Below are 57,671 nucleotides of genomic sequence, written 5' to 3' on the forward strand. Positions count from 1 at the left end.
AGTGATGGCCTGGGCCACTGCCAATTCGCCTTCGGGACTGCCGAGGCGCTCCTGCACTTCCCACGCCGCCAGGCACAGGCTCAGGGCGCGGGGGTCGGCGTTACCGATATCTTCACTGGCCATGCGCACCACGCGCCGGGCCAGATATAGCGGGTCGCAGCCGCCGTCGATCATCCGCGCGAACCAGTACAACGCGCCGTCGGGATTGGAGCCGCGCACCGATTTATGCAGCGCGGAAATCTGGTCGTAGAACGCTTCGCCGCCCTTGTCGAAACGCCGACGGGTATCGCCGAGCAGGCTTTGCAGCAGATCGACGCCGATCTCGCTGTTGTCTTCAGCCAGGTCCGAGGCGTTTTCCAACAGGTTGAGCAGACGTCGGCCATCGCCGTCGGCAGCGGACAACAGCATCTGGAAGCCTTCATCGCTGAGGGTCAGTTGACGCTTGCCCAGGCCGCGCTCTTCGGTGAGTGCGCGATGCACCAGCTTGCGCAGCGCCGCTTCGTCGAGGCTTTTGAGCACGTAGACGCGCGCCCGGGAGAGCAAGGCGTTGTTGAGTTCGAACGAGGGGTTTTCCGTGGTCGCGCCGATGAAAATCAGCGTGCCGTCTTCAACGTAGGGCAGAAACGCGTCCTGCTGTGACTTGTTGAAACGATGCACTTCGTCGACGAACAGGATGGTGCGTTTGCCATACTGACCGGCCTGCTGCTTGGCGATTTCCACCGCCTGGCGGATTTCCTTTACGCCGGCCAATACCGCCGAGACCGTTTCGAAGTGCGCATCCGAGACTTCCGCCAGCAACCGCGCCAGGGTGGTTTTGCCCACGCCCGGCGGGCCCCAGAAGATCATCGAGTGCAAGGCGCCCTGCTCCAGCGCTTCGCGCAAAGGCTTGCCGCGAGCGAGCAGGTGTTCCTGACCGACGTACTCGTCCAGATTGGCTGCACGCAGACGTGCGGCCAAGGGTTGAGCTATCGGGGCGCTGCGAAACAGGTCCATCACGTATTGTTAAAACCTCACTTATTGCGCAGTTCTCAAGTCTGGCGAAAATCCTGTGGCATGAGCTGGTATCTGTGGCGAGGGGATTTATCCCCGTTGGGCCGCGAAGCGGCCCCTTGCGATCTACCAGTCACACCGCATTGACTGGTTTTACGACTGCTCCGCAGCCGAACGGGGATAAATCCCCTCGCCACAAAAGCCCGTTCTCACAGGGGTTTTGCGGTTTATTCCTGGATCACGTCGGCACCCTTGGGGATGTCGAACTTGAACTTGGATGCCGGGATCGGCTCGTTGGCCTTAACGCCGGTGAACAGGATGTTGGTGCGCTGGCCGACGCTGTCGATCATCTGCATGTCATTGACCAAACCGTTGCGGAACGACAGACGCAGGCTGTCGAACAGGGTGTCCTTGGTTTTCGGCTTCAAGGTGAAGTCGATCACGCCGCCGGCTTCCTTGGCGCTGATGTCGAAGCTCTGGCTGATCTTGGACACGTCACCGGACAGCAGCAACGCCGGGGTCTGGGTCAGGCGCTGGTCGAGGGTCTTGATGGTGACCTGTTCCAGGTCCGGGTCCCACAGGGACACCTTCTTGCCATCGGATACCATCAATTGCTCTTGCGGCGCATCGGTGTGCCAGTAAAACAGGCCAGGACGCTGCAGGGACATTTGCCCGGCGGTTTCCTGCAATTGAGTGCCGCCGCCATCCAGCGTCAGCTGAGAGAAGCGTGCAGTCAGGGTCTGGGATTTTTCCAGCAATTGGGTCAGACGCGCCACGTCCTTGTCATCGGCGTGGGCCGAAAGCGTGGTCAAAGCCAGTACCGGCAGCAACAACATGCGGATAAGACGCATGGGAGTCCTCTTAACATTCGTGGGAGTTCGGACGGCGCGTCACGGCGCCATCCTTTCAAATCAAATCAGTCGCGTACCGGGCCAGGCGCCAGGACTTCACGCGAACCGTTGGTGTTCATGGATGTCACGACCCCGGCCATTTCCATGGCTTCGATCATGCGGGCGGCGCGGTTGTAGCCGATTTTCAGCTTGCGCTGAACCGCAGAGATGGACGCACGACGGCTTTCAAGGACGAACTGCACCGCTTCATCGTAGAGCGCATCGGTTTCGGCATCGTCATCACCGCCCCCGCCGCCATTTTCAAAGCCGCTACCGGCTTCTTCGACACCGGCCAGGATCTCATCGTTGTATTCCGGTGCACCGCGCAGTTTCCAGGCTTCAACCACCCGGTGAACCTCGTCATCGGACACGAACGCACCATGGACACGGATCGGCAGGCTGGTGCCCGGCGGCATGTAGAGCATGTCACCGTGGCCCAGCAGTTGCTCGGCGCCGCCCTGGTCGATGATAGTCCGGGAGTCGATCTTGCTCGACACCTGGAACGCCATACGCGTCGGAATGTTGGCCTTGATCAGACCGGTGATCACGTCAACCGACGGACGCTGGGTCGCGAGGATCAAGTGGATACCGGCCGCACGGGCCTTCTGGGCGATACGGGCGATCAGCTCTTCAACCTTCTTGCCGACGATCATCATCATGTCGGCGAATTCGTCGACCACCACCACGATGGTCGGCAGCTTGGTCAACAGCGGCGCTTCGTCGTGGATGCTTTCGCGCTTGTACAGCGGATCGCTCAACGGCTCGCCGGCGTCCTGGGCTTCCTTGACCTTGGCGTTGAAGCCCGACAGGTTACGCACGCCCATCTTTGCCATCAATTTGTAGCGACGCTCCATCTCCGCCACGCTCCAGCGCAGGGCATTGGCGGCGTCTTTCATGTCGGTCACGACCGGACACAACAGGTGCGGAATACCCTCGTAGATCGACAGCTCAAGCATTTTCGGGTCGATCATGATCAGCTTGGCGTCTTCCGGGCCGGACTTGAACAGGATCGACAGGATCATCGCGTTCACGCCCACCGATTTACCGGAACCGGTCGTACCGGCCACCAGCAAGTGCGGCATTTTCGCCAGGTCAGTGATGACCGGCTTGCCGCCAATGTCGTGGCCCAGGGCCAAGGTGACCGGCGATTTGAAGTTGTCGTACTCAGGCGTCGACAGCACTTCGGAGAAGCGCACGATCTGGCGGTCTTCGTTGGGAATCTCGATACCGACGGTGGTCTTGCCCGGAATCACTTCCACCACACGAACGCTGGTCACGGCCAACGAGCGCGCCAGATCTTTCGCCAGGTTGGAGATGCGACTGACTTTGACGCCGGCGGCCGGCTGGATTTCGTAACGGGTAATGACCGGGCCCGGGTGGATCGAATCCACCGAGACTTCGACGCCGAATTCCTTGAGCTTGATTTCCAGCAAGTGGCCGACGGCGGCCAGCGATTCCGGGGAATAGTTGAGTTGTTTCTTTTCGGCCGGGTCGAGAATCGAGATCGGCGGCAAGGTGCCTTCGACGGCGCTGTCGACGAACAACGGCGCCTGTTTCTCTTTCTCCACGCGCTTGCTCGGCGCTGCCGGCTTGGGCGGTGCTGGCGCAATGACGGGCGGCACCTGCTTCTCGCGGTCCGACATGTGCTTGCTCAGGGCCTGCTCACGTTCGATCAGGCGTTCCTTGACCTTGGCTTGCTCACGCTTGTCGGTCACCGTCGGGGCGACTACGTCATGCACGCGATCGTCGACTTCACGCAATTGCGCAACCAGTTGTTTACGCTCGACACGGGCGGCCCACCAGCGATTGGCCGCGCCCTGGAACAGCTCGAACAGGTCGAGGGTGATTTTGCCGGTGACGTCCATCACCTTGAACCAGGACAGGTCGGTGAACACCGTCAGGCCGAACAGGAACAGCGCGATGAACAACAGCGTGCTGCCCTGAATGTTCAGCGCGTTCCTGGCCAGGTCGCCAAGGCTTTCGCCCAGCGCGCCGCCCGCACCGGCCGGGAGACCGGTGGCCGCATGGAAATGGATATGCGCCAGGGCCGCGCCCGACAGCACCAGAAACACCAGGCCGATCAGGCGCCAGGAGAACAGCCAGCCACTCCACTGCCACTGTTCGTGGCGCTGACGGAAAATCTGATACGCCTTGATCGCCAGCAACAGCGGGAAGATGTAGGCGAAGTAACCCAGCACCATGAACAGGATGTCGGCGCTGTAAGAGCCGACCGGCCCGCCGAAGTTCTGCACGTCGTCGATCTTGCTGTTATGGCTCCAACCCGGATCGTCCTTGCCATAGGTCAACAAGGCCATCATCAGGAACAGGCACAAGCCGCCGATGGCGATCAATGCACCTTCCTTGAGCCGGTAATGCAAATGCTGGCGCCAAAGTGGAACGACGGCTGGTTTAGGTGCTGCGGTGGATTTCTTCAAAACGCTTCTTTTCCTGCGCCTGTGGCGCGTCCATCTGTTGAATGACTATAAAAAACTGCCCAATCCAGGCAGGTAAAAAAGTTAACACGCGCAACTGGGACTACTTTTAACACTGCACCCCGGTTTTTATAAACACGGTACGCGCAGCTTATTTTGTTACAACCACTGTTACAGACGGCATTGTACGGGTTTGTTCGCCCGATGCCATGCTTGAAGCCCTTCGGTGTAGCATAGCCAACAGCAGGTTACGCGCGGTTCAATTTGAGCATGCATTCTCTTTTGTGACAAAGGCTTATGAGGTGTTTTTATGAGCGAACCGAAGCATTCCCGCTTGATCATTCTCGGTTCCGGCCCTGCCGGATACAGCGCAGCCGTTTATGCCGCCCGCGCCAACCTCAAGCCCGTTGTCATCACCGGCATACAGGCAGGTGGCCAGCTGACCACCACCGTCGAAGTCGATAACTGGCCCGGCGACGTCGAAGGCCTTACTGGCCCGGTGCTCATGGAACGCATGCAAAAACACGCCGAGCGCTTTGACACAGAGATTGTTTACGACCATATCCACACCGCCAAGTTGCAACAGCGCCCGTTCGAGCTGATCGGCGATGGCGACACGTACACCTGCGATGCTTTGATTATCGCCACTGGCGCTTCAGCGCAATACCTGGGGCTGCCTTCGGAAGAAGCCTTTGCCGGCCGCGGGGTTTCGGCCTGCGCCACCTGTGACGGGTTCTTTTATCGCAATCAAGTGGTCGCCGTTGTCGGCGGTGGCAACACCGCAGTTGAAGAAGCCCTGTACCTGTCGAACATCGCCAAGGAAGTCCACCTGATTCACCGGCGCGACAAATTGCGCTCGGAGAAGATTCTTCAAGACAAACTTTTCGAAAAGGCCGCCAACGGCAATATCCGCCTGCACTGGAATCAAAATCTCGATGAAGTGTTGGGAGATGCCAGCGGCGTGACCGGCGCCCGCCTGCGCGACAGCCACACCGGCCAGACCAGTGAGCTGCCCGTGACTGGCGTGTTCATCGCCATCGGCCATAAACCCAATACCGACCTGTTCGAGGGCCAGCTGAACATGCGTGACGGCTATCTGCTGGTCAAGGGAGGCAGCGAAGGCGATGCCACGACCACGGAGATCCCTGGCGTGTTCGCCGCCGGCGACGTGGCCGATCACGTTTACCGCCAAGCCGTAACCTCCGCCGGGGCTGGTTGCATGGCCGCGCTGGACGCCGAGAAATACCTCGACGACATTCCAACCGTTTGACGGCACACTTTACGGCGGGCCCATCAGCCCGCCACCGCCCTCCCCTTCTGCAAGCCCGGATGCCATGCTGACTTGGTTACAACGCAACACCCTGACATTCCCGCCGCTGGAAAAAGCCATGCGCGACCCCAACGGACTGTTGGCCGCGGGCGGCGATCTGTCCGCCGATCGTCTGATTCAGGCGTATCGCCACGGCTGCTTTCCATGGTTTTCGGAAGGCCAGCCGATTCTCTGGTGGTCGCCGGATCCGCGCACCGTCCTGTTTCCCGACGAACTGCATGTCTCGCGCAGCCTGAATAAATTGCTGCGCCAGCAACGTTATCAAGTGACCTTTGATCAGGATTTTGCCTCGGTGATCAGCGCCTGCGCCGCCCCTCGCGAATATGCCGACGGCACATGGATCACCGATGCGATGCAGACGGCTTACCTCGAACTTCACAAGCGTGGCTACGCGCATTCCGTGGAGGTTTGGGACAATGGCGTGCTGGTCGGCGGACTGTATGGCCTGGCGATGGGCCAGCTGTTTTTCGGCGAATCGATGTTCAGCCGCGCTGACAATGCGTCGAAATATGGCTTTGCCACATTGGTGCGACATCTGAAAGACTCAGGTTTTGTGCTGATCGACTGCCAGATGCCCACCGACCATCTGCACAGTCTGGGTGCGAGGGCGATCCCACGCCGCGAGTTTGCCAGCTACCTTGCACAGCATCTGGATCGACCCAGCCGCGCCACCTGGGTTTGCTGAGCGACATTCGCGCACGTGGCTTACACTTAATGCAAAAGCTTATCCCGAGGGTTGATCATGACCGAGTTGGCGCGTTTGAAGTTCTATGCCACTCAGCCCCACTCTTGCAGTTATCTGCCCGAGGAGCAGGCCACGACGCTGTTCCTCGACCCTAGCCAGCCCATGGATGTGCATGTCTACGCAGACCTGTCTGAAATGGGTTTTCGTCGCAGCGGCGATCATCTCTACCGGCCGCATTGCCAGAACTGCAATGCGTGCGTCCCGGCACGCATCCCCGTGGCGCAATTTACGCCCAACCGTCAGCAGAAACGCATTTTCAAACGCAACGCCGATCTGCAAGTGCGCCCGGCCAGGCCGAAATTCAGCGAAGAGTATTTCGACCTGTACCAGCGCTACATCGAACAACGTCACGCCGATGGCGACATGTATCCGCCGAGTCGCGATCAGTTTTCGACATTTCTCGTACGTGACCTGCCGTTCTCGCGTTTTTACGAATTTCGTCTCGAAGGCCGGCTGCTGGCGGTGGCCGTGACCGATTTGCTGCCGAACGGTCTGTCGGCGGTTTACACCTTCTACGAGCCCGATGAAGAACGCCGCAGCCTGGGGCGCTACGCGATCCTCTGGCAAATCGCCGAGGCCCGGCGTCTCGGGCTTGAAGCCGTCTACCTCGGCTACTGGATCAAAAACTGCAAAAAGATGAGCTACAAGACGCAATATCGGCCTATCGAACTGCTGATTAATCAGCGATGGGTCATCCTGAACTAGAACCCCTTGGCTTAAACCCCATTTTTCGGGCACAATGCACGCCGCTTTTGCCTGGCGCAGTTGCACCGGGCCATTCATTGGACACCGAGGGCTTTACTGCATGTCGAAAGAAGACAGCTTCGAAATGGAAGGCACTGTCGTCGACACCCTGCCCAACACCATGTTTCGTGTGGAGTTGGAAAATGGGCACGTCGTAACCGCGCATATCTCCGGCAAGATGCGCAAGAACTACATCCGTATTCTTACCGGTGACAAAGTGCGCGTCGAGCTGACGCCCTATGACTTGAGCAAAGGGCGCATCACTTACCGCGCTCGCTAATCAAGTCAATACAAAACGCCCGGTTTATGCCGGGCGTTTTTGTTTGTCTGCGATTTGGCGGGTTCTTGGGTTCTTGGGTTCTTGGGTTCTTGGGTGTATATCCGTTGCTGCGGTAACGGCTGAATATGGTTTCGCTCTTACAGCGAGTCCCTTTTTCAAACGCCGGAGTGCCGGCCCAGCAAAAAGGAACCAAAAGGCTTTGCCCCGGCGTACGGCACTTCGCGAAAGCTCAGTGTTCCCTCGCTTCGGTATCCATCAGGGGACATCGCCTACGGTCTGCTTCGCTACGACCTCCTCTCGATGTGTTCGGCTTCGCCGAACGGCGCTACGCGCCTAATCCCCTGATGAACACCTACGCTCGGCCTGCCGAAGGGGCAAAAGGTCAAAAGCAGGATCAACGTCAAAAGCCAAAGCCAAAGCCAAAGCCAAAGCCAAAGCCGAAGCAAAATCAAAAAATCAAAAAATCAAAAAATCAAAAAATCAAAAAATCGCAGCCTCGTTTCACTCGACAACCCCCTACAAGGGATGCGGTTGAGCAAATGTACGCGCGCTTTTCACCACTCATCAGGCCGAGCGTTAGCTCGCCTTCAGCTTTTGATCTGCCCGCCCCTTTCGGGAGGCTGAGTGGAGGTGTTCATCCGGGGAGTGGCGCGCAGCGCCGTTCGACGCAGTCGAACACGCTGCATGTAGGTGCAGCGAAGCCAACCGGAGGGCAGTGTCCCCGGATGAATACCGGAGCGAAGGTACGCCGAGCCCAGGCGAGGGGCCGGACGCTTGGGGCGAGACCTTTTGGTTCCTTTTGGGGCGTTTGCCAAAAGGGACTCGCCGTAAGGGCGAAACCGCCAGCAGCCGTTACCGCAGAAACGGATATGCACCCAATTTAACAGACAACAAAAAAGGCGCCCGAAGGCGCCTTTTCGCTTTACAGCCGTCAGGCCATTTCAGCCGTGGTTTCGAACTCGAAGGTCAGCTCGCCGTCCTTGAGGTCGATATGCACCACGCCACCATGGTCGGCCAGCTCGCCAAACAGGATCTCTTCCGCGAGCGGACGCTTGATCTTGTCCTGGATCAAGCGCGCCATTGGTCGAGCGCCCATTGCCGAGTCGTAGCCACCTGCTGCCAGCCAGCTTCGTGCAGCGTCGGTCACTTCCAGCTGCACGCGCTTGTCTTCCAGCTGCGCCTGAAGCTCGGTAAGGAACTTGTCCACCACGCTTTTGATGACCTCATGACTGAGGCGACCAAACTGGATAATGGTGTCCAGACGGTTGCGGAACTCTGGCGTGAAGCTCTTCTTGATCACTTCCATCGCATCGGACGAATGGTCCTGATGGGTGAAACCGATCGAAGCACGTGCTGCGGTTTCGGCACCGGCGTTAGTCGTCATGATGACGATCACGTTACGGAAATCCGCCTTGCGCCCGTTGTTATCGGTCAGCGTACCGTGGTCCATGACCTGCAGCAGCAGGTTGAAGACTTCCGGATGCGCCTTCTCGATCTCATCGAGCAACAGCACGCAGTGAGGCTGCTTGGTGATGGCTTCGGTCAGCAGACCGCCCTGATCGAACCCGACATAGCCTGGAGGTGCACCGATCAGACGCGATACGGTGTGGCGCTCCATGTACTCGGACATGTCGAAACGAACCAGTTCGATGCCCAACGCCTTGGCCAGCTGACGCGCCGCTTCGGTTTTACCGACACCGGTCGGCCCTGCGAACAGGAACGAACCGACAGGCTTGTCAGGCGACTTGAGGCCGGCACGGGACAATTTGATCGCGGTCGACAGCGAGTCGATGGCGGCATCCTGGCCAAATACTGTCAGCTTCAGGTCACGCTCAAGGTTACGCAGCAGCTCTTTGTCGGAACTGGTGACGTGCTTAGGCGGAATCCGCGCGATTTTCGCAACGATGTCCTCGACCTGAGGCACCTCGATGCGTTTCACGCGTTTCTCGATTGGTTGCAGACGCTGGTAGGCGCCCGCCTCGTCGATGACGTCGATGGCTTTGTCCGGCATGTGCCGGTCATTGATGTAGCGCGAAGCCAGTTCGGCGGCCGCACGCAATGCTTCATCGCTGTATTCGATGTTGTGGTGCGCTTCGAAACGTCCTTTCAGACCGCGCAGGATGCCGATGGTGTCTTCCACCGAAGGCTCCGAGACATCGACCTTCTGGAAGCGCCGGGCCAAGGCACGGTCCTTCTCGAAGATCCCGCGAAATTCCTGGAACGTGGTCGAACCGATGCAACGGATATCGCCCGATGACAGCAGCGGTTTGAGCAGGTTCGAGGCATCCATGACGCCACCGGACGCGGCACCCGCACCAATGATGGTGTGGATTTCGTCGATGAACAGGATCGCCTGCGGACGTTTTTTCAGCTCATTGAGCAGCGCCTTGAAGCGCTTCTCGAAATCGCCTCGGTATTTGGTCCCGGCCAGCAAGGCCCCCAGATCGAGGGAATAGACCACGCTGTTGGCCAGCAAATCCGGCACCTGGTTGTCGACAATACGTTTGGCCAGGCCTTCGGCAATCGCGGTTTTACCCACGCCCGCCTCGCCCACCAGCAGCGGATTGTTTTTGCGACGACGCGCCAGGATCTGCGCGACACGCTCGACTTCCAGCTCGCGGCCTACCAGCGGATCGATACGACCCTGGCGCGCGAGTTCGTTGAGGTTGCTGGCATAAGCATCCAGAGGATTGCCTGAAGAAGAAGACTCACCGCCCTCGTCGTCCTGCATATCTTGCTCACCTTCAGAGTGATCGCCATGCCCCGGCACTTTGGAAATGCCATGGGCGATGTAGTTGACGACATCAATGCGCGCAACGCTCTGCTGTTTCAGCAGGAACACTGCCTGACTCTCTTGCTCACTGAAGATGGCGACCAGCACGTTGGCGCCAGTCACTTCGCGTTTGCCCGAGCTCTGTACGTGGAATACAGCACGTTGCAGGACACGCTGGAAGCCCAGGGTTGGCTGGGTTTCGCGATCCTCGTCATGGACGGGGATCAATGGCGTGGTGGAGTCGATGAACTCCTGCAGATCATGCTTGAGTTTGTCGAGGTTCGCGCCGCAGGCACGCAAAACGGTGGCGGCAGCCTCATTGTCCAATAGGGCCAGCAGGAGGTGTTCGACAGTCATGAATTCATGACGTTTCGATCGAGCCTCCTTGAAGGCAAGATTGAGGGTGACTTCGAGCTCGCGGTTTAACATAGCTTCACCTCATACCCAAGTGGTCGGCGATTAACCGTCCTTCTCGATTTCACAGAGTAGCGGATGCTGGCTTTCCCTGGCGTACTGGTTGACCTGCATGGCCTTAGTCTCGGCGATGTCGCGGGTAAACACTCCACATACTGCCCGTCCTTCTGTGTGGACGGCCAGCATGACCTTGGTCGCCAGCTCCCGATTCAGGTTAAAAAACACCTCGAGCACTTCGACGACGAAATCCATCGGTGTGTAGTCATCGTTGAACAAAACCACCTTGTACATCGGCGGCGCCTGTAATGCAGGCTTTGCCTCCTGAACAGCAATGCCTGCGGAATCGTCGTCGTGGGGCTCCGGGTGATCTTTTTGGAGAGCCGGGCGATCCTGATTGAATGTTAGTCGAATCTGGCTGATTGCATGCATGGAAAGAAAGGTTCGTCAGTTGTGCAAATACAGTGGTGGGGGCGGCTATGGACGATTTCAACTCCGACCGCCCGATCACCTTGACTATCGGGAAAACGGTGTTACAACCAATAGAGCCCACAGTGGGTAAAAAAGGTCCGCGGAGTCAATCTTATTTAAAGATCTGACTGTGGATGTACTGGATGATACTCCAGTGATGGAGTCTGTTGCAGAGGGATATGGGTATGTCAGTCGGCAAGGTGAAATGGTTCAACAATGCCAAGGGATTCGGTTTCATTAACACCGATGCCAGAGAAGGTCGTGACGAAGACGGTCATCTTATTGATTTCTTTGCCCACTATTCAGCCATTGAGATGGACGGATACAAGACGCTCAAGGCTGGGCAAATCGTAAGCTTCGATATCGTTCAGGGTCCCAAAGGGTTGCACGCAGTGAAGATCGGCTCTGCCCCTGCCATCAGCGAACAGACGGCGCCTGTTACCAATCAGGAAACAGTGTCGAACTGACGCAACCGATCATCCAGTCATAAAAAAACCGCCCGACTCAGTCACTGAATCGGGCGGTTTTTGTCGTGCGTGAAATCGCTTACATGTGCGAGATCAGCGCATCACCGAACGCCGAAGACGACAGCAGTTTCGCGCCCTCCATCAGACGTTCGAAGTCATAGGTCACGGTCTTGGCCGAAATCGCGCCGTTGGTGCCCTTGATGATCAGATCTGCCGCTTCGGTCCAGCCCATGTGACGCAGCATCATCTCGGCGGACAGGATCAGCGAACCCGGGTTGACCTGGTCCTTGCCGGCATACTTCGGCGCGGTACCGTGGGTCGCTTCGAACATGGCGATGGTGTCGGACAGGTTGGCACCCGGCGCGATACCGATGCCGCCCACTTCCGCCGCCAGGGCGTCAGAGAGATAGTCGCCGTTCAGGTTCAGGGTCGCGATCACATCGTATTCGGCCGGGCGCAGCAGGATCTGCTGGAGCATGGCGTCGGCGATGGCGTCCTTGACGATGACGTTCTTGCCGGTTTTAGGGTTTTTGAACTGCATCCACGGACCACCGTCGAGCAGGGTCGCGCCGAACTCTTCAGCGGCCACTTCGTAGGCCCATTCCTTGAAGGCACCTTCGGTGAACTTCATGATGTTGCCTTTGTGCACGATGGTCAGCGAGTCGCGGTCGTTGTCGACCACATACTGCAATGCCTTGCGCGCCAGACGCTTGGTACCCTGCAACGAAACCGGCTTGACGCCGATACCGCAGTTTTCGTCGAAACGGATCTTGGTGACGCCCATTTCTTCTTTGAGGAACTTGATGACTTTGGTCGCTTCCGGCGAACCGGCTTTCCACTCGATACCGGCATAGATGTCTTCCGAGTTCTCGCGGAAGATCGTCATGTCGACGTCGCCTGGCTTCTTGACCGGGCTAGGCACGCCTTCGAACCAGCGCACCGGGCGCAGGCACACATACAGGTCGAGTTGCTGACGCAGGGCCACGTTCAGGGAACGGATACCGCCGCCGACAGGGGTAGTCAGAGGGCCCTTGATGGAAACCACGTAGTCCTTGACCGCGTCCAGTGTTTCCTGAGGCAGCCAGGTGTCCTGATCGTAAACCTGAGTCGCTTTCTCCCCGGCGTAGACTTCCATCCAGGAAATTTTGCGCTCGCCGCCGTAAGCCTTCTTAACAGCAGCATCGACAACCTTGATCATGACCGGGCTGATATCAACGCCAATACCATCGCCTTCGATGAAGGGGATGATCGGGTTGTTAGGAACATTGAGAGAATGGTCCGCGTTGACGGTGATTTTGTCGCCGACTGCTGGAACCTGAATCTTCTTGTATCCCATGCTGAACTCCATTGTTTGGATTGAACATCTGGCTTCGTCCGAGCGTACCCCAGTTGAATCGGCGCGCAAACCCTATGTTCCATCCATCTGCCGCAAAGCTGCGCAGTTCGCGACGTACAAGCCTGAAAGCAAAGGGAAAAGCGCCAAACTCAAGCACGTTCGACGACTCTACGCCCCGCTCACCCCTGCGACCTTTAGACCAATGGACGAGAATCGTTGCATATGAACCATCGGCAGATTGCCAGCTACCTATGTATAATGCCGCCCGCTGACCACAGAGTCACGACGGCCGACCTTTCTACTACAAGGCTTTGGGCCCGAAAAAGCCGGATTGTTACCGCAGTCCAACTGCTTGACGCTCGACCGATGCACCCAACATCACCGCATAGAAACCTCGACATTCGGCTCATGGATGACTTTGAACGAACGCGCTTACCCGGCGCCCCTCGAGTTTCTGCGCACGCTTTAGCAAAGAAGAGAGAGTTAATCCGAATATGCCCACCCGCTCGAAGATCATCTATACCTTCACCGACGAAGCCCCAGCCCTCGCCACCTATTCACTGTTGCCTATCGTAGAGGCCTTCACCGCCTCCGCTGATATCGCCGTGGAAACCCGCGATATCTCTCTTGCAGGGCGCATCCTGGCCAGCTTCCCCGAGCAATTGGGTGACAAAGCCGTAGCCGACCACCTCGCCGAACTGGGCGACCTGGCCGTTACGCCTGAAGCCAACATCATCAAGCTGCCGAACATCAGCGCCTCGGTTCCGCAACTGCAAGCCGCGATCAAAGAGCTGCAAGCCCAGGGCTTCGCACTGCCGGACTACCCGGAAACCGTGACCAGCGACGCCGACAAAGAAGCCAAGTCGCGTTACGACAAGATCAAGGGCAGCGCCGTGAACCCGGTTCTGCGCGAAGGCAACTCCGATCGTCGTGCGCCGCTGTCGGTCAAGAACTACGCACGCAAGCACCCGCACAAAATGGGCGCCTGGGCTGCGGACTCCAAGTCCCACGTCGCGCACATGAGCACCGGTGATTTCTACGGCAGCGAAAAAGCTGCCCTGATCGACGCCGCCGATGCCGTCAAAATCGAACTGATCGCTCAAGACGGCACCACCACCGTCCTGAAAGAAAAAACCATCGTTCAAGCCGGTGAGATCCTCGATTGCGCGGTCATGAGCAAAAACGCTCTGCGCAGCTTCATCGCTGCCGAGATCGAAGACGCCAAGGCCAAGGGCGTGCTGCTGTCGGTTCACCTGAAAGCCACCATGATGAAGGTCTCCGACCCGATCATGTTCGGCCAGATTGTTGCCGAGTTCTATAAAGACGCACTGACCAAGCACGCTGACGTGCTGGCCCAGATCGGCTTCAACCTGAACAACGGCATCGGCGACCTGTACGCTCGCATCAAGGCTTTGCCTGCCGAGCAGCAAGCGGCGATCGAAGCGGACCTCCAGGCGGTCTACGCCGTTCGTCCTTCGCTGGCGATGGTCAACTCCGACAAAGGCATCACCAACCTGCACGTGCCGAGCGACGTGATCGTCGACGCCTCGATGCCGGCGATGATCCGTGACTCCGGCAAGATGTGGGGCACTGACGGTCAGTTGCACGACACCAAGGCTGTGATCCCGGACCGCTGCTACGCCACCATCTACCAGGCGGTGATCGAAGACTGCAAGGCAAACGGCGCCTTCGATCCGACCACCATGGGCAGCGTGCCAAACGTTGGCCTGATGGCGAAAAAAGCCGAAGAGTACGGCTCGCACGACAAGACTTTCCAGATCAAGTCCAACGGTGTTGTACGCGTGACCGACAGCAAAGGCAGCCTGCTGCTGGAGCAACCGGTTGAAGCCGGCGACATCTTCCGCATGTGCCAGACCAAAGACGCGCCGATCCAGGATTGGGTCAAACTGGCCGTCAACCGGGCTCGCGCAAGCGCCACCCCGGCGATTTTCTGGCTGGACCCGATGCGCGCCCACGATGGCGTGGTGATCGAGAAAGTTCAGGCTTACCTGAAGGATCACGACACTGCCGGCCTGGACATCCAGATCATGGCGCCTGTCGACGCGATGAAGTTCACCCTGCAGCGCACCCGCGAAGGCAAGGACACCATCTCGGTGACCGGCAACGTACTGCGCGACTACCTGACCGACCTGTTCCCGATCATGGAACTGGGCACCAGCGCCAAGATGCTGTCGATCGTTCCGCTGATGAATGGCGGCGGCCTGTTCGAAACCGGCGCCGGCGGTTCGGCACCGAAGCACGTTCAGCAACTGCTGGAAGAAAACTTCCTGCGTTGGGATTCCCTGGGCGAGTTCCTGGCCCTGGCCGCCTCCCTTGAGCATCTGGGTGTGACGTACAACAACCCGAAAGCGCTGGTGCTGGCCAAGACCCTGGACCAGGCCACCGGCCAGTTCCTGGACAACAACAAGTCGCCATCGCGCAAAGTCGGCAACATCGACAACCGCGGCAGCCACTTCTACCTGGCGCTGTACTGGGCTCAGGCCCTGGCCGCCCAGACTGAAGACGCTGCACTGCAAGCGCAGTTCGGCCAGCTAGCCAAGACCCTGACCGAGAACGAAGCAACCATCGTTGCCGAGCTCAACGCCGTTCAGGGCAAGCCAGTGGACATCGGCGGTTACTACCACGCCGATGCCGAGCTGATCAGCAAGGCCATGCGCCCGAGCAACACCTTCAACGCCGCGATCGCTGCGCTGGTTTAAGGTTGTAAGGGAACATCACAAACCCCGGCCATGTGCCGGGGTTTGTGTTTTTGAAGACAACACAAAACCCTGTGGGAGCTGGCCTGCCAGCGATTGCGATTAGTCAGTCACCATCAATGTTGAATGATAATCCGCTATCGCTGGCAGGCCAGCTCCCACAGGGATAGTGTTTCAACCTTTGTAATTTGAGGAAGCTTCATGGACTGGAAACCCCACATCACCGTCGCCACCATCGTCGAAGACAACGGCCGCTTCCTGATGGTCGAAGAAACCAAGCACGGACGAACGGTGCTCAACCAACCCGCCGGCCATCTCGACCCGGACGAAACCCTGATCGAAGCCGCCGTACGCGAAACCCTCGAGGAAACCGGCTGGGACGTCGAAGCGACCGGCGTGGTGGGCATTTATCTCTATACCGCCCCGAGTAATGGCGTGACTTATCAAAGGGTTTGCTTCATCGCCAAAGCGCTCAAACATCATCCCGACTATCAGCTGGACGACGGCATCGTCGGCGCAAAATGGCTGACGCGTGACGAACTGATGGCCCAGCGCGCAAACTGGCGCAGTGAGCTGATCATCCGCTGTATCGATGATTATCTGGACGGCAATCACTTCGGTCTCGAACTGATCCGCCCTTCTCTTTAGCCTTGCGGGCTTCGGCCTGCTAGAATCGCGTCCTTTTTCAAGACACTCATTGAATCCCTATGCGTGATCCAGCCCCTTCTGACACACAAAAGAAGCGCGTCATTGTCGGCATGTCCGGCGGCGTGGACTCTTCCGTTTCCGCTCTCCTGCTGATCGAGCAGGGTTATGAGGTGGAAGGCCTGTTCATGAAGAACTGGGAAGAAGACGATGGAACGGAATACTGCACCGCCATGGACGACCTGGCGGACGCTCAGGCGGTGTGCGACAAAATTGGTATCAAGCTGCACACCGCCAACTTCGCCGCCGAGTACTGGGACAACGTGTTCGAGCATTTCCTGGCCGAATACAAGGCCGGTCGCACGCCGAACCCGGACATCCTGTGCAACCGCGAGATCAAGTTCAAGGCGTTCCTCGACTACGCCATGATGCTCGGTGCCGACCTGATCGCCACCGGCCACTACGTGCGTCGCCGTGACATCGATGGCCGCACCGAACTGCTCAAGGGCCTGGACCCGAACAAGGACCAGAGCTACTTCTTGCACGCCGTCGGTGGCGAACAGATCGCCAAGACCCTGTTTCCGGTCGGCGAGCTGGAAAAACCGGAAGTACGCGCGATTGCCGAGAAACACGACCTGGCCACCGCGAAGAAAAAGGACTCCACCGGGATCTGCTTTATCGGCGAACGCCGCTTCAGCGACTTCCTCAAGCAGTACCTGCCGGCACAACCGGGCGAGATCAAGACCACCGAAGGTGAAGTCATCGGCCGTCACCACGGCCTGATGTACCACACCATCGGCCAACGTCAGGGCCTGGGCATCGGCGGCTTGAAAGACGCCGGTGACGAGCCGTGGTACGTGCTGATCAAAGACCTGGAACACAACGAGCTGATCGTTGGTCAGGGCAATGACCACCCTTACCTGTTCTCCCGCGCCCTGCTCGCTTCGGACATTTACTGGGTCAACCCGATCGATCTGTCCGAGCCGCGCAAGCTGACCGCCAAAGTCCGTTATCGCCAAAGCGATCAGCCGTGCACGCTGGAAAAAACCGCCACCGGCTACCGCGTCACCTTCGATGACCCGCAGCGCGCGGTCACCCCGGGTCAGTCCGTGGTGTTCTATGACGGTGAAATCTGCCTGGGCGGCGGCGTGATTGAAGTCGCAGAGCCATGGAGCAGCAAGGCATGAGCCCCACTCAGGAGCAACTGACGGCGCTGGGCGGCGTGTTTCTCGCCGCCGTCCTCGTCGACAAGATTGCCAAGACCGGCCAGACCACTGAAGCCGGCCTGACCTGCATGCTCGGCAGCCTGCTGATCCGCGACCCCAAGGACACCCTGGAAGTGTACGGCGGCGACGATATCAATCTGCGCGAAGGCTATCGCGCATTGATTGGCGCCCTGGAACGCGACCCGAGCACCTTGCAGCGCGAACCGCTGCGTTACGCCCTGGCCATGCTGGGTCTTGAGCGTCAACTGGCCAAGCGCGACGACATGCTTGATGTGATCGGCAAGCGTCTGCCGCAGATTCAATCCCAGGTCGAACACTTCGGCCCGGCGCACGAAAACGTGATCGCAGCCTGCGGTGCGTTGTACCAGGACACCCTGAGCACCTTGCGCCAACGGATTCAGGTCCACGGCGACATGCGCAACCTGCAGCAACCGAGCAACGCGTCGAAAATCCGCGCCTTGTTGCTGGCCGGGATTCGTTCCGCGCGCCTGTGGCGACAGTTGGGCGGTCATCGCTGGCAGCTGGTGATCAGTCGTCGCAAGTTGCTCAAAGAGCTTTACCCGCTGATGCGCAGCAGCTGAACCGCGCCCGCAACACTGTTTTAGATCTGTAACGCGTAATACGCCGGTCAGTTGGCAACGGACCGGCGGATTTTTTCATGTATGATACGCGCCCCATTTCGTTGCCCGACTGTCCGAGAACACCCCATGCAGCTTTCTTCGCTCACTGCGGTTTCCCCTGTTGACGGCCGCTACGCCGGCAAAACCCAGGCCCTGCGCCCAATTTTCAGCGAGTACGGCCTGATCCGCGCTCGCGTTCTGGTTGAAGTGCGCTGGCTCCAGCGCCTGGCCGCTCACCCTGGTATCAGCGAAGTGCCGGCGTTCTCCGCCGAAGCCAACGCGGTACTGAACACCCTGGCGGACAACTTCGCTCTGGAGCACGCCGAGCGTGTCAAAGAGATCGAGCGCACCACCAACCACGACGTCAAAGCCATCGAGTACCTGCTCAAAGAGCAAGCAGCCAAGCTGCCGGAACTGGCCAAGGTCAGCGAGTTCATCCACTTTGCCTGCACCAGCGAGGACATCAACAACCTGTCCCACGCCCTGATGCTGCGCGAAGGCCGTGATGACGTGATGCTGCCGCTGATGCGCCAGACCGCTGAAGCCATCCGCGAACTGGCCATCCGTTTCGCCGACGTGCCGATGCTGTCGCGCACCCACGGTCAACCGGCCTCGCCGACCACCCTGGGCAAAGAGCTGGCGAACGTGGTTTACCGTCTGGAGCGTCAAATCGCTCAGGTCGCTGCCGTTCCGCTGCTGGGCAAGATCAACGGCGCTGTCGGCAACTACAACGCTCACCTGTCGGCCTACCCTGAGATCGACTGGGAAGAAAACGCCCGCGCCTTCATCGAAGACGAGCTGGGCCTGGGCTTCAACCCATACACCACGCAGATCGAACCGCACGACTACATTGCCGAGCTGTTCGACGCGATCGCACGCTTCAACACCATCCTGATCGACTTCGACCGCGACATCTGGGGCTACATTTCCCTGGGGTATTTCAAGCAGCGCACCATCGCTGGCGAAATCGGTTCGTCGACCATGCCGCACAAGGTCAATCCGATCGACTTCGAAAACTCCGAAGGCAACCTGGGTATCGCCAACGCACTGTTTCAGCATTTGGCGAGCAAACTGCCAATCTCCCGCTGGCAGCGCGACCTGACCGACTCCACTGTGCTGCGCAACCTCGGTGTCGGCTTCGCCCACAGCGTGATCGCGTACGAAGCCAGCCTCAAAGGCATCAGCAAACTGGAGCTCAACGCTCAGAAGATCGCTGCTGACCTCGACGCGTGCTGGGAAGTGTTGGCCGAGCCGATCCAGACCGTGATGCGCCGCTACAACATCGAAAACCCGTATGAAAAGCTGAAAGAGTTGACCCGTGGCAAGGGCATCAGCCCTGAAGCGCTGCAGACTTTCATCGACGGTCTGGACATGCCAGCCGCCGCCAAGGCCGAGCTGAAATTGCTCACGCCGGCGAACTACATCGGTAACGCTGTAGAGCAAGCCAAGCGCATCTGATCGAGCGTTTTACCCGTTTGAGACGCCCGGCAGCGCCGGGCGTTTTTATTCCCGTCTGAAAAGTGCATTTTTTCAATAGGTTACACATGAATCCTGACATTCCTCTTCAACTTCTGGGCGGCATCACGGCGCGCGAATTCCTGCGCGACTACTGGCAGAAAAAACCCCTGCTGATCCGTCAGGCGATTCCTGAATTCGAAAGCCCGATCGACGCCGACGAACTGGCCGGCCTGGCGCTGGAAGAAGAAGTCGAGTCGCGCCTGGTGATCGAGAACGGCGAGCGTCCTTGGGAATTGCGCCGCGGCCCGTTCGCCGAAGACGAATTCAGCAAACTGCCGGAACGTGACTGGACCCTGCTGGTTCAAGCGGTCGACCAGTTCGTGCCGGAAGTCGCCGAGTTGCTGGAAAACTTCCGCTTCCTGCCGAGCTGGCGCGTCGACGACGTGATGATCAGCTTTGCCGCTCCAGGTGGCAGCGTCGGTCCGCACTTCGATAACTACGACGTGTTCCTGCTGCAGGGCCACGGCAAGCGCAACTGGAAAATCGGCCAGATGTGCAACTCCGAGAGCCCGCTGCTGCAACACGCTGACCTGCGTATCCTTGCTGATTTCGAAGCCACCGATGAGTGGGTGCTGGAACCGGGCGACATGCTCTACCTGCCGCCGCGCCTGGCCCATTGCGGCGTGGCCGTCGATGACTGCCTGACGTACTCGGTCGGTTTCCGCGCACCGAGTGCCGCTGAAGTGCTGACCCATTTCACCGACTTCCTCAGCCAGTTCCTGACTGACGAAGAGCGTTACACCGACGCTGACGCCCTGCCGGTGGCTGATCCACATCAGATCCAGCACGACGCCCTCGATCGCCTGAAAGCCCTGCTGGCTGAGCACATGAGTGACGAGCGCCTGCTGCTGACCTGGTTCGGCCAGTTCATGACCGAGCCTCGCTACCCGGAACTGGTGGCGGGCCCGGAAGAAGTCGAAGAAGACGACCTGCTCGCCAGCCTCGAGCAAGGCGCCGTGCTGATCCGCAACCCGAGCGCACGCCTGGCCTGGTCCGAAGTCGATGACGACCTGCTGCTGTTCGCCAGCGGCCAGAGCCGTTACCTACCGGGCAAACTGCGCGAGCTGCTGAAAATGATCTGCGCCGCTGATGCACTGCACGTCGACAACCTGGGCGAGTGGCTGAGCGACGAAGACGGTCGCGGCCTGCTGTGCGAACTGATCAAGCAAGGAAGCCTGGGGTTTGCCGATGAATAAAATTCACGTACGTGTCGCAGACTGGCAGAAGGATATCGCCGAGATCCGGCGCATTCGTGAGACGGTGTTCATTGCCGAGCAATCCGTTCCGCCCGAGCTGGAATGGGATGCTGATGATGCGACAGCAGTGCATTTCCTGGCCTTTGAAGGCGACTTTCCGATTGGCACCGCCCGCCTGCTGCCCGATGGGCACGTTGGCCGGGTATCGGTGCTCAAGGACTGGCGCGGCTTGAAGGTCGGCGATGCGCTGATGCAAGCGGTGATCGGCGAAGCCGAGAAACGCGGACTGAAGCAACAGATGCTGAGTGCACAGGTCCAGGCCACAGCGTTCTATGAGCGTTTGGGTTTCAGCCTGGTCAGTGAGGAATTCCTGGAAGCAGGGATTCCGCATGTGGACATGGTGCGGCACTCCGCTTGACTCCCTATGGTGGGGATTACTGTGGTGAGGGGATTTATCCCCGTTGGGTCGCGAAGCGGCCCCAAAATCTCTAACCACAGCGCATCAGGTGTACCGCATCCGATGGTTGACGACTGCTGCGCAGCCGAACGGGGATAAATCCCCTCACCACAAAAGCTGAAAGAACACCACGAAACGCCCCGCCATCCTCCGATGCCGGGGCGTTTTGCTGTCTGCGATTCAACTTGCCCCACGCCGGGCCGACAAACTGGCAATATCAACACTTCAAGATGTCGGAGATAACGGATATGTCCCTACGCACCCTGCTCACCACGTTGCTGCTGACCTGTAGTTTTTCAGTCATTGCAGCCACCGAGATCGTGCCCCTGAATTACCGCACCAGTGCCGATATGCTGCCCATGGCGCAGGATTTCATCGGCAAGGATGGCCAGGTCAGCGCCTACGGCAATCAGCTGATTGTTAATGCCGATCAGCGCAGGATCGACGAACTTAAAGCCCTTGTCACGCAACTGGACGTTGCTGCAAAGCGCCTGCTGATCACCGTCGACACCAACGAAAACAACTTCCAGGGCGACCAGGGTTATTCGGTGAATGGCGCCAAGCCGAGTCAGACCCGCATCATCAACCGCAGCACCGAAAGCCGCGACGGTGGCATTCAGCAGATTCAGGCCAGCGAAGGCGCACCGGCGCTGATTCAGGTTGGCCAAAGCGTGCCACTCACCAGCAGCCAGACCGATTCCTACGGCGACCTGCGCAGCCAGACCGAATACCGCAACGTCACCCAAGGCTTCTATGTCACCGCCAGCGTTACCGGCGACATCGTTCACCTGTCGATCAGTACCAACCGTGACCGCGTGAGCCAGGAACGTCCCGATGTAGTGAATGTGCAAAGTACCGACACAACTGTCACGGGACGCCTGGGCGAGTGGATCACCCTGGCCGGCGTGAACCGCCAGACTCAAGCCGACAAACAGGGTCTGACCCGCAGCTACTCGACTCAAGACCGGGATGACATGACCCTGCGGGTGAAAGTCGACACTTTGGACTAAACCACCGAAAACTGACTGATTAGTCGTACTAGACCAAAGATGTAGTGCTTGAAAAAAAGCACTACAAAACGTTTGACGATCGAAAAAAGCAAAGGCATGATGGCCTCGCTCCCGCTAATCAGGGGCCCTGGCAAGGGCCTTCGAGGCGCCGCTCGCATCTACCCCGCGAGCCGTTTCGTGTCTGTACCGCCCACAAGGTGTGTTTGACGAGGTTGCCGACTGGAACGAAGTTGTCCCGAGGGACGGAAGCGTATTTAGGTAACCCGGCTCCACACTGAAGTTCGTATAAAGGCCCACGACGCCCGAATGCGCTCGCCAGTTCGCCCTTACCTGCTCACTTCCCCTCGAGCCCATCGTTCATCCCGTCGCCAATCCCGCCGAATCCGACTTGACCGCCTAAGCTTCTGGTCTGCGAGCGCATGAATTTTCCACCGCAGAACAACTTTCCGTAAAAGACGCGACGAGGTTTATCTCCATGGCACTGACACGCGAACAGCAAATTGCAGCCCTCGAAAAAGACTGGGCTGAAAACCCACGCTGGAAAGGCGTGACACGCGCTTACTCCGCTGCTGACGTCGTCCGCCTGCGTGGCTCGGTTCAACCTGAGCACACCTTTGCAAAACTCGGCGCCGAGAAGCTGTGGAACCTGGTCACCCAGGGCGCCAAGCCGTCCTTCCGTCCTGATAAAGATTTCGTCAACTGCATGGGCGCCCTGACCGGCGGCCAGGCTGTACAACAAGTCAAAGCCGGTATCCAGGCGATCTACCTGTCGGGCTGGCAGGTTGCTGCGGACAACAACTCCGCAGAATCGATGTACCCGGACCAGTCGCTGTACCCGGTGGATTCGGTTCCAACCGTGGTCAAGCGCATCAACAACTCGTTCCGTCGTGCTGACCAGATCCAGTGGAAAGCCGGCAAAGGCCCGGGCGACGAAGGCTACATCGACTACTTCGCACCGATCGTGGCTGACGCTGAAGCCGGTTTCGGCGGCGTTCTGAACGCTTACGAGCTGATGAAGAGCATGATCGAAGCAGGCGCCGCTGGCGTTCACTTCGAAGACCAACTGGCTTCCGTGAAAAAATGCGGCCACATGGGCGGCAAGGTACTGGTTCCTACACAGGAAGCTGTACAGAAGCTGACCGCTGCCCGTCTGGCAGCTGACGTTGCCGGTACTCCGACCATCATCCTGGCCCGTACCGATGCTAACGCCGCTGACCTGCTGACTTCCGATTGCGACCCGTACGACCAGCCGTTCGTGACTGGCGAACGTACCCAGGAAGGCTTCTACAAAGTGCGCGCCGGCCTGGATCAGGCGATCGCTCGTGGCCTGGCTTACGCTCCGTACGCCGACCTGATCTGGTGCGAAACCGCCAAGCCGGATCTGGACGAGGCTCGTCGCTTCGCCGAAGCGATCAAAAAGGAATACCCGGACCAACTGCTGTCGTACAACTGCTCGCCTTCCTTCAACTGGAAGAAAAACCTGGACGACGCGACCATCGCCAAGTTCCAGCGCGAACTGTCCGCCATGGGTTACAAGCACCAGTTCATCACCCTGGCCGGCATTCACAACATGTGGCACAGCATGTTCAACCTGGCGCATGACTACGCCCGCAACGACATGACTGCCTACGTGAAGCTGCAGGAGCAGGAATTCGCTGACGCCTCCAAGGGTTACACCTTCGTGGCTCACCAGCAGGAAGTGGGCACCGGCTACTTCGACGACATGACCACCGTGATTCAAGGTGGCTCGTCTTCGGTGACCGCGCTGACCGGTTCGACTGAAGAAGAACAGTTCCACTGATCTGCTTCGCCTGAGCAAACGGCCGTTGCGGACCGAATAGAAAGCTAACCGCAGCGCCGCCTATCTGACGCCCCGACTGGTTCGGGGCGTTTTTTTGCCTGCGATTTAACCTACACCGCAAAACCCTTGTAGGAGTGAGCCTGCTCGCGTTGAGGCCAGCACATTCAACAAAGATGTCGCCTGACAGACCGCTATCGCGAGCAGGCTCGCTCCCACAGGGGACGGTGGTGATTCAGGAAAACCCATTGATCCAGAGCAGTTTCGTGATCAAGAAAACAGGGTCAAACGTGGACGGCCGCTACTTGCAATAACAGCTATATAAGACAACTTCCCACTCACCCACCCGCTAAACAGTTTAAAAACCAGCTCAAACAATATTGATTATCATTTAGCCACAACTATGTTCGTTACATTCCCTACAAAACAATATTGATGAAAACCCGGCTAATGCCCGCAACGCATGGGTTGCGTGGGTTTGGAGGTGCGCTATGTCCTTATTCCGTTAAATAATTTCGCTATAGGAATTTTACTTGCACGGTGTTGTGCCATAAAATCAGCGGGATTGATTGCTGCGACATATCGTCACTGCTTTGTTTCTTTTCAAGCTCAGAGACCTTTGCTCTCTGTTAAGGATTACCAGCATGCCCGAAGCGACAGGACTCATGGCCCACAACTGGGGCTTTGCCATTTTCCTTCTGGGCGTCGTCGGCCTTTGCGCCTTCATGCTTGGCGTCTCCAGCCTCCTTGGGTCAAAAGCCTGGGGCCGCAGCAAAAACGAACCGTTCGAATCCGGCATGCTACCTACAGGTGGCGCCCGCTTGCGGCTCTCAGCCAAATTCTATCTGGTCGCGATGCTCTTCGTGATCTTCGATATCGAAGCCCTCTTTCTCTTTGCCTGGTCTGTGTCCGTCCGCGAAAGCGGCTGGACCGGATTCGTCGAAGCTCTCGTTTTCATAGCAATTCTGTTGGCAGGTCTTGTCTACCTGTTCCGAGTGGGCGCCCTTGACTGGGCTCCGGAAGCTCGTCGCAAGCGGCAGGCGAAGCTGAAACAATGAGGCTTTGGCAATGCAATACAATCTCACCAGGATCGACCCCGATGCTCCTAACGAGCAGTATCCGATTGGCGAGCGGGAAACCGTTTCCGATCCGTTAGAAGATCAAGTCCACAAAAACATCTTCATGGGCAAGCTCGAAGACGTGCTTAACGGCACGATCAACTGGGGGCGCAAGAACTCCCTGTGGCCGTATAACTTCGGTCTTTCGTGCTGCTACGTGGAAATGACCACCGCCTTCACGGCGCCCCACGACATCGCGCGCTTTGGCGCCGAGGTTATCCGGGCATCGCCGCGCCAGGCGGATTTCATGGTTATCGCCGGTACCTGCTTCATCAAGATGGCGCCGATCATTCAGCGTCTCTACGAGCAAATGCTCGAACCTAAATGGGTTATCTCCATGGGTTCGTGCGCCAACTCCGGTGGCATGTACGACATCTACTCCGTCGTTCAAGGGGTGGACAAGTTCCTGCCCGTGGACGTCTACGTGCCTGGCTGCCCGCCCCGTCCTGAAGCTTTTCTGCAAGGCTTGATGCTCTTGCAAGAGTCGATTGGACAGGAGCGTCGTCCGCTTTCCTGGGTCGTCGGCGATCAAGGCGTGTACCGCGCCGAGATGCCTTCGCAAAAGGAACAGCGCCGCGAACAGCGAATCGCAGTCACCAACCTGCGCAGCCCCGACGAAGTCTGATCCAGCTCTGCTTCTTTTATAGAACGAGACACTGGCTTCATTCTTTACGTTGACCGAAAGCGATAAATAACCATGACTACAGGCAGTGCTCTGTACATCCCGCCTTATAAGGCAGACGACCAGGATGTGGTCGTCGAACTGAACAACCGTTTTGGCCCCGAGGCGTTCTCCGCCCAGCCTACCCGCACCGGCATGCCGGTGCTTTGGGTTGCCCGCGCCAAACTCGTCGAAGTCCTTACCTTCCTGCGCAACCTGCCCAAGCCGTACGTCATGCTCTATGACCTGCACGGCGTGGACGAGCGTCTGCGCACCAAGCGTCAAGGGCTGCCAAGCGGCGCCGACTTCACTGTGTTCTATCACTTGATGTCGATCGAACGTAATAGTGACGTAATGATCAAGGTCGCCTTGTCCGAGAGCGACCTTAGCGTGCCGACCGTGACCGGTATCTGGCCGAACGCCAACTGGTACGAGCGTGAAGTGTGGGACATGTACGGCATCAACTTTGCCGGTCACCCGCACCTGACCCGCATCATGATGCCGCCGACCTGGGAAGGTCACCCGTTGCGCAAGGACTTCCCGGCCCGCGCCACCGAGTTCGATCCGTTCAGCCTGACGCTGGCCAAGCAACAGCTTGAGGAAGAAGCCGCGCGCTTCAAGCCTGAAGACTGGGGCATGAAGCGTTCCGGTGCGAACGAGGACTACATGTTCCTAAACCTCGGTCCCAACCACCCTTCCGCGCACGGTGCGTTCCGCATCATTCTGCAGCTGGACGGTGAAGAGATCGTCGACTGCGTGCCGGACGTCGGTTACCACCACCGTGGTGCCGAGAAGATGGCCGAGCGTCAGTCCTGGCACAGCTTCATCCCGTACACCGACCGTATCGACTACCTCGGCGGCGTGATGAACAACCTGCCGTACGTGCTCTCGGTCGAGAAGCTGGCCGGCATCAAGGTGCCCGAGAAGGTCGACGTCATCCGCATCATGATGGCCGAGTTCTTCCGGATCACCAGCCACCTGCTGTTCCTGGGGACCTACATCCAGGACGTCGGCGCCATGACCCCGGTGTTCTTCACGTTCACCGACCGTCAGAAGGCGTACACGGTGATCGAAGCCATTACCGGTTTCCGTCTGCACCCGGCCTGGTACCGCATCGGTGGCGTCGCCCACGACCTGCCGCGCGGCTGGGAAAAACTGGTGAAAGACTTCGTCGAGTGGATGCCAAAGCGTCTGGACGAATACCAGAAAGCCGCCCTGGACAACAGCATCCTCAAAGGCCGGACCATCGGCGTCGCCGCCTACAACACCAAAGAGGCCTTCGAGTGGGGCGTCACCGGTGCAGGCCTGCGTTCAACCGGTTGCGACTTCGACCTGCGTAAAGCGCGCCCGTACTCCGGTTACGAAAACTTCGAATTCGAAGTGCCGCTGGCCGTCAATGGCGATGCCTACGATCGTTGCATCGTACGCGTCGAAGAAATGCGCCAGAGCATCAAGATCATCGAGCAGTGCATGCGCAACATGCCGGAAGGCCCGTACAAGGCGGATCACCCGCTGACGACGCCGCCGCCGAAAGAACGCACGCTGCAACACATCGAGACCCTGATCACGCACTTCCTGCAAGTTTCGTGGGGCCCGGTCATGCCGGCCAACGAATCCTTCCAGATGATCGAAGCGACCAAGGGCATCAACAGTTATTACCTGACGAGCGATGGCGGCACCATGAGCTACCGCACCCGGATTCGCACCCCAAGCTTCCCGCACCTGCAGCAGATCCCTTCGGTGATCAAAGGCAGCATGGTCGCGGACTTGATCGCGTACCTGGGTAGTATCGATTTCGTTATGGCCGACGTGGACCGCTAAGCATGAACAGCACGCTTATCCAGACAGACCGTTTCACCTTGAGTGAAACCGAGCGCTCGGCCATCGAGCACGAGCTGCATCACTACGAAGACCCGCGCGCGGCGTCGATCGAAGCCCTGAAGATCGTCCAGAAGGAACGTGGCTGGGTGCCTGACGGCGCGCTCTACGCCATCGGCGAGATCCTCGGCATCCCGGCGAGCGACGTTGAAGGCGTGGCTACTTTCTATAGCCAGATCTTCCGTCAGCCAGTCGGTCGCCACATCATTCGCGTTTGCGACAGCATGGTCTGCTACATCGGCGGCCACGAATCCGTTGTCAGCGAAATCCAGAGCAATCTGGGCATCGGCCTGGGTCAGACCACCGCCGACGGTCGTTTCACCCTGCTGCCGGTCTGCTGCCTCGGCAACTGCGACAAGGCGCCGGCGTTGATGATCGACGACGACACTTTCGGTGATGTGCAGCCTGCCGGCGTTGCCAAATTGCTCGAGGGCTACGTATGACCCTGACTTCCTTCGGTCCTGCCAACCGCATCAAGCGTTCGGCCGAGACTCACCCGCTGACCTGGCGTCTGCGTGACGACGGCGAAGCCGTATGGCTCGACGAGTACCAGGCCAAGAACGGTTACGCGGCTGCGCGCAAAGCTTTCGCCGACATGGCCCAGGACGATATCGTCCAGACCGTGAAAGACTCCGGCCTTAAAGGTCGCGGCGGTGCAGGCTTCCCCACAGGTGTTAAGTGGGGCCTGATGCCCAAAGACGAATCCATCAACATCCGCTACCTGCTGTGCAACGCGGACGAGATGGAGCCGAACACCTGGAAAGACCGCATGCTGATGGAGCAACTGCCCCATCTGCTGATCGAAGGCATGCTGATCAGTGCTCGCGCGCTGAAAACCTACCGTGGCTACATCTTCCTGCGTGGCGAATACACCACCGCCGCCAAGCACCTGAACCGTGCCGTGGAAGAAGCCAAGGCAGCAGGCTTGCTGGGCAAGAACATCTTGGGCAGCGGCTTCGATTTCGAGCTGTTCGTCCACACCGGCGCCGGGCGTTACATCTGCGGTGAAGAAACCGCACTGATCAACTCCCTCGAAGGCCGCCGCGCCAACCCGCGCTCCAAGCCGCCCTTCCCTGCCGCCGTTGGCGTGTGGGGCAAGCCGACTTGCGTGAACAACGTTGAAACCCTGTGCAACGTGCCGGCGATCATTGCCGACGGCGTCGACTGGTACAAATCGTTGGCCCGCGAAGGCAGCGAAGACATGGGCACCAAGCTCATGGGCTTCTCCGGCAAGGTCAAGAACCCTGGACTGTGGGAATTGCCGTTCGGCGTCACCGGTCGCGAGCTGTTCGAAGACTACGCCGGCGGCATGCGCGACGGTTACAAGCTCAAGTGCTGGCAGCCAGGCGGCGCCGGTACCGGTTTCCTGTTGCCGGAACACCTCGACGCACAAATGTACGCCGGCGGCATCGCCAAAGTGGGCACCCGTATGGGTACCGGCCTGGCCATGGCGGTGGACGACAGCGTCAACATGGTTTCCCTGCTGCGCAACATGGAAGAGTTCTTCTCCCGTGAGTCGTGCGGTTTCTGCACCCCGTGCCGTGACGGTCTGCCGTGGAGCGTCAAGCTGCTGCGCGCGATCGAGAACGGTGAAGGGCAAGCCGGCGACATCGAGACCCTGCTGGGTCTGGTCGGCTTCCTCGGCCCAGGCAAGACCTTCTGTGCTCACGCACCGGGCGCCGTGGAGCCGTTGGGCAGCGCAATCAAATACTTCCGCCATGAGTTCGAAGCCGGCATCGCGCCCACCAGCGCCGTCGTCCCGCCTCTGGCAAGGCCGATCGTAGTCGGCGCGTAAACGCTTAAAAAAGCGAAGGGTCCGTGCCCGCAGCTTTTCGTGTGATGACGCCTTGAACGGCTGTGTTGATTCACGCGAACAACAAGATTCCATTAGCCACGCCCGCTGACACCGGGCCAACGAAGAACTTTGAACCATGGCCACTATCCACGTAGACGGCAAAGAGCTCGAAGTCGATGGGGCAGACAACCTGTTACAGGCGTGTCTGTCGCTAGGCCTCGATATCCCTTATTTCTGCTGGCACCCAGCCCTTGGCAGCGTTGGCGCTTGCCGCCAGTGCGCGGTCAAGCAGTACACCGACGAAAACGACAAGCGTGGTCGGATCGTCATGTCCTGCATGACGCCCGCCACCGATGGCAGCTGGATCTCCATCGACGACGAAGAAGCGAAAGTGTTTCGCGCCAGCGTCGTCGAATGGCTGATGACCAACCACCCTCACGACTGCCCGGTCTGTGAAGAAGGCGGTCACTGCCACCTGCAAGACATGACGGTGATGACCGGCCACAACGAGCGCCGTTATCGCTTTACCAAGCGCACTCACCAGAACCAGCAACTGGGCCCGTTCATTTCCCACGAGATGAACCGCTGCATCGCTTGCTACCGCTGCGTGCGCTTCTATAAAGATTACGCCGGCGGCACCGATCTTGGTGTGTTTGGCGCCCACGACAACGTGTACTTCGGTCGCGTTGAAGACGGCACGCTGGAAAGCGAGTTCTCCGGCAACCTCACAGAGGTCTGCCCGACCGGTGTGTTCACCGACAAGACTCACTCCGAGCGCTACAACCGCAAGTGGGACATGCAGTTCTCGCCGAGCATCTGCCATGGCTGCTCCAGCGGTTGCAACATCTCCCCGGGCGAGCGTTACGGTGAACTGCGTCGGATCGAAAACCGCTTCAACGGTTCGGTCAACCAGTACTTCCTGTGCGACCGTGGCCGTTTCGGCTACGGCTACGTCAACCGCGAAGACCGCCCGCGTCAGCCAAAGCTGGCCAACGGCGCCAAGCTGAGCCTCGACGAAGCGCTGGATAAAGCCGCTGACCTGCTGCGCGGTCGCAACATCGTCGGTATCGGTTCGCCCCGTGCCAGCCTCGAAAGCAACTACGCGTTGCGCGAACTGGTCGGCGCCGAGCACTTCTACTCCGGTATCGAAGCCGCTGAGCTGGAGCGCATTCGTCTGGTCATGCAGGTGTTGAAAGACAGCCCGCTGCCAATCCCGAACATGCGCGACATCGAAGATCACGATGCGATCTTCGTGCTTGGCGAAGACCTGACCCAGACCGCTGCACGTATGGCGCTGTCCCTGCGTCAATCGGTCAAAGGCAAGGCCGAAGACATGGCCGACGCCATGCGCGTTCAGCCTTGGCTCGACGCTGCGGTGAAGAACATCGGTCAAAACGCGCTGAACCCGCTGTTCATCGCCAGCCTGGCTGAGACCAAGCTCGACGACATCGCTGAAGAATGCGTTCACGCCGCTCCAGACGATCTGGCGCGCATCGGTTTCGCCGTGGCTCACGCCCTCGACGCCAGCGCTCCTGCGGTTGAAGGTCTGGACGCTGAAGCCCTTGAGCTGGCCAAGCGCATTGCCGATGCCCTGCTCGCCGCCAAGCGTCCATTGATCATTGCCGGTACTTCCCTGGGCTCCAAAGCCCTGATCGAAGCCGCCGCCAACATCGCCAAAGCCTTGAAGCTGCGCGAGAAGAACGGTTCCATCAGCCTGATCGTGCCTGAGGCCAACAGCCTTGGCCTGGCCATGCTCGGTGGTGATTCGGTCGACGCCGCGCTGCAAGCCGTGATCGACGGCAAGGCCGACGCCATTGTCGTGCTGGAAAACGATCTGTACACCCGCACCGACAAAGCCCGTGTTGATGCTGCCCTGAACGCCGCGAAAGTGGTGATCGTGGCAGACCATCAGAAGACCGCCACCAGCGATCGCGCGCACCTGGTTCTGCCAGCCGCCAGCTTCGCTGAAGGCGACGGTACTTTGGTCAGCCAGGAAGGCCGCGCCCAGCGTTTCTTCCAGGTGTTCGACCCGACTTACCTCGACGCGAGCATCCTGGTTCACGAAGGCTGGCGCTGGCTGCATGCTCTGCGCGCGACCCTGTTGAACCAGCCAATCGACTGGACTCAACTGGACCACGTCACTGCTGCCTGCGCCGCCAGCACGCCGCAACTGGCGCGCATCGTCGACGCCGCGCCGTCCGCCGCGTTCCGTATCAAAGGCCTGAAACTGGCGCGCGAACCACTGCGTTACTCCGGTCGTACCGCCATGCGCGCCGACATCAGCGTGCACGAACCGCGTACTTCCCAGGATAACGACACCGCGTTCTCGTTCTCCATGGAAGGTTACTCGGGCTCGGTCGAACCGCGTCAGCAAGTGCCATTCGCCTGGTCTCCGGGCTGGAACTCGCCACAAGCCTGGAACAAGTTCCAGGACGAAGTCGGTGGTCACATCCGCGCTGGCGACCCGGGCACCCGCCTGATCGAAAGCACCGGTGATTCGCTGAACTGGTTCGCGGCTGTTCCGCGTGCGTTCAACCCGGCGCCGGGCACCTGGCAGGTCGTGCCGTTCTTCCACCTGTTCGGCAGCGAAGAGAACTCTTCCAAAGCCGCACCGGTTCAGGAGCGCATTCCGGCCGCCTACGTGTCGCTGGCCAAATCCGAAGCCGATCGCCTGGGTGTCAATGACGGTGCCCTGCTCAGCTTGAACGTCGCTGGCCAGACTTTGCGTCTGCCGCTGCGCATCAATGAAGAGCTGGGTGCTGGCCTGGTCGCCTTGCCGGCCGGTATTGCTGGCATTCCGCCCGCGATCTTTGGCAAATCCGTTGACGGTCTGCAGGAGGCAGCTCAATGACCTGGTTCACGCCTGAAGTGATTGACGTGATCATCGCGGTCCTCAAGGCCATCGTGATTCTGCTCGCCGTGGTGGTGTGCGGCGCGCTGCTGAGCTGGGTCGAGCGTCGTCTGCTCGCCCTCTGGCAGGACCGTTACGGTCCGAACCGCGTCGGCCCGTTCGGCGCGTTCCAGATCGCGGCCGACATGATCAAGATGTTCTTCAAGGAAGACTGGACCCCGCCGTTTGCCGACAAGGTGATCTTCACCCTGGCACCGGTCGTGGCCATGAGCGCCTTGCTGATCGCCTTCGCGATCATCCCGATCACCCCGACCTGGGGTGTCGCGGACATCAACATCGGCATCCTGTTCTTCTTCGCCATGGCCGGTCTGTCGGTCTACGCGGTGCTGTTCGCCGGCTGGTCCAGCAACAACAAGTTCGCCCTGTTGGGCAGCTTGCGGGCCTCGGCACAAACCGTATCGTACGAAGTGTTCATGGGCCTGTCGCTGATGGGCATCGTGATCCAGGTCGGCTCGTTCAACATGCGCGACATCGTTGAATATCAAGCGCAGAACCTGTGGTTCGTGATTCCGCAGATCTTCGGTTTCCTGACCTTCTTCATTGCCGGCGTCGCCGTGACTCACCGTCACCCGTTCGACCAGCCGGAAGCGGAGCAGGAACTGGCCGACGGTTACCACATTGAATACGCCGGCATGAAATGGGGCATGTTCTTCGTCGGCGAGTACATCGGCATCGTGTTGATTTCGGCGCTGCTGGTGACCTTGTTCTTCGGTGGCTGGCACGGTCCGTTCGGCATTCTGCCGCAGATCCCGTTCATCTGGTTCGCGCTGAAAACCGCGTTCTTCATCATGTTCTTCATCCTGCTGCGCGCCTCGATCCCGCGTCCACGGTATGACCAAGTGATGGATTTCAGCTGGAAGTTCTGCCTGCCGCTGACCCTCGTCAACATGCTGGTGACCGCTGCGATCGTGTTGCTCAACACGCCCGCCGTCGCGGCTCAGTGAGGATAGAGAATCATGAAGTACATATTTGACATCGTGCATGGCTTCTTCACCCAGCTTCGCAGCCTGGTGATGATCTTCGGCCATGCCTTCCGCAAGCGCGACACGCTGCAGTACCCGGAAGAAGCCGTGTACCTGCCGCCGCGTTTTCGTGGGCGTATCGTCCTGACCCGTGACCCTGATGGCGAAGAGCGTTGTGTAGCCTGCAACCTGTGCGCCGTGGCGTGCCCGGTCGGCTGCATCTCGCTGCAGAAAGCTGAAACCGAAGACGGTCGCTGGTACCCGGACTTCTTCCGCATCAACTTCTCGCGCTGCATTTTCTGCGGCCTCTGCGAGGAAGCCTGCCCGACCACCGCGATCCAGCTGACACCGGATTTCGAGATGGCCGAGTTCAAACGTCAGGACCTGGTTTACGAGAAAGAAGATCTGTTGATCTCCGGCCCCGGCAAAAACCCTGATTACAACTTCTATCGTGTTGCAGGTATGGCAATTGCCGGGAAGCCGAAAGGCTCCGCGCAGAATGAAGCCCAGCCGATCAACGTGAAGAGCTTGCTGCCTTAAGGAAGAAAGATGGAATTCGCTTTCTATTTCGCATCGGGTATCGCTGTGGTGTCCACGCTTCGCGTGATCACCAACACCAACCCTGTGCACGCCCTGCTCTACCTGATCATTTCGCTGATCGCCGTGGCCATGACGTTCTTCGCCCTCGGCGCACCGTTTGCCGGTGTTCTGGAAGTGATCGCCTACGCTGGCGCCATCATGGTGCTGTTCGTGTTTGTGGTGATGATGCTGAACCTCGGTCCCGCCTCGGTTCAGCAAGAGCGCGTCTGGCTCAAGCCCGGTATCTGGCTCGGCCCGGTAGCCCTCGGCACCCTGTTGCTGGTTGAACTGCTGTACGTCCTGTTCAGCCACTCCAGCGGTGAAGCCATCGGCCACACCACCGTAGACGCCAAGGCCGTGGGCATCAGCCTGTTCGGTCCTTACCTGCTGGTGGTCGAACTCGCCTCGATGCTGCTGCTTGCCGCAGCCGTCACGGCGTTCCACTTGGGCCGTAACGAAGCCAAGGAGCAATGACGATGCCTGCTATCCCTCTGGAGCATGGTCTGGCGGTCGCCGGCATCCTGTTCTGCCTCGGTCTGGTCGGCCTGATGGTCCGCCGCAACATTCTCTTCGTGCTGATGAGCCTGGAGATCATGATGAATGCCTCCGCACTGGCCTTCATCGTCGCCGGTAGCCGCTGGGGTCAGCCGGATGGACAGATCATGTTCATCCTGGTGATCAGCCTGGCAGCCGCCGAGGCCAGTATTGGCCTGGCGATTCTGTTGCAGCTGTATCGCCGCTTCCACACTCTCGATATCGACGCTGCCAGCGAGATGCGCGGATGAATCTTCTCTATCTGACTTTCGTATTCCCTCTCATCGGTTTCCTGCTGCTGTCGTTCTCCCGTGGACGCCTCTCGGAAAACCTGTCGGCGCTGATCGGCGTCGGTTCCATCGGCCTGTCTGCCATCGTCACGGCTTATGTGATCTGGCAATTCAACGTCGCGCCACCTGAAGGCGGTCACTACACCATGGTGTTGTGGCAGTGGATGGCGGTGGAAGGCTTCACGCCGAACTTCGCGCTGTACCTGGATGGTCTGTCCCTGACCATGCTCGGTGTCGTCGTCGGCGTCGGCTTCCTGATCCACCTGTTCGCGTCCTGGTACATGCGCGGTGAAGCCGGTTACTCGCGCTTCTTCGCCTACACCAACCTGTTTATCGCCAGCATGCTGTTCCTGGTCCTGGGCGATAACCTGTTGTTCCTGTACTTCGGCTGGGAAGGCGTGGGCCTGTGCTCGTACCTGTTGATCGGTTTCTACTACAGCAACCGCAACAACGGTAACGCCGCACTCAAAGCCTTCATCGTCACCCGTATCGGCGACGTGTTCATGGCCATCGGCCTGTTCATTCTGTTCGCACAACTGGGCACGCTGAATATCCAGGAACTGCTGGTGCTGGCGCCGCAGAAATTCCAGGCCGGCGACTTCTGGATGGTCATGGCGACCCTGATGCTGCTGGGCGGCGCTGTCGGTAAATCCGCGCAACTGCCGCTGCAAACCTGGCTGGCGGATGCGATGGCCGGCCCTACTCCGGTTTCGGCACTGATCCACGCCGCAACCATGGTAACCGCCGGTGTCTACCTGATTGCCCGTACTCACGGTCTGTTCACCCTGGCGCCGGAAATCCTGCACCTGGTCGGCATCGTCGGCGGCGTGACCCTGGTACTCGCCGGTTTTGCCGCACTGGTGCAGACCGACATCAAACGTATCCTCGCCTACTCGACCATGAGCCAGATCGGCTACATGTTCCTGGCGCTGGGCGTTGGCGCATGGGATGGCGCGATTTTCCACCTGATGACCCACGCGTTCTTCAAGGCGCTGCTGTTCCTTGCCTCCGGTGCGGTGATCGTTGCCTGCCACCACGAGCAGAACATCTTCAAGATGGGCGGCCTGTGGAAGAAACTGCCATTGGCCTACGCCAGCTTCATCGTCGGCGGCGCGGCCTTGTCTGCCCTGCCACTGGTGACCGCAGGCTTCTACTCCAAGGACGAAATCCTCTGGGAAGCGTTCGCCAGCGGCAACCACGGCCTGCTCTACGCAGGTCTGGTCGGCGCGTTCATGACTTCGCTGTACACCTTCCGCCTGATCTTCATCGCGTTCCACGGTGAAGCGAAGACCGAAGCGCACGCCGGTCACGGCATCGCCCACTGGCTGCCGCTGTCGGTGCTGATCGTGCTGTCGACCTTCGTCGGCGCAATGATCATTCCGCCACTGCACGGTGTGCTGCCGGAAAGCGTCGGCCATGCCGGCGGCGAAGCCAAGCACAGTCTGGAAATCGCGTCGGGCGCCATCGCCCTGGCCGGTATCCTGCTGGCCGCGCTGCTGTTCCTCGGCAAGCGTCGTTTCGTCACTGCAATCGCCAACAGCGGCATCGGCCGCTTCCTTTCGGCCTGGTGGTTCGCTGCCTGGGGCTTCGACTGGATCTACGACAAACTGTTCGTCAAGCCATACCTGGCGATCAGCCACGTACTGCGCAAAGACCCGCTCGACCAGACCATCGGTCTGATCCCGCGTATGGCCAAAGGCGGCCACACCGCCCTGAGCCGTACCGAAACCGGTCAACTGCGTTGGTACGCGGCATCGATGGCAGCCGGCTCCGTGCTGGTCATCGGCGCCATCGTGCTGGTAGCGGTCTGAATATGAACCTTGCGAACTTGCGAAAGGAATTGAGCCCGTCATGATTCTGCCTTGGCTAATCCTGATCCCCTTCATCGGCGGCCTGCTGTGCTGGATGGGTGAGCGCTTCGGCGCCACCCTCCCCCGCTGGATTGCGCTGATCACCATGTCCCTGTTGCTCTCCCTCGGCCTCTGGCTGTGGGCCAACGGTGACTATTCATTTGCCCCGGCGCCTGGCGCCGACCCGACCTGGGCGCTTGAGTTCAAGCACATCTGGATCGAACGCTTCGGCATCAGCGTGCACCTGGCCCTCGATGGCCTGTCGCTGCTGATGATCATGCTGACGGGTCTGTTGGGCGTACTCTCGGTCCTCTGCTCGTGGAAAGAAATCCAGCGTCACGTTGGCTTCTTCCACCTGAACCTGATGTGGATCCTGGGCGGTGTCGTCGGCGTGTTCCTCGCCCTCGACCTGTTCATGTTCTTCTTCTTCTGGGAAATGATGCTGGTGCCGATGTATTTCCTCATCGCGCTCTGGGGTCACAGTTCTTCGGACGGCAAGAAAACCCGGATCTACGCGGCGACCAAGTTCTTCATCTTCACTCAGGCGTCCGGCCTGATCATGTTGGTGGCGATCCTGGGTCTGGTACTGGTCAACTTCAACGACACCGGCGTGATTACTTTCAACTACGCCGATCTGTTGAAAACCAAGATGTCGCTGACCACCGAGTACATCCTGATGCTCGGCTTCTTCATCGCCTTCGCGGTGAAGCTGCCGGTGGTGCCGTTCCACTCCTGGCTGCCTGACGCTCACGCCCAGGCACCGACAGCGGGTTCGGTCGACCTGGCCGGTATCTTGCTGAAAACCGCTGCTTACGGTCTGTTGCGTTTCGCCCTGCCGCTGTTCCCGAATGCCTCGGCCGAGTTCGCGCCGATCGCCATGACCCTCGGTCTGATCGGGATTTTCTACGGTGCGTTCCTGGCCTTCGCACAAACCGACATCAAGCGTCTGATCGCCTTCTCGTCCGTTTCCCACATGGGCTTCGTACTGATCGGCATCTATTCCGGCAGCCAACTGGCGCTGCAGGGCGCGGTGATGCAGATGCTGGCGCACGGTCTGTCGGCCGCGGCACTCTTTATCTTGAGCGGTCAGCTGTACGAGCGCACCCACACCCGCGACATGCGTGAAATGGGTGGCCTGTGGTCGAAGATCGCTTACCTGCCGGCCATCAGCCTGTTCTTTGCCGCCGCGTCCCTGGGCTTGCCGGGTACCGGTAACTTCGTCGGTGAGTTCCTGATCCTGATCGGCACGTTCCCTGCCGCCCCATGGATCACTATCATCGCGACGTCCGGCTTGGTGTTCGGTTCGGTCTACTCGCTGATCATGATCCACCGTGCCTACTTCGGCCCGTCCAAATCGGACGCGGTGTTGCATGGCATGGATGGTCGCGAACTGATCATGGTGGTCGGTCTGGCGGCGTTGCTGATCTACATCGGCGTGTACCCGCAACCGTTCCTCGACACCTCTGCCGCAACGATGCATGGCGTGCAGCAGTGGCTCGGCACCGCCTTCACTCAACTCGCTTCGGCCCGGTAAGAGCGCTATGGAATTCACGACTCAACACTTTATCGCGCTTGCGCCGTTGTTGATCACCAGCGCCACGATCATCGTGGTGATGCTGGCGATTGCCTGGCGCCGCAACCACTCGCAGACCTTCCTGATTTCCGTGGCGGGTCTGAACCTGGCGTTGCTGTCGATCCTGCCAGCCCTGAAAGTCGCGCCTCTGGCCGTGACCCCGTTGCTGCAGATCGACACCTTCGCTTGCCTGTACATGGCGCTGATCCTGGTCGCCACCCTCGCTTGTGTGACCCTCGCCCACGCCTACCTCGGCGATGGCGGTTCGGGTTACCCGGGCAACCGTGAAGAACTTTACCTGCTGATCCTGATGGCCGCCGCCGGTGGCCTGGTGCTGGTCAGCGCGCAGCACCTGGCCGGTTTGTTCATCGGTCTGGAACTGCTCTCGGTACCGGTCTACGGTCTGGTGGCTTACGCTTTCTTCAACAAGCGTTCGCTGGAAGCCGGTATCAAGTACATGGTGCTGTCCGCCGCCGGTTCCGCGTTCCTGCTGTTCGGTATGGCCCTGCTCTACGCCGACTCCGGCAGCCTGAGCTTCGTCGGTATCGGCCAGGCCCTCGCGGCCACCGGCCTGCCAAGCTCGCTGGCGCAATTGGGCCTGGGCATGATGCTGATCGGTCTGGCGTTCAAGCTGTCCCTGGTGCCGTTCCACCTCTGGACCCCGGACGTTTACGAAGGTGCTCCGGCACCGGTGGCCGCGTTCCTGGCTACCGCTTCGAAAGTGGCGGTGTTCGCAGTGATGGTGCGTCTGTTCCAGATCTCGCCAGCGGCAAGCAGCGGTGTACTCAGCGACGTGCTGACCATCATCGCCATCGCGTCGATCCTGTTCGGTAACCTGCTGGCACTGACCCAGAGCAACCTCAAGCGTCTGCTGGGTTACTCGTCCATCGCCCACTTCGGTTACCTGCTGATCGCCCTGGTGGCGAGCAAGGGTCTGGCCGTGGAAGCCATCGGCGTGTACCTGGTCACCTACGTCATCACCAGCCTCGGCGCGTTCGGCGTAATCACGCTGATGTCCTCGCCGTACAACGGCCGTGACGCCGACGCCCTGTATGAATACCGCGGCCTGTTCTGGCGCCGTCCGTACCTGACCGCCGTACTGACCGTGATGATGCTGTCCCTGGCGGGTATCCCGCTCACCGCGGGCTTCATCGGCAAGTTCTACATCATCGCTACCGGTGTCGAGTCGCACCAATGGTGGCTGGTTGGTTCCCTGGTACTGGGCAGCGCCATCGGCGTCTTCTACTACCTGCGCGTGATGGTCACCCTGTACCTGATCGAGCCGAACCTGCGCCGCCACGATGCGCAACTGCACTGGGAACAACGTGCAGGCGGCGTGATGCTGCTGGCCATCGCTCTGGTAGCGTTCTTCCTCGGCGTCTACCCACAACCGCTGCTGACGCTGGTTCAGCAGTCAGGTCTGGCGGGCTGATCGCTCGGCGATATCTGGCTACAAACAGAAACGGCACCTTCGGGTGCCGTTTTTGTTTTTGTGGGATTTGTTACCGAAGCCCTGCCCTCCTCCAAAAATCCCCGAAAGCTCTCGCTGGATTACCCGTCTCGTCCTACATGCAGCGTTGAGCGGTTGGACTTATCTTGAATGACGACTGGATCGATAAATCAAAGCGAGAAAGAACGATGAAACGTGACATTTTTGCCGAACTGATGGATGGCCTCGATGCCCTGGCGGATGAGCGCCAAGGTAAGGTGACGCTGCAGACGCAAAAGGGCGAACTGCCAAAATTGGCACCTGAGACGGCCGGGCAATTGGCAGTGTGGGAGTTGAATCAAGCGATAGCGCAAGAGCAGTTACATAATCAACGTGTGGGAACGATGAAAACCAAACTGGTGCTTCCCGAAGACTTCGATGCGCCGTTACCTGATGGAGTGCTGGATGATTTTGAAGGCACTTAAATTCGAGGTTCCAGATCTACACGCGGTTAGCCAGAACAGAGGTCAGTGCTCCTACTAGATGTATGTTCACTTGATGAAGTTCAGTGATTGGGATGGCCTCATCACGGGCAAGCCCGCTCCCACAGGGATCGAGGTGTTCACAACTATTGTGACCACCGCAAATACTGTGGGAGCGGGCTTGCCCGCGATGACATTTGTACAGGCACAAAAGAAAACGGCACCTTTCGGTGCCGTTCGCCTTTCTCGGTACAGAAGCTTACTTACGCGCCGCCTCCCACGATTTCAGCAGTTCGGCATAGCTCACGGTTTCACCCTGGGGCTTCTCGTTCGCCAGTTTCGGCTTCGGAGCACCCGGCTGATCGAACCAGTATTGCGCATCGCGCTCGGGGTTCATTTTCGGTGCGCAGGTGGCTTGCGCCTTCGAGCGTTCCAGACGGGTCATGATCGCGTCCTGATCCTTGGCCAGGCCGTCCAGCGCCTGTTGCGGAGTCTTCTCGCCGCTCGCGGCTTCGGCGATGTGGCTCCACCACAGTTGTGCCAGACGCGGATAGTCCGGCACGTTGGTCCCGGTCGGGGTCCATTGCACGCGGGCCGGGCTGCGATAGAACTCGACCAGGCCACCGAGTTTCGGTGCCAGGTCGGTCATGGCTTGCGAGTTGATGTCCGACTCGCGGATCGGGGTCAGGCCGACGATGGTTTTCTTGAGCGAGACGGTTTTCGACGTCACGAACTGCGCGTAAAGCCAGGCGGCGAGTTTCTGTTTTTCAGGCGTGGACTTCATGAACGTCCAGGAACCCACGTCCTGATACCCCAGCTTCATGCCCTCCTCCCAATACGGTCCGCGGGGTGATGGCGCCATGCGCCATTTCGGCGTGCCATCGGCGTTCATCACCGCCAGCCCTGGTTTGGTCATGTCGGCGGTAAACGCGGTGTACCAGAAGATCTGTTGGGCGATGTTGCCCTGGGACGGCACCGGACCGGATTCGGAGAAGGTCATGCCCGCCGCTTCCGGTGGCGCGTACTTCTTCAGCCAGTCGACATATTTGGTGGTGGCAAACACCGCCGCCGGGCCGTTGGTATCGCCGCCTCGTGTGATGCTGGAACCGACCGGGTGGCAATCCTCGACACGGATGCCCCACTCGTCCACCGGCAAACCGTTGGGAATGCCCTTGTCGCCGGCACCGGCCATGGAGAACCAGGCATCGGTAAAGCGCCAGCCCAGGGACGGGTCTTTCTTGCCGTAATCCATGTGTCCATAGACACGCTTGCCGTCGATTTCCTTGACGTCTTCGCTGAAGAATTTGGCGATGTCCTCATAAGCTGACCAGTTCACCGGCACGCCCAATTCGTAGCCGTATTTTTCCTTGAACTTGGCTTTCAGCTCAGGCCGCTCGAACCAGTCGGCGCGGAACCAGTACAGGTTGGCGAATTGCTGGTCGGGCAATTGGTAGATCTTGCCGTCCGGCGCGGTGGTGAACGAGATGCCGATGAAGTCTTTGATGTCCAGGGTCGGCGAAGTGAAGTTCTTGCCTTCGTTGGCCATCAGGTCGGTGATCGATTCGGTCTTGCCGTAGCGAAAGTGCGTACCGATCAGGTCCGAGTCGTTGACCCAGCCGTCATAGATGTTCTTGTCCGATTGCATCTGGGTTTGCAGCTTTTCCACCACGTCGCCTTCCTGCAGCAAGTCGTGGGTCAGCTTGATCCCGGTGATTTCGGTGAAGGCCTTGGCCAGGGTTTTGGATTCATATTCGTGGGTCGCGATGGTTTCCGACACCACCTTGATGCTCATCCCGCGAAATGGCTCGGCGGCCTTGATGAACCACTTCAGCTCTTCGAGCTGCTGCTCTGGCGTGAGGGTGGACGGTTTGAACTCGCTGCCAATCCATTTCTTGGCGGCGTCTTCATAGGCATCGGCCCACGCCGCTGCGCTCAAACCGCTGAGTGCCAGCATGGCTGCCAATGAAATGCTATGTCGCAGCTTATTGTTTTTGTCGAACATAGAGACCTCCTTATAGAGTTTCGGAGCAACATTGCCGATCGATTTCGACTAGCCCCAACGCATCACAGCCAACAGCCACACCAGGGACAACGCGAACGCAACCCAGATGCTCCAGTCGGTGACGCCGATTACCAGCAAATGCAGGTAGGCGCTGCCGAGAAGACCGATAAACAGCCGATCGCCACGGGTGGTGGCAATCGGCAGAAAACCACGCCGAGGGACGCTCGGCGAACGTAATTCCCAGGTCGTCATGCCCGCCAGAATCAGGCCTATGGCGATGAAGAACGCCGCGGTGGGAACAGTCCAGCTCATCCATTCCATCATCAGCTCCTCAGACCCGGCCCAGGGCAAAGCCCTTGGCCACGTGGTTGCGAACAAACCAGATCACCAGCATGCCCGGCAGGATGGTCAACACCCCCGCCGCCGCCAGCACGCCCCAGTCGATACCGGACGCCGAGACCGTGCGGGTCATCACCGCCGCAATCGGTTTGGCGTTCACCGATGTCAGCGTCCGTGCCAACAGCAGCTCTACCCAGGAAAACATGAAGCAGAAAAACGCCGTAACGCCGATCCCGGAGCCAATCAGCGGCACGAAGATCTTCACGAAGAACTTGGGAAAACTGTAGCCGTCAATGTAGGCGGTTTCGTCGATTTCCTTCGGAACGCCAGACATGAAACCTTCGAGAATCCACACCGCCAACGGCACGTTGAACAGGCAATGCGCCAGCGCCACCGCGATGTGCGTGTCGAACAGACCAATCGAGGAATAGAGCTGGAAGAACGGCAGCAAGAACACCGCCGGCGGCGCCATGCGATTGGTCAGCAGCCAGAAAAACAGGTGCTTGTCACCGAGAAAGCGGTAGCGCGAAAACGCGTAAGCCGCCGGCAACGCCACGCTCAGGGAAATCACCGTGTTCAGGGTTACGTAATAGAGCGAGTTAAGGTAACCGGTGTACCAGGCCGGATCGGTGAAGATCACCTTGTAGTTGGCGAAGGTGAAATCCTGCGGAAATAGCGTCAGGCCGCTGAGGATTTCGGTGTTGCTCTTGAAGGACATGTTCAGCAGCCAGTAGATCGGCACCAGCAGGAACAGGATGTAGATCAGCAACGGGATCAGCTTTCTCTTGCTCATGATGGGCCTCAGCGGTTGGCGTCAGAGTGAGTCATGGCGGTGTAGAACAGCCAGGACACCAACAGAATGATCAGGAAGTACACCAGCGAGAAAGCCGCCGCGGGGCCGAGGTCGAACTGCCCGATGGCCATTTGCGTCAGGGTCTGGCTGAGGAAAGTCGTGGCATTGCCCGGCCCGCCGCCCGTGAGTACGAACGGTTCGGTGTAGATCATGAAACTGTCCATGAACCGCAGCATCACCGCGATCAGCAACACGCTCTTGAGCTTGGGCAGCTGGATGTGTCGGAAAACTGCCCAGGCCGATGCCCGATCAATCCGCGCCGCCTGGTAATACACGTCCGGGATCGCCCGCAACCCCGAGAAACACAACAGCGCCACCAGCGAGGTCCAGTGCCAGACGTCCATCACCAGCACGGTGACCCAGGCGTCCATCGTGTTCGCAGCATAGTTGTAGCTGATGCCCATCGCATTGAGGCTCGAACCCAGCAAGCCAATGTCGGCCCGACCGAAGATCTGCCAAATGGTGCCGACCACGTTCCACGGGATCAGCAGCGGAATCGCCAGGATAATCAGCACCAGCGATGACCAGCGGCCCTTGGTCGGCATGGTCAGGGCGATGGCGATACCCAGCGGGATTTCGATCAGCAATACGCAGGCGGAATAGATGAATTGGCGCAGCAACGAGTCGTGCAGCCGTGGATCGAGCAGCACCTGCTTGTACCAGTCGGCACCGACGAAGTAGCGGCTGGACTGGTCGAAGATGTCCTGCACCGAGTAGTTGACCACGGTCATCATCGGGATCACCGCACTGAACGCCACGAGCAAAAACACCGGCAGGACCAGCCACCAGGCCTTGTTGTTCTGCACCTTGTTCATGGCTGCGTCTCCAGCAGGTAATCATCGGCATAAACCATCAGCCACTGTGCCGGGAAGTTGATGTATGCGGTTCCCTCAGGCACTGGCTTGTCTTCGGCCAGGCGCACTTTCAGGGGGGCGCCGTCGAGGTTCAGGGTCATGATTTTGTAGGTGCCGAGGTCTTCGACGTGTATGACTTGTGCCTGCATCGCGTCCTCGAACGGCTCGTCCCACACGTGCACGAACTCCGGACGGATGCCGACCTTCAGGGTTTGCCATTCCGACTCGGCGATGCGTTGCTGTTGCGCGTCAGACAAAGGCAGATGCGTCGAGGCAAACCCGACGCCGCCCGGTTGCGGCTGCACCTCGATCAGGTTCATCCCCGGACTGCCGATGAAATAGCCGACAAAGGTGTGGCTCGGCCGCTCGAACAACTCGCGCGGCGTGCCGAATTGCACGATCTGGCCGCCGTACATCACCGCAATCTTGTCGGCGAAAGTCGAAGCCTCGAGCTGATCGTGGGTGACGTAGACCATGGTGATGTTGAATTGCTCGTGGATCTGCTTGAGCTTGCGTCGCAGTTTCCACTTCAGGTGCGGGTCGATCACCGTCAGCGGTTCATCAAACAGGATCGCCGAGACATCGTCGCGCACAAGCCCACGGCCCATGGAGACTTTCTGCTTTTCATCGGCGGTGAGGTTGCTGGCCTTTTTGCTCAGCAGCGCCTGAAGGTCGAGGACTTCGGCGATTTCCCGCACCTTGGTGTGAATTTTCGCCTCGGCCATGCCCTGATTGCGCAGCGGAAACGCCAGGTTGTCGAACACCGTCATGGTGTCGTAGACCACCGGAAACTGGAAAACCTGAGCGATGTTGCGCTTCTCCGGCGTCAGGTCGTTGACCGCTTTGCCGTCGAACAGGACGTGGCCCTGGGACGGACTGAGCAACCCCGAAATGATGTTGAGCAAGGTCGATTTGCCGCAGCCCGAAGGCCCGAGCAAGGCATAAGCACCGCCCTGCTCCCAGACATGGTCCATCTCGCGGATCGCATAATCCTCGGGGCCGGTCGGCGTGCGGGTGTAACTGTGGGCGAGGTTCTGCAAACGGATTTCAGCCATCAGGCAACCCTCGCGATACGACGACCGGGCGCCTGGACCAGCCGCCCCTGCGCATCGAACACAAACAGTTTATGGGTCGGAATATAGATCCGGATCGGCGCATCGACGTCGTATTCGTGGACGCCGGGCAAATGCAGCACCAACAGGAAATGCTCGTTGCGCACGTGCAGGAAGGTTTCCGAACCACTGATCTCGGCCACCTCGACGGTCACCGCGAGTTCGAGGTCATCGTCGTTGCTCGGCACCAGCGAGATATGGCTGGGGCGCACGCCGAAGCGGAACTCGCCCTCGCCCACTGGCCGCAGGTCTACGTTCAACGGAAAGTGCACGAAATTGGCAAAGCTCACTTCGTTGCCGGCGATGCGGCCCGGCATCAGGTTGATCGGCGGCTCAGAGAACAGCTCCGCCGCCAGCACCGTTTGTGGCTGATGATAGACCTCGGAGGATTTGCCGCTCTGGACCACCCGGCCTTCGTGAAGAATGGTGGTGGTGCCGCCCAGGGCCAGCGCTTCGTTGGGTTCGGTGGTGGCGTAAATCGCTATGGTATGGCGGGCCTTGAACAGCTCGCGCATTTCCTGACGCAGTTCTTCGCGCAACTTGTAGTCGAGGTTCACCAGCGGCTCGTCGAACAGGATCAGCTCGGCATCCTTGACCAACGCCCGGGCCATCGCGGTGCGCTGTTGCTGACCGCCAGAGAGCTCCAGTGGATAGCGCTGGAGGAATTTCTCGATGCGCAGCATCTTCGCGGTTTCCAGCACTTTACTCTGGATCAGCTCATTGGAAAGACCGCCCTGGCGCAAGGGCGAGGCGATGTTCTCGAACACGGTCATGGTCGGGTAGTTGATGAACTGCTGATAAACCATCGACACGTTGCGCAAACGCACCGGGCGCTGCGTGACGTCGACGCCGTTCATCAGGATGCGGCCGCTGTCGGGCTTGTCCAGGCCGGCCATCAGGCGCATGAGACTGGTTTTGCCGGACAGCGTGCGCCCGAGCAAAACGTTGAAGGATCCGGGTTCAAAACTAAGGCACGCATCGTCGATCCAGGTCTGGCCCTCGACGGTACGGCTGACGTGCTCCAGGGTTAATGACATGGCTCGGCCTTTTTATTATTTGGAGTCAAGCGACCGGAGCTACAGAGCGAGTTTCATGCCAGAAATTGCAAGCTGTTGATCTGCTTTGAAAATCTTCGGAAAGGTGACAGAACCGCTTTCGTTGCTGAACAGAAATGAACAACCGTGACTGAACAATTGAACAATCCACCCGTTGACAATGAACAATAGTGAACAACACTCTACGGATGGTTTTGTGACACGATTATCCGAATTCCCCGCGGTCGTGTAGCAGCTGGCGAAGCCTGCGTTCGGCGACGCAGTCGTCGTAAAACCTGTACACGCGGTGATCCTGATACACCGCAAAGCCTGATTTCACGACGACTGCGTCGCCGAACGCAGGCTTCGCCAGCTGCTACATAGATGGCGTCAGACACTGGCGTCACGTAAAAACAAACAACGCGTTTACTCATAACAAAAATAATAATGCTCAGAGATCGACTGCCATGGCCGCACCTGCCTCGCCGCTCTCCCACGACGCCATCATCCAGGACTCCTGGTCCCGATGCCGTGCGTTTGGCCTCAACCATCAAAGCGCACCGGCGTTCGACCAACTGCCGGCCGAGGACATCGCCCGGTTGCTGGAGAGCCAGCATTCCCTGGTACAGACCACGCATCAGGAAGTCCTGCCCTATTACGAAAACATCCTGAGCAACTCCAACTGCCTGATCATGCTGGCCGACAATCAGGGCCAGGTGCTGACGTCCTGGGGTACCCAGCGGTTTATCGAGCCGAGCCTGACCCGCGGTTTCACCGCCGGCGCCAGCTGGATGGAGCGTTGCAGCGGCACCAATGCGATCGGCACTGCACTGGCCTGCGAACAGGCGGTGCACATCGAACACGATGAACATTTCCTCAAGGCCAACCGCTTCATGACCGGTTCCGCCGCGCCAATTTTCGATGCCGAGCGCAAGGTGATCGCGGTGCTGGACGTGTCCAGCGACAGCTACCTGCCGCCGTCACACACCCTCGGCATGGTCAAGATGATGAGCCAAACCGTGGAAAACCGGCTGATCCTCAACCTCTTCCACGGCCAGCATTTTCAACTGACCTTCAACACCGGGTTGAACAACCTCGACAGCCAATGGGCCGGCCTGCTGATCTTCGATGAAACCGGTCAGGTGCTGTCCGCCAACCGCCGAGCCGATAATCTGCTGGGTATCAGCCTGTCGCGGGTCAGTGTCGAGAGCCTGTTCAAGGTGTCGTTGCTGGAATTGCTGAACCAGCCAGAAGGCCTGCCCTTTGCGCTACAAGCCTCCGGGCGCAACCGCTTCCAGTGCGTATTGAAACGGCCGAAACAGGTGCCGATTCAAGCCCGAGTCTTTGTGGAACCGGCGGTTCCTGGCCCCACCTCGATCAGCCTCAATACCCTGCATTTCGGCGACAGTCGCGTGGAAAAAGCCGCGCGTCAGGCCGAGCGCTTGCTGGAAAAAGACATTCCGCTGTTGATCCACGGGGAAACCGGGGTCGGCAAGGAGGTCTTCGTCAAAGCCTTGCATCAGGCCAGCTCCCGGAGCAAACAGTCATTCATCGCCGTCAACTGTGCAGCGATCCCCGCCGAACTGGTGGAATCCGAACTGTTTGGCTACGAGAAAGGCGCGTTCACCGGCGCCAATCAGAAAGGCAGCATCGGGCTGATCCGCAAGGCCGACAAGGGCACGCTGTTCCTTGATGAAATCGGTGACATGCCGTTGCCGACCCAGGCGCGGTTGCTGCGGGTGTTGCAGGAACGTTGCGTGCAACCGGTGGGCAGCAGCGAGTTGTTCCCGGTGGACATCCGCATCATCTCCGCCACCAATCGCTCGTTGCGTGAGCAGGTGCAGTTGGGGCGGTTTCGTGAGGATCTATATTACCGGATCGGCGGTTTGACCCTGGAATTGCCGCCGCTACGGGAACGCAGCGACAAGCAGGCGCTGTTCAAGCGCCTGTGGGAACAGCATCGCGAGCCATCGCAGTGGGCCGGGTTGAGTCGAGAGGTGATGGAGTTGTTCGGCCGTCACCCGTGGCCGGGGAATTTACGGCAAGTCAGCAGCGTGATGCAGGTGGCACTGGCCATGGCCGAGGAACAACCGGTGCGGCCGGAGCATTTGCCGGATGATTTTTTTGTCGATCTGGAAATGGAACCGGTGGATTCGCCGGAGCCGCTGGCGGTGGATTTGAATGATGTGGAGGATTTGAATAGGCAGTTGCAGGCGGCAGGGGGGAATATCTCGCATTTGGCCCGCAGGCTGGGTGTGAGCCGCAATACCCTCTACAAGCGATTGCGCCAGTCGGAATGACAAGGTAGTCGCACTTGCAGTGTTCGACTTGAGACCATCGCTAGCAGGCTAGCTCCCACAGAGGATTTGTGACGTACACAGAACTCAAACTTAGCGAAGATCCAATGTGGGAGCGAGCCTGCTCGCGATGGCGCCAGCCCAGTCATCGCAGCACTAAAGCGAAACCCAAAAACAAAAACCCGCACAAGGCGGGTTTTGTTTGTAGCAAATGCAGCAATCAGTCAGCCAAACGCCAGGTCGTGCCACCCTTCCCGTCTTCCAGCACCACGCCCATCGCGGTCAACTGGTCGCGGATACGGTCGGACTCGGCCCAGTCTTTACCCGCACGAGCCGCCAGACGCGCAGCAATCAGCGCATCAACCTCAGCCGCATCCACCCGCCCTTCAGCGCCGGCCTGCAGGAAGTCATCAGCTTCGAGCTGCAACACACCCAACACACTGGCCAATTCCTTCAAGCGCGCCGCCAGACCGGCCGCCGCATCGAGATCGCTCTCGCGCAGACGGTTGATCTCGCGCACCATTTCGAACAGTACGGCACACGCTTCCGGCGTGCCGAAGTCGTCGTTCATCACCTGGGTGAAACGCTCGACAAACGCTTCGCCGCCAGCCGGCGCCACGTTCGGCAGGCCTTTCAACGCGTGGTAGAAACGCTCAAGTGCGCCTTTGGCGTCCTTGAGGTTGTCTTCCGAGTAGTTGATCGCGCTGCGGTAGTGGCTCGACACCAGCAGGTAACGCACGACTTCCGGGTGGTACTTTTCCAGCACGTCGCGAATGGTGAAGAAGTTGTTCAAGGACTTGGACATCTTCTCGCCATTGATGCGAATCATGCCGCAATGCATCCACGCGTTGGCGTAGGTCTTGCCGGTGGCCGCTTCGCTCTGGGCGATTTCGTTTTCATGGTGCGGGAACTCGAGGTCGCTGCCGCCGCCATGAATGTCGAAGGTTTCGCCCAGGCAGCAGGTCGACATCACCGAGCATTCGATGTGCCAGCCCGGACGACCGTCGCCCCATGGTGAAGGCCAGCTCGGCTCGCCCGGCTTGGCGCCTTTCCAAAGCACGAAGTCCAGTGGGTCCTGTTTCGACTCGTCCACTTCGATCCGCGCGCCGATGCGCAGGTCTTCGATCTTCTTGCGCGACAGCTTGCCGTAGCCCATGAATTTGGCAACGCGGTAGTACACGTCGCCATTGCCCGGGGCGTAGGCGTAACCCTTGTCGATCAGGGTCTGGATCATGGTCTGCATGCCAGCGATGTGATCGGTGGCCCGTGGTTCCATGTCCGGCTTGAGGATATTGAGGCGCGCCTCATCCTCGTGCATCGCGGTGATCATGCGCTCGGTCAGCACGTCGAACGGCTCGCCGTTCTCCTTGGCCCGATTGATGATCTTGTCTTCAATGTCGGTGATGTTGCGCACATACGTCAGGTTATAACCGCTGAACCGCAACCAGCGGGTCACCAGGTCAAACGCGACCATGCTGCGGCCATGGCCAATGTGGCAGTAGTCGTACACGGTCATCCCGCAGACGTACATGCGCACATTATTGCCATCCAGCGGCTTGAAGACTTCTTTGCTCTTGGTAAGCGTGTTGTAGATCGAAAGCACTTTAGAGGTTCCTTGAATCACTGGCCCCACGAATCACGCAAGGTCACGGTACGGTTGAATACCGGAGCACCGGGTTTCGAGTCCTTGATATCCGCGCAGAAGTAACCTTCGCGCTCGAACTGGAAACGGTCTTCCGGCTGTGCATTGGCCAACGAAGGCTCGGCACGACAACCAGTGAGTACTTGCAGCGAGTCAGGGTTGATATTGTCCAGGAAACTGGCGCTGTCTTCGGCCTTCTCAGGGTTCGGCGAGCGGAACAGGCGATCGTACAGACGCACTTCACACTCGATGCTGGCGGCGGCCGGCACCCAGTGAATAACGCCTTTGACCTTGCGGCCTTCAGGGTTCTTGCCCAGGGTTTCCGGATCGTAGGAGCAACGCAGTTCGACGATGTTGCCATCGGCGTCCTTGATCGCTTCGTCGGCACGGATCACGTAGCTGCCGCGCAGACGCACTTCGCCGTTCGGCTCCAGGCGCTTGTAGCCTTTTGGTGGCTCTTCCATGAAGTCATCGCGATCGATGTAGATTTCGCGGGCGAACGGCAGCTTGCGCACGCCAAGTTCTTCTTTCTGCGGATGACGCGGCAACTCGAGGTTGTCGACCTTGTCTTCCGGGTAGTTGGTGATCACGACTTTCAACGGACGCAGCACGCACATGGCGCGCGGGGCGTTCGCGTCGAGGTCCTGACGGATGCTGAACTCAAGCATGCCGAAGTCAACCACGCCGTCGGAACGGTTGGTGCCGACCATGTCGCAGAAATTGCGGATCGACGCTGGCGTGTAGCCACGACGGCGGAAGCCCGACAGCGTGGACATGCGCGGATCGTCCCAGCCGAAAACGTGCTTTTCATCGACCAGTTGCTTGAGCTTGCGCTTGCTGGTGATCGTGTAGTTCAGGTTCAGACGGCTGAACTCGTACTGACGCGGGTTCGCCGGCACTGGCAGGTTCTCCAGGAACCATTCGTACAGCGGACGGTGGCTTTCGAACTCCAGGGTGCAGATCGAGTGGGTGATGCCTTCGATGGCGTCCGACTGACCGTGGGTGAAGTCGTAGTTCGGGTAAATGCACCACTTGTCACCGGTCTGGTGGTGATGCGCGTGACGGATGCGGTACATGATCGGGTCGCGCAGGTTCATGTTCGGCGAGGCCATGTCGATCTTGGCCCGCAGCACGCGTGCGCCGTCCGGGAATTCGCCGGCACGCATGCGGGCGAACCAGTCGAGGTTTTCTTCCACTGAACGGTCACGGAACGGGCTGTTCTTGCCCGGTTCGGTCAGGGTGCCGCGGTATTCCTTGGCCTGTTCAGGGCTCAGGTCGTCGACGTAGGCCTTGCCGGCCTTGATCAGCTCGACGGCCCAGTCGTGCAACTGGTCGAAATACTGCGAGGCATAGCGCACTTCGCCCGACCATTCGAAGCCCAGCCATTTCACGTCGCTTTCGATCGCGTCGATGTATTCCTGGTCTTCCTTGGCCGGGTTGGTGTCGTCGAAACGCAGGTGGGTAACGCCGCCAAATTCCTGGGCCAGGCCGAAGTTCACGCAAATCGACTTGGCGTGACCGATGTGCAGGTAGCCGTTGGGCTCAGGCGGGAAACGGGTGACGATCTGCGTGTGCTTACCCGAGTCCAGGTCCGCCTGGATGATCGGGCGCAGGAAATTGACCGGCACGGCAGGGCCGGTCTTGGAATTCGAGGTAGGGTCGACAGTGGGCTTGCTCATAGGATCCTTGAACGTACAAGTGCGCGGCCGGAAGACGGGCCTGATAAAACAAAGCCGCTATCATAGCCGAAGCCGCCAAGTCGCTGACAGAGCAGGCCCGAAAACGGCTGCATTTAATCGGCTGCAATTGAAAAACAGCCTCGAAATTGGCGGCTGTCGCGCTAAACTGCGCAACTCGGCCCTCAACGGCCGGACCGGTTGGGGGCAGTAACGCCCTGAAACCCACGAATTCATCCAAGAGTACCGATCATGACCCAAGTCAAACTGACCACCAACCATGGCGACATCGTCCTGGAACTGAACGCTGAAAAGGCACCGCTGACCGTTGCCAACTTCATCGAATACGTCAAAGCCGGTCACTACGAAAACACTGTTTTCCACCGCGTCATCGGTAACTTCATGATCCAGGGCGGCGGTTTCGAGCCAGGCATGAAAGAAAAGAAAGACAAGCGCCCAAGCATCCAGAACGAAGCCGACAACGGCCTGCCGAACGAGAAGTACACCGTGGCCATGGCCCGCACCATGGAGCCGCATTCGGCTTCCGCGCAGTTCTTCATCAACGTGGCTGACAACAGCTTCCTGAACCACAGCGCCAAGACCACCCAGGGCTGGGGCTACGCCGTGTTCGCCAAAGTCGTTGCAGGCACCGACGTTGTCGACAAGATCAAAGGTGTTTCCACCACTATGAAGTCCGGCCACCAGGACGTACCAGCAGAAGACGTGATCATCGAGAAAGCCGAGATCATCGAAGCGTGATACTGCTGATTTCAGACTTGCATCTGGAAGAGGAGCGCCCGGACATTACCCGGGCGTTTCTGGATTTACTCGCCGGACGCGCCCGCTCGGCGAGTGCGCTGTACATTCTGGGCGACTTTTTCGAGGCGTGGATTGGCGACGATGCCATGACGCCGTTCCAGCGTTCCATCTGCCAGGCCCTGCGCGATCTTAGCGACAGCGGCACGGCGATTTTTCTGATGCACGGCAATCGCGACTTCATGCTTGGCCAGGCCTTTTGCAAACAGGCCGGCTGCACGTTGTTGAAGGACCCGAGTGTCGTGCAGCTCAACGGCGAGCCGGTGCTTTTGATGCACGGCGACAGCCTCTGCACCCGCGACGAGGCGTACATGAAGCTGCGTCGCTACCTGCGCAACCCGATCACCCTGTTCATCCTGCGGCACTTGCCGTTGCGCACGCGGCATAATCTGGCGCGCAAGCTACGCAGCGAAAGCCGCGCGCAGACGCGGATGAAGGCCAACGACATTGTCGATGTCACGCCGGAAGAAGTGCCGCGGATCATGCAGGCCTATGGCGTGAAGACCTTGATCCATGGCCACACCCATCGCCCGGCCATCCACAAGTTGCAGATTGGCGAGCAAGCGGCCAAGCGGATTGTGTTGGGGGATTGGGATCGTCAGGGTTGGGCGTTGCAGGTGGATGAGAACGGGTTTGCGTTGGCGCCGTTCGACTTCGCCCCGCCGCCACAGCTGGCTTTGCCAAACGGCTGAGAGCCCCCCCTCACCCCAGCCCTCTCCCCAGTGGGGAGAGGGGGAAAGGGAGCCGATCTCCATCATTTTCCAGACCTGAGTTCGACTCGGGCTTTCAGGTCGATGTAACTCAAAAAAACAACTCGGTCAGTCCCCTCGCCCTCTGGGAGAGGGTTAGGGTGAGGGCTCGATCCTGAGCCTTACCCTTAATGGCCGGAGGTAGCAGGCCCCGCCTTCGCCGCAAACGGTGGTTTCGCCAGCCACACAATCACGATCAAGCCCATGAACGCCCACCCCAGCAACGTGAAGTAATCCACGGTGGAGAGCATGTACGCCTGACTGGTCAGCACATGATCCAGCTGCGCATACGCCGGGTTGCTCGGCCCGCCCAGCGCATTCAGTGCCTCACGGGTCGCGGGCTCATAAGTACTGATGCTTTCGCTCATATAGGCGTGATGCTGGTCCGCCCGACGGATCCAGATCCACGTCGTCAACGACGCCGCGAAACTACCACCCAAAGTCCGCAAAAACGTCGCCAGGCCCGCGCCGTCGGCAATCTGGCTCGGCGGCAGGTCCGACATCAGAATACTCAAGGTCGGCATGAAGAACAGCGCCACGCCAATGCCCATGAACAGCTGCACCAGGGCGATGTGCTGGAAGTCCACTTCATTGGTAAATCCGGCGCGCATGAAGCAGCTCAAGCCAATCGCCAGGAACGCCAGACCCGCCAGCAGCCGCAGGTCGAACTTGTGCGCGTACTTGCCGACAAACGGCGACATCAGCACCGGCAGAATCCCGATCGGCGCCACCGCCAGCCCCGCCCACGTCGCCGTGTAGCCCATCTGGGTTTGCAGCCATTGCGGCAGGATCAGGTTGATGCCGAAGAACCCGGCGTAACCCAGCACCAGCACAATCGTGCCGATGCGAAAGTTGCGGTAGGCGAACAGCCGCAGATTGACCACCGGGTGCTTGTCGGTCATTTCCCAGATCACGAACACCGCCAGCGCAATCACTGAAATGGCCGCGCCGATGAGGATGAAGTTCGACTCGAACCAATCCAGGTCGTTGCCCTTGTCGAGGATCACCTGCAACGCGCCGACGCCGATGATCAAGGTGATCAGCCCGACGTAATCCATCGGCTGACGGCTGGTTTCCACCGGACGCGCCTTGAGCTGCTGGCGCACCACCATCACCGCGAAAACGCCGATCGGCACGTTGATGAAGAAGATCCACGGCCAGCTGTAACTGTCGGTGATCCAGCCGCCGAGGATCGGTCCGGCAATCGGCGCCACCACTGTGACCATCGCCAGTAACGCCAGGGCCATGCCGCGCCTGGCCGGCGGATAGACCGCAATCAGCAACGTCTGGGTCATCGGGTACAACGGACCCGCCACCAGGCCTTGCAGCACCCGGAAGCCAATCAGCTCGGGCATCGAGGTCGAGATGCCGCAGAGAAACGAGGCGACGACAAACAGAATGGTCGCCCAGAGAAACAGCTTCACTTCACCAAAGCGCCGGCTGAGCCAACCGGTCAGCGGCAGCGCAATCGCGTTACTCACCGCAAACGAAGTGATCACCCAGGTGCCCTGCTCCGAACTCACGCCCAGGTTGCCGGAAATCGTCGGCAGCGCCACGTTGGCGATGGTGGTGTCCAGCACTTGCATGAAGGTCGCCAGCGACAGGCCGATGGTGCTGAGCAGCAGACTGGGCGGCGTGAATGACGCGTTATTGCTCATCGCGAATCCTTTGAAACCTGATTGGCGCCACGCCTGTTAAGACGCAGCTGACCTTGTGGGAGCGAGCTTTTGTGGCAAGAGAGCTTGTGTGGTGGATAAGCTTTTGTGGCGAGGGGATTTATCCCCGTTCGGCTGCGAAGCAGTCGCAAAGCTTTTGGGGCCGCTTCGCGACCCAACGGGGCGGTGCGACGTTTCGCTAAATCCCCTCGCCACAAAAGCTCGCTCCTGCAGGATCGGTGTCAGCGCTGCACGGTTTTGCTGACCGCTGCGCTGTTGTCGTGGATCAACTGCGTGATCATCGCGTCGGCCTCGGCCAACTGACGGTCGTAGACGTTGGTGCTGAACGAGGCCTTTTGCGGCGGCTGTTGCGCCAGCACCGGGCCGCTCTGGTCGTGCAGGTTCACATCGACCTGAGTCGACAGGCCCACCCGCAACGGATGCTTGGCCAGTTCTTCGGCGTTGATGTGAATCCGCACCGGCACCCGCTGCACGATCTTGATCCAGTTACCGGTGGCGTTCTGCGCCGGCAGCAGGGCAAACGCGCTGCCAGTACCGGCGCCAAGGCTGTCGATGGTGCCGCTGAATTTCACATCGCTGCCGTACAGATCGGCCTCGATGTCCACCGGCTGACCGATACGCATGTCACGCAGCTGGGTTTCCTTGAAGTTGGCGTCGATCCACAGCTGATCCAGCGGAATGACCGCCATCAGCGCCGTCCCCGGCTGGACGCGCTGGCCCAGTTGCACGGAGCGTTTGGCGACATAACCGGTGACCGGCGCGATCAAGGTGCTGCGGGAGTTGTTCAAGTAGGCCTGACGCAACTGCGCGGCCGCCGCCATTACGTCTGGATGCGACGAGACCACGGTGTCGTCCACCAGCGCACTGGTGGTTTTCAGTTGCTGCCTGGCGTTGGCCAGTGCGTTTTGCGCCGAGGTCAGGTCGTCGCGTGCGTGGGACAGTTCTTCCTGGGAAATCGCCCCGCCAGCGGCGAGATTCTTCCGGCGATTGAAGTTGTCCTGGGCCTTTTGTACTTCGGCCTGCTGGGCGTTGACCTGGGCTTTCATGCCGTCGACGTTGCTGTACAAGCCGCGAACCTGACGCACGGTGCGGGCCAGGTTGGCCTGGGCACTTTGCAGACCGACCTGGGCGTCGTTCGGGTCGAAGTTGATCAGCACCTGGCCTTCATGGACCAGGTCGCCATCGTCGGCACCGATGCTGACCACGGTGCCGGTGACCAACGGGGTGATTTCCACCACGTTGCCGTTCACATAGGCGTCGTCGGTGCTTTCATTCCAGCGCCCGAAAAATTCGTGATAACCCCAGACGCCGACACCGGCGAGGATGACCACGATCGCCAGGGCGACCAGCATGATTTTGCGTTTACGCGGATTGCTCGTGTCTTGAGCGCTGTCCGGGGCTTGAGGTGTATCGGCAGTGGCCATGACAAATACCTTGAATTAGTTGTGCTGCGTGGCTGGGAGTGCGTTGGCCGCGGTCAGGGTTTCGCCCTGGAAGCCGCCGCCCAGCGCCTGCATCAGTTGGATCGACAGGTCGATCTGCTCGGCGTTCAGGTTGGCCAGCTGACGCTGGGCCTGGAGCAATTGCTGCTCGATGCTGAGCACGTCCAGGTAGTTACCGATGCCGGAACCGTAGCGCTGGACCACGGTGTTGTAAGAATCCTGGGCAATGTCGGTGGCATGTTGCTGCGCCCCGATCTGCCGGCCGATGTCGCGTAACTGGTTGATGGTGTCGCTGACATCACCCAGCGCTTTCACCAGGCTTTTGTTGTACTGCGCCACCGCGAGGTCGTAATCGGCGTCGCGGGAATCGAGGTCGGCACGCAGGCGGCCGCCGTCGAAGATCGGCACGGAGATGGTCGGCGCAACGTTGAAGAAACGGCTGGCCGAACCAAACATCGCGTCACCCAGCAACGACTCGGCACCGGCCGCGGCGCTCAGGTTGAGGTTGGGGTAGAACTGGGTTTTGCCGGCATCGATGTTTTTGCTCGCCGCCTCGACCCGCCAGCGAGCGGCGACCAGGTCTGGACGACGACCGAGCAATTCGGCGGGCAATACCGACGGCAACGCCACGACGCTGGCTTGCAGAATCTTCGGCCGGGCAATTTCATTGCCGCGATCCGGGCCTTTGCCGAGTAGCACGGCCAAGGCGATTTTCGCGCTTTGCAGGCGTTTTTCGGCGTCGATCAGGCTCGCTTCGGAGCTGGCTTCCAGGCTTTCGGTTTGCTGGAACTGGTACTGGCTGTCGATCCCCGAGCTCAGGCGGCGCTGACTCAGATCAAGCATCTGCTTGGTGCGCTTGAGGTCTTCGTTGGCCAGGTCATAGACGATGTGCGCCTGACCCAGGTCGCTGTAGGCGCGGGCGACGTCGGCAGACAAGGTCAGCTGCGCAGCCTGCTGATCGACTTCGGCAGCACGGGCCTCGCCCAACGCGGCTTCCCAGGCATCGCGCTGACCGCCCCAGAGGTCGAAGTTGTAATTGAAAACGGCACCGATGTTGCGCA

At 59.4% G+C, this 57,671-nt stretch carries 48 protein-coding genes (2 of these 48 cut by a window edge); 31 read left to right on the forward strand and 17 right to left on the reverse strand.

Going from position 1 to position 57,671, the window contains the following annotated elements; genetic code table 11:
* The 3 genes from ACRC4F_RS05340 to ACRC4F_RS05350 all read right to left on the reverse strand — a co-directional run.
* Positions 1 to 993 carry the 5' portion of a replication-associated recombination protein A gene (locus tag ACRC4F_RS05340; RefSeq protein WP_438658412.1) on the reverse strand. 330 nt of this gene lie to the left of the window's left edge, so the window shows 993 of its 1,323 coding nt (coding positions 1-993); it begins with the start codon at positions 991 to 993; its stop codon lies beyond the left edge, outside the window.
* 224 nt (positions 994 to 1,217) lie between these two features.
* Positions 1,218 to 1,841, reverse strand: coding sequence for an outer membrane lipoprotein chaperone LolA (lolA, locus tag ACRC4F_RS05345; RefSeq protein ID WP_438658413.1), 624 nt, complete (start codon positions 1,839 to 1,841; stop codon positions 1,218 to 1,220).
* A 65-nt stretch (positions 1,842 to 1,906) separates the two neighbouring features.
* Positions 1,907 to 4,315 carry a DNA translocase FtsK gene (locus tag ACRC4F_RS05350; protein WP_438658414.1) on the reverse strand — a complete coding sequence of 803 codons (2,409 nt, stop codon included), beginning with the start codon at positions 4,313 to 4,315 and terminating at the stop codon, positions 1,907 to 1,909.
* 307 nt (positions 4,316 to 4,622) lie between these two features.
* Here ACRC4F_RS05350 and trxB point away from each other — a divergent pair, with 307 nt between their 5' ends.
* The 4 genes from trxB (at position 4,623) to infA (ending at position 7,411) form a co-directional block, all read left to right on the forward strand.
* Complete coding sequence (gene trxB, locus ACRC4F_RS05355; protein WP_438658415.1) at positions 4,623 to 5,582, forward strand: thioredoxin-disulfide reductase; 960 nt, start codon at positions 4,623 to 4,625, stop codon at positions 5,580 to 5,582.
* 64 nt (positions 5,583 to 5,646) lie between these two features.
* Positions 5,647 to 6,327, forward strand: a complete 681-nt coding sequence (gene aat, locus ACRC4F_RS05360; RefSeq protein ID WP_438658416.1) for a leucyl/phenylalanyl-tRNA--protein transferase — start codon at positions 5,647 to 5,649, stop codon at positions 6,325 to 6,327.
* A 57-nt stretch (positions 6,328 to 6,384) separates the two neighbouring features.
* Complete coding sequence (locus tag ACRC4F_RS05365; RefSeq protein ID WP_438658417.1) at positions 6,385 to 7,092, forward strand: arginyltransferase; 708 nt, start codon at positions 6,385 to 6,387, stop codon at positions 7,090 to 7,092.
* Between the two features lie 100 nt (positions 7,093 to 7,192).
* Positions 7,193 to 7,411: a translation initiation factor IF-1 gene (gene infA, locus ACRC4F_RS05370; RefSeq protein WP_002553999.1), complete on the forward strand. Its 219-nt coding sequence runs from the start codon at positions 7,193 to 7,195 to the stop codon at positions 7,409 to 7,411.
* Between the two features lie 931 nt (positions 7,412 to 8,342).
* Here the strand turns inward: infA and clpA are convergent.
* Positions 8,343 to 10,613, reverse strand: a complete 2,271-nt coding sequence (gene clpA, locus ACRC4F_RS05375; protein ID WP_007946437.1) for an ATP-dependent Clp protease ATP-binding subunit ClpA — start codon at positions 10,611 to 10,613, stop codon at positions 8,343 to 8,345.
* Positions 10,614 to 10,643: 30 nt separating this feature from the next.
* On the reverse strand, positions 10,644 to 11,027 hold the full coding sequence (gene clpS / locus ACRC4F_RS05380; protein ID WP_010458899.1) for an ATP-dependent Clp protease adapter ClpS: 384 nt from the start codon (positions 11,025 to 11,027) through the stop codon (positions 10,644 to 10,646).
* A 224-nt stretch (positions 11,028 to 11,251) separates the two neighbouring features.
* Here clpS and ACRC4F_RS05385 point away from each other — a divergent pair, with 224 nt between their 5' ends.
* Positions 11,252 to 11,533: a cold shock domain-containing protein gene (locus ACRC4F_RS05385; protein ID WP_438658418.1), complete on the forward strand. Its 282-nt coding sequence runs from the start codon at positions 11,252 to 11,254 to the stop codon at positions 11,531 to 11,533.
* A 79-nt stretch (positions 11,534 to 11,612) separates the two neighbouring features.
* On the opposite strand, the gene icd is transcribed toward ACRC4F_RS05385, so the two are convergent.
* A complete protein-coding gene (icd, locus tag ACRC4F_RS05390; RefSeq protein ID WP_150714040.1) occupies positions 11,613 to 12,869 on the reverse strand; it encodes an NADP-dependent isocitrate dehydrogenase in 1,257 nt (418 codons plus the stop codon).
* 494 nt (positions 12,870 to 13,363) lie between these two features.
* Between icd and ACRC4F_RS05395 the strand changes: the two genes are divergently transcribed.
* The 23 genes from ACRC4F_RS05395 to ACRC4F_RS05505 all read left to right on the forward strand — a co-directional run bounded on the left by ACRC4F_RS05395 (position 13,364) and on the right by ACRC4F_RS05505 (position 40,121).
* The gene (locus tag ACRC4F_RS05395; RefSeq protein ID WP_438658419.1) at positions 13,364 to 15,589 is read left to right on the forward strand and encodes an NADP-dependent isocitrate dehydrogenase; all 2,226 of its coding nucleotides are present in this window, start codon (positions 13,364 to 13,366) and stop codon (positions 15,587 to 15,589) included.
* A gap of 198 nt (positions 15,590 to 15,787) precedes the next feature.
* Entirely contained in the window at positions 15,788 to 16,234 is a 447-nt protein-coding gene (locus tag ACRC4F_RS05400) for an NUDIX hydrolase (RefSeq protein WP_438658420.1), read from the forward strand.
* Between the two features lie 59 nt (positions 16,235 to 16,293).
* A complete protein-coding gene (mnmA, locus tag ACRC4F_RS05405; protein WP_438658421.1) occupies positions 16,294 to 17,418 on the forward strand; it encodes a tRNA 2-thiouridine(34) synthase MnmA in 1,125 nt (374 codons plus the stop codon).
* Positions 17,415 to 18,038 carry a high frequency lysogenization protein HflD gene (hflD, locus tag ACRC4F_RS05410; protein WP_131062367.1) on the forward strand — a complete coding sequence of 208 codons (624 nt, stop codon included), beginning with the start codon at positions 17,415 to 17,417 and terminating at the stop codon, positions 18,036 to 18,038. Before mnmA ends, hflD begins: the two co-directional genes overlap by 4 nt.
* Positions 18,039 to 18,164: 126 nt before the next feature.
* A complete protein-coding gene (gene purB / locus ACRC4F_RS05415; protein ID WP_090185637.1) occupies positions 18,165 to 19,535 on the forward strand; it encodes an adenylosuccinate lyase in 1,371 nt (456 codons plus the stop codon).
* 86 nt (positions 19,536 to 19,621) lie between these two features.
* Positions 19,622 to 20,791, forward strand: coding sequence for a ribosomal protein uL16 3-hydroxylase (locus tag ACRC4F_RS05420; protein WP_438658422.1), 1,170 nt, complete (start codon positions 19,622 to 19,624; stop codon positions 20,789 to 20,791).
* Complete coding sequence (locus ACRC4F_RS05425; RefSeq protein WP_123366301.1) at positions 20,784 to 21,209, forward strand: GNAT family N-acetyltransferase; 426 nt, start codon at positions 20,784 to 20,786, stop codon at positions 21,207 to 21,209. The genes ACRC4F_RS05420 and ACRC4F_RS05425 overlap by 8 nt, the downstream gene beginning before the upstream one ends.
* A gap of 287 nt (positions 21,210 to 21,496) precedes the next feature.
* On the forward strand, positions 21,497 to 22,258 hold the full coding sequence (locus tag ACRC4F_RS05430) for a secretin N-terminal domain-containing protein (protein WP_438658423.1): 762 nt from the start codon (positions 21,497 to 21,499) through the stop codon (positions 22,256 to 22,258).
* A gap of 475 nt (positions 22,259 to 22,733) precedes the next feature.
* On the forward strand, positions 22,734 to 24,059 hold the full coding sequence (gene aceA / locus ACRC4F_RS05435; protein ID WP_033057066.1) for an isocitrate lyase: 1,326 nt from the start codon (positions 22,734 to 22,736) through the stop codon (positions 24,057 to 24,059).
* A gap of 641 nt (positions 24,060 to 24,700) precedes the next feature.
* Positions 24,701 to 25,114, forward strand: coding sequence for an NADH-quinone oxidoreductase subunit A (locus tag ACRC4F_RS05440; RefSeq protein WP_003223812.1), 414 nt, complete (start codon positions 24,701 to 24,703; stop codon positions 25,112 to 25,114).
* Between the two features lie 10 nt (positions 25,115 to 25,124).
* Positions 25,125 to 25,799 carry a NuoB/complex I 20 kDa subunit family protein gene (locus ACRC4F_RS05445; RefSeq protein ID WP_008146035.1) on the forward strand — a complete coding sequence of 225 codons (675 nt, stop codon included), beginning with the start codon at positions 25,125 to 25,127 and terminating at the stop codon, positions 25,797 to 25,799.
* Between the two features lie 72 nt (positions 25,800 to 25,871).
* Positions 25,872 to 27,656: an NADH-quinone oxidoreductase subunit C/D gene (nuoC, locus tag ACRC4F_RS05450; RefSeq protein WP_438658424.1), complete on the forward strand. Its 1,785-nt coding sequence runs from the start codon at positions 25,872 to 25,874 to the stop codon at positions 27,654 to 27,656.
* Between the two features lie 2 nt (positions 27,657 to 27,658).
* Positions 27,659 to 28,156 (forward strand): NADH-quinone oxidoreductase subunit NuoE, encoded by a 498-nt coding sequence (nuoE, locus tag ACRC4F_RS05455; RefSeq protein WP_007946422.1) that lies wholly within the window; start codon positions 27,659 to 27,661, stop codon positions 28,154 to 28,156.
* Entirely contained in the window at positions 28,153 to 29,508 is a 1,356-nt protein-coding gene (gene nuoF, locus ACRC4F_RS05460; protein ID WP_008146041.1) for an NADH-quinone oxidoreductase subunit NuoF, read from the forward strand. The genes nuoE and nuoF overlap by 4 nt, the downstream gene beginning before the upstream one ends.
* A 136-nt stretch (positions 29,509 to 29,644) precedes the next feature.
* Positions 29,645 to 32,359 carry an NADH-quinone oxidoreductase subunit NuoG gene (gene nuoG / locus ACRC4F_RS05465; RefSeq protein ID WP_438658425.1) on the forward strand — a complete coding sequence of 905 codons (2,715 nt, stop codon included), beginning with the start codon at positions 29,645 to 29,647 and terminating at the stop codon, positions 32,357 to 32,359.
* Positions 32,356 to 33,363, forward strand: coding sequence for an NADH-quinone oxidoreductase subunit NuoH (nuoH, locus tag ACRC4F_RS05470; RefSeq protein ID WP_008146046.1), 1,008 nt, complete (start codon positions 32,356 to 32,358; stop codon positions 33,361 to 33,363). Before nuoG ends, nuoH begins: the two co-directional genes overlap by 4 nt.
* A 12-nt stretch (positions 33,364 to 33,375) precedes the next feature.
* A complete protein-coding gene (gene nuoI, locus ACRC4F_RS05475) occupies positions 33,376 to 33,921 on the forward strand; it encodes an NADH-quinone oxidoreductase subunit NuoI (RefSeq protein ID WP_007905075.1) in 546 nt (181 codons plus the stop codon).
* A gap of 9 nt (positions 33,922 to 33,930) precedes the next feature.
* On the forward strand, positions 33,931 to 34,434 hold the full coding sequence (nuoJ, locus tag ACRC4F_RS05480; protein ID WP_109629413.1) for an NADH-quinone oxidoreductase subunit J: 504 nt from the start codon (positions 33,931 to 33,933) through the stop codon (positions 34,432 to 34,434).
* Positions 34,435 to 34,436: 2 nt separating this feature from the next.
* On the forward strand, positions 34,437 to 34,745 hold the full coding sequence (nuoK, locus tag ACRC4F_RS05485; RefSeq protein ID WP_010458852.1) for an NADH-quinone oxidoreductase subunit NuoK: 309 nt from the start codon (positions 34,437 to 34,439) through the stop codon (positions 34,743 to 34,745).
* Positions 34,742 to 36,595, forward strand: a complete 1,854-nt coding sequence (nuoL, locus tag ACRC4F_RS05490; protein ID WP_438658426.1) for an NADH-quinone oxidoreductase subunit L — start codon at positions 34,742 to 34,744, stop codon at positions 36,593 to 36,595. Before nuoK ends, nuoL begins: the two co-directional genes overlap by 4 nt.
* Positions 36,596 to 36,635: 40 nt before the next feature.
* On the forward strand, positions 36,636 to 38,168 hold the full coding sequence (nuoM, locus tag ACRC4F_RS05495) for an NADH-quinone oxidoreductase subunit M (RefSeq protein WP_438658427.1): 1,533 nt from the start codon (positions 36,636 to 36,638) through the stop codon (positions 38,166 to 38,168).
* Positions 38,169 to 38,175: 7 nt separating this feature from the next.
* Entirely contained in the window at positions 38,176 to 39,639 is a 1,464-nt protein-coding gene (gene nuoN, locus ACRC4F_RS05500; protein ID WP_109629405.1) for an NADH-quinone oxidoreductase subunit NuoN, read from the forward strand.
* 206 nt (positions 39,640 to 39,845) lie between these two features.
* Entirely contained in the window at positions 39,846 to 40,121 is a 276-nt protein-coding gene (locus ACRC4F_RS05505; RefSeq protein WP_438658428.1) for a hypothetical protein, read from the forward strand.
* Between the two features lie 256 nt (positions 40,122 to 40,377).
* On the opposite strand, the gene ACRC4F_RS05510 is transcribed toward ACRC4F_RS05505, so the two are convergent.
* The 6 genes from ACRC4F_RS05510 to ACRC4F_RS05535 are packed head-to-tail and all read right to left on the reverse strand — an operon-like array spanning position 40,378 to position 46,315.
* Positions 40,378 to 42,120 carry an ABC transporter substrate-binding protein gene (locus ACRC4F_RS05510; RefSeq protein WP_438658429.1) on the reverse strand — a complete coding sequence of 581 codons (1,743 nt, stop codon included), beginning with the start codon at positions 42,118 to 42,120 and terminating at the stop codon, positions 40,378 to 40,380.
* A 48-nt stretch (positions 42,121 to 42,168) separates the two neighbouring features.
* Complete coding sequence (locus ACRC4F_RS05515) at positions 42,169 to 42,441, reverse strand: DUF2160 domain-containing protein (RefSeq protein WP_109629387.1); 273 nt, start codon at positions 42,439 to 42,441, stop codon at positions 42,169 to 42,171.
* Positions 42,442 to 42,451: 10 nt separating this feature from the next.
* A complete protein-coding gene (locus ACRC4F_RS05520; protein ID WP_438658430.1) occupies positions 42,452 to 43,252 on the reverse strand; it encodes a carbohydrate ABC transporter permease in 801 nt (266 codons plus the stop codon).
* 8 nt (positions 43,253 to 43,260) lie between these two features.
* A complete protein-coding gene (locus ACRC4F_RS05525) occupies positions 43,261 to 44,127 on the reverse strand; it encodes a carbohydrate ABC transporter permease (RefSeq protein ID WP_218439436.1) in 867 nt (288 codons plus the stop codon).
* A complete protein-coding gene (locus tag ACRC4F_RS05530) occupies positions 44,124 to 45,221 on the reverse strand; it encodes an ABC transporter ATP-binding protein (protein ID WP_438658431.1) in 1,098 nt (365 codons plus the stop codon). Before ACRC4F_RS05530 ends, ACRC4F_RS05525 begins: the two co-directional genes overlap by 4 nt.
* On the reverse strand, positions 45,221 to 46,315 hold the full coding sequence (locus tag ACRC4F_RS05535; protein WP_438658432.1) for an ABC transporter ATP-binding protein: 1,095 nt from the start codon (positions 46,313 to 46,315) through the stop codon (positions 45,221 to 45,223). The genes ACRC4F_RS05530 and ACRC4F_RS05535 overlap by 1 nt, the downstream gene beginning before the upstream one ends.
* A gap of 464 nt (positions 46,316 to 46,779) precedes the next feature.
* On the opposite strand from ACRC4F_RS05535, the gene ACRC4F_RS05540 reads away from it, so the two are divergent.
* On the forward strand, positions 46,780 to 48,612 hold the full coding sequence (locus ACRC4F_RS05540) for a sigma-54-dependent Fis family transcriptional regulator (RefSeq protein WP_438658433.1): 1,833 nt from the start codon (positions 46,780 to 46,782) through the stop codon (positions 48,610 to 48,612).
* Positions 48,613 to 48,829: 217 nt separating this feature from the next.
* On the opposite strand, the gene cysS is transcribed toward ACRC4F_RS05540, so the two are convergent.
* Positions 48,830 to 50,212 carry a cysteine--tRNA ligase gene (gene cysS, locus ACRC4F_RS05545; protein ID WP_438658434.1) on the reverse strand — a complete coding sequence of 461 codons (1,383 nt, stop codon included), beginning with the start codon at positions 50,210 to 50,212 and terminating at the stop codon, positions 48,830 to 48,832.
* A gap of 17 nt (positions 50,213 to 50,229) precedes the next feature.
* A complete protein-coding gene (locus tag ACRC4F_RS05550) occupies positions 50,230 to 51,930 on the reverse strand; it encodes a glutamine--tRNA ligase/YqeY domain fusion protein (RefSeq protein WP_438658435.1) in 1,701 nt (566 codons plus the stop codon).
* Positions 51,931 to 52,179: 249 nt separating this feature from the next.
* Here ACRC4F_RS05550 and ACRC4F_RS05555 point away from each other — a divergent pair, with 249 nt between their 5' ends.
* Both ACRC4F_RS05555 and lpxH read left to right on the forward strand, forming a co-directional pair.
* On the forward strand, positions 52,180 to 52,686 hold the full coding sequence (locus ACRC4F_RS05555) for a peptidylprolyl isomerase (RefSeq protein WP_438658436.1): 507 nt from the start codon (positions 52,180 to 52,182) through the stop codon (positions 52,684 to 52,686).
* Complete coding sequence (gene lpxH, locus ACRC4F_RS05560; protein WP_438658437.1) at positions 52,683 to 53,435, forward strand: UDP-2,3-diacylglucosamine diphosphatase; 753 nt, start codon at positions 52,683 to 52,685, stop codon at positions 53,433 to 53,435. Before ACRC4F_RS05555 ends, lpxH begins: the two co-directional genes overlap by 4 nt.
* A gap of 185 nt (positions 53,436 to 53,620) precedes the next feature.
* Here the strand turns inward: lpxH and ACRC4F_RS05565 are convergent, their stop codons facing one another.
* From ACRC4F_RS05565 to ACRC4F_RS05575, 3 genes are all read right to left on the reverse strand, one after another.
* The gene (locus ACRC4F_RS05565) at positions 53,621 to 55,150 is read right to left on the reverse strand and encodes a DHA2 family efflux MFS transporter permease subunit (protein ID WP_438658438.1); all 1,530 of its coding nucleotides are present in this window, start codon (positions 55,148 to 55,150) and stop codon (positions 53,621 to 53,623) included.
* A 239-nt stretch (positions 55,151 to 55,389) separates the two neighbouring features.
* Positions 55,390 to 56,592, reverse strand: coding sequence for an HlyD family secretion protein (locus ACRC4F_RS05570; protein WP_438658439.1), 1,203 nt, complete (start codon positions 56,590 to 56,592; stop codon positions 55,390 to 55,392).
* A 15-nt stretch (positions 56,593 to 56,607) separates the two neighbouring features.
* A protein-coding gene (locus ACRC4F_RS05575) for an efflux transporter outer membrane subunit (protein ID WP_438658440.1) crosses the window boundary here: on the reverse strand, positions 56,608 to 57,671 show its 3' portion. The gene runs 406 nt beyond the window's last position; only the last 1,064 of its 1,470 coding nucleotides appear in the window; its start codon lies off the right edge, out of view; it ends in the stop codon at positions 56,608 to 56,610.

Origin of the sequence: Pseudomonas sp. (assembly GCF_051660785.1) — a bacterium.
GTDB lineage: Bacteria > Pseudomonadota > Gammaproteobacteria > Pseudomonadales > Pseudomonadaceae > Aquipseudomonas.

What these genes read in the sequence shown, in the direction of transcription:
- lolA (WP_438658413.1), bottom strand. Translation starts at nt 1,841, where the DNA reads ATGCGTCTTATCCGCATGTTGTTGCTGCCGGTACTGGCTTTGACCACG.
- trxB (WP_438658415.1), top strand. Translation starts at nt 4,623, where the DNA reads ATGAGCGAACCGAAGCATTCCCGCTTGATCATTCTCGGTTCCGGCCCT.
- aat (WP_438658416.1), top strand. Translation starts at nt 5,647, where the DNA reads ATGCTGACTTGGTTACAACGCAACACCCTGACATTCCCGCCGCTGGAA.
- ACRC4F_RS05365 (WP_438658417.1), top strand. Translation starts at nt 6,385, where the DNA reads ATGACCGAGTTGGCGCGTTTGAAGTTCTATGCCACTCAGCCCCACTCT.
- infA (WP_002553999.1), top strand. Translation starts at nt 7,193, where the DNA reads ATGTCGAAAGAAGACAGCTTCGAAATGGAAGGCACTGTCGTCGACACC.
- clpA (WP_007946437.1), bottom strand. Translation starts at nt 10,613, where the DNA reads ATGTTAAACCGCGAGCTCGAAGTCACCCTCAATCTTGCCTTCAAGGAG.
- clpS (WP_010458899.1), bottom strand. Translation starts at nt 11,027, where the DNA reads ATGCATGCAATCAGCCAGATTCGACTAACATTCAATCAGGATCGCCCG.
- ACRC4F_RS05385 (WP_438658418.1), top strand. Translation starts at nt 11,252, where the DNA reads ATGTCAGTCGGCAAGGTGAAATGGTTCAACAATGCCAAGGGATTCGGT.
- icd (WP_150714040.1), bottom strand. Translation starts at nt 12,869, where the DNA reads ATGGGATACAAGAAGATTCAGGTTCCAGCAGTCGGCGACAAAATCACC.
- ACRC4F_RS05395 (WP_438658419.1), top strand. Translation starts at nt 13,364, where the DNA reads ATGCCCACCCGCTCGAAGATCATCTATACCTTCACCGACGAAGCCCCA.
- ACRC4F_RS05400 (WP_438658420.1), top strand. Translation starts at nt 15,788, where the DNA reads ATGGACTGGAAACCCCACATCACCGTCGCCACCATCGTCGAAGACAAC.
- mnmA (WP_438658421.1), top strand. Translation starts at nt 16,294, where the DNA reads ATGCGTGATCCAGCCCCTTCTGACACACAAAAGAAGCGCGTCATTGTC.
- hflD (WP_131062367.1), top strand. Translation starts at nt 17,415, where the DNA reads ATGAGCCCCACTCAGGAGCAACTGACGGCGCTGGGCGGCGTGTTTCTC.
- purB (WP_090185637.1), top strand. Translation starts at nt 18,165, where the DNA reads ATGCAGCTTTCTTCGCTCACTGCGGTTTCCCCTGTTGACGGCCGCTAC.
- ACRC4F_RS05420 (WP_438658422.1), top strand. Translation starts at nt 19,622, where the DNA reads ATGAATCCTGACATTCCTCTTCAACTTCTGGGCGGCATCACGGCGCGC.
- ACRC4F_RS05425 (WP_123366301.1), top strand. Translation starts at nt 20,784, where the DNA reads ATGAATAAAATTCACGTACGTGTCGCAGACTGGCAGAAGGATATCGCC.
- ACRC4F_RS05430 (WP_438658423.1), top strand. Translation starts at nt 21,497, where the DNA reads ATGTCCCTACGCACCCTGCTCACCACGTTGCTGCTGACCTGTAGTTTT.
- aceA (WP_033057066.1), top strand. Translation starts at nt 22,734, where the DNA reads ATGGCACTGACACGCGAACAGCAAATTGCAGCCCTCGAAAAAGACTGG.
- ACRC4F_RS05440 (WP_003223812.1), top strand. Translation starts at nt 24,701, where the DNA reads ATGCCCGAAGCGACAGGACTCATGGCCCACAACTGGGGCTTTGCCATT.
- ACRC4F_RS05445 (WP_008146035.1), top strand. Translation starts at nt 25,125, where the DNA reads ATGCAATACAATCTCACCAGGATCGACCCCGATGCTCCTAACGAGCAG.
- nuoC (WP_438658424.1), top strand. Translation starts at nt 25,872, where the DNA reads ATGACTACAGGCAGTGCTCTGTACATCCCGCCTTATAAGGCAGACGAC.
- nuoE (WP_007946422.1), top strand. Translation starts at nt 27,659, where the DNA reads ATGAACAGCACGCTTATCCAGACAGACCGTTTCACCTTGAGTGAAACC.
- nuoF (WP_008146041.1), top strand. Translation starts at nt 28,153, where the DNA reads ATGACCCTGACTTCCTTCGGTCCTGCCAACCGCATCAAGCGTTCGGCC.
- nuoG (WP_438658425.1), top strand. Translation starts at nt 29,645, where the DNA reads ATGGCCACTATCCACGTAGACGGCAAAGAGCTCGAAGTCGATGGGGCA.
- nuoH (WP_008146046.1), top strand. Translation starts at nt 32,356, where the DNA reads ATGACCTGGTTCACGCCTGAAGTGATTGACGTGATCATCGCGGTCCTC.
- nuoI (WP_007905075.1), top strand. Translation starts at nt 33,376, where the DNA reads ATGAAGTACATATTTGACATCGTGCATGGCTTCTTCACCCAGCTTCGC.
- nuoJ (WP_109629413.1), top strand. Translation starts at nt 33,931, where the DNA reads ATGGAATTCGCTTTCTATTTCGCATCGGGTATCGCTGTGGTGTCCACG.
- nuoK (WP_010458852.1), top strand. Translation starts at nt 34,437, where the DNA reads ATGCCTGCTATCCCTCTGGAGCATGGTCTGGCGGTCGCCGGCATCCTG.
- nuoL (WP_438658426.1), top strand. Translation starts at nt 34,742, where the DNA reads ATGAATCTTCTCTATCTGACTTTCGTATTCCCTCTCATCGGTTTCCTG.
- nuoM (WP_438658427.1), top strand. Translation starts at nt 36,636, where the DNA reads ATGATTCTGCCTTGGCTAATCCTGATCCCCTTCATCGGCGGCCTGCTG.
- nuoN (WP_109629405.1), top strand. Translation starts at nt 38,176, where the DNA reads ATGGAATTCACGACTCAACACTTTATCGCGCTTGCGCCGTTGTTGATC.
- ACRC4F_RS05505 (WP_438658428.1), top strand. Translation starts at nt 39,846, where the DNA reads ATGAAACGTGACATTTTTGCCGAACTGATGGATGGCCTCGATGCCCTG.
- ACRC4F_RS05510 (WP_438658429.1), bottom strand. Translation starts at nt 42,120, where the DNA reads ATGTTCGACAAAAACAATAAGCTGCGACATAGCATTTCATTGGCAGCC.
- ACRC4F_RS05515 (WP_109629387.1), bottom strand. Translation starts at nt 42,441, where the DNA reads ATGGAATGGATGAGCTGGACTGTTCCCACCGCGGCGTTCTTCATCGCC.
- ACRC4F_RS05520 (WP_438658430.1), bottom strand. Translation starts at nt 43,252, where the DNA reads ATGAGCAAGAGAAAGCTGATCCCGTTGCTGATCTACATCCTGTTCCTG.
- ACRC4F_RS05525 (WP_218439436.1), bottom strand. Translation starts at nt 44,127, where the DNA reads ATGAACAAGGTGCAGAACAACAAGGCCTGGTGGCTGGTCCTGCCGGTG.
- ACRC4F_RS05530 (WP_438658431.1), bottom strand. Translation starts at nt 45,221, where the DNA reads ATGGCTGAAATCCGTTTGCAGAACCTCGCCCACAGTTACACCCGCACG.
- ACRC4F_RS05535 (WP_438658432.1), bottom strand. Translation starts at nt 46,315, where the DNA reads ATGTCATTAACCCTGGAGCACGTCAGCCGTACCGTCGAGGGCCAGACC.
- ACRC4F_RS05540 (WP_438658433.1), top strand. Translation starts at nt 46,780, where the DNA reads ATGGCCGCACCTGCCTCGCCGCTCTCCCACGACGCCATCATCCAGGAC.
- ACRC4F_RS05550 (WP_438658435.1), bottom strand. Translation starts at nt 51,930, where the DNA reads ATGAGCAAGCCCACTGTCGACCCTACCTCGAATTCCAAGACCGGCCCT.
- ACRC4F_RS05555 (WP_438658436.1), top strand. Translation starts at nt 52,180, where the DNA reads ATGACCCAAGTCAAACTGACCACCAACCATGGCGACATCGTCCTGGAA.
- ACRC4F_RS05565 (WP_438658438.1), bottom strand. Translation starts at nt 55,150, where the DNA reads ATGAGCAATAACGCGTCATTCACGCCGCCCAGTCTGCTGCTCAGCACC.
- ACRC4F_RS05570 (WP_438658439.1), bottom strand. Translation starts at nt 56,592, where the DNA reads ATGGCCACTGCCGATACACCTCAAGCCCCGGACAGCGCTCAAGACACG.